This window comes from Sphingomonas sp. PR090111-T3T-6A, assembly GCF_000383095.1.
Taxonomy (GTDB): domain Bacteria; phylum Pseudomonadota; class Alphaproteobacteria; order Sphingomonadales; family Sphingomonadaceae; genus Solisphingomonas.
In genome coordinates this window covers 1-46,691 of sequence record NZ_AORL01000024.1, presented here as the reverse complement: position 1 = coordinate 46,691, position 46,691 = coordinate 1, and the positions used below count along the sequence as shown (strand labels likewise).

The following is a 46,691-nucleotide window of genomic DNA, read 5'->3' as shown; positions in this document are numbered from 1 at the left end:
AGTGGTCGAGAGGTTGGGCAAGCTCGACATCCTCGTGAACAATGCAGGCATCATCCGCCGGGCCGATGCGGTCGACTTCACCGAAGAAGACTGGGATGCGGTGATCGATACCAATTTGAAGTCGGTGTTCTTCCTGTGTCAGGCAGCGGGGCGTCACATGCTGGCGCGGGGCTCGGGCAAGATCATCAACATCGCCTCGATGCTGACCTTCCAGGGCGGCATCCGGGTGCCGAGCTATACCGCGTCCAAGTCGGGCGTGGGCGGCCTCACCAAGCTGCTCGCCAACGAGTGGGCGGCGAAGGGCGTCAACGTCAACGCGATCGCACCGGGTTATATCGCCACCAACAACACCGCCGCGCTGCAAGCCGACGAAGTGCGCGACAAGGCGATCCGCGAGCGTATCCCGGCGGGCGACTGGGGGCGGCCCAATGACCTCGGCGGCGCCGCCGTCTTCCTCGCCTCCGACGCCGCTCGCTACGTCCATGGCCATATCCTCGCCGTCGATGGCGGATGGCTCGCTCGGTGACATGAGATCGGCCGGGCTCCTGCGCCCGGCCCCAAAGCTCCGGGGGGAGCCCATAGCAAAGCGGCCGGCGATCGGCCCCATGAGAGGATCTATGAAGCGCCTATCCCTGCTTGCGACGCTCCTTCTGGCCGGAAGCCCGCTGGCGGCGGCTCCCGCCGCTCCGCAAACGGTCGCCAAGGCCGATATTCCCCGCGAATGGATCGACCCCGACACCGGCCACCGCATCGTCCGCCTGTCGGACGAGCCGGGCAGTTCCAGCCTCTATTTCAACTATAACGGCTACACGCCGCAGGGCGACAAGCTGCTCATCACCGTGCCCGAGGGCATCGCCACGGTGGACCTCAAGACGCGCAAGCTCACCGTTATCGTGCGCATCGCGACGCCGTTCCGGATGCTCTTCACCGGCCATCGCACGCGCAGCGTCTATTATATCACCATGCCCCAGAAGGCGGATGCGGCGAAGACGGTCTATGCCGCGGACGTCGATACGGGGCGCACGCGCAAGATCGCCGACGTGACCCATGGCGAGATCCAGACGATCAACGCCGACGAGACGCTGCTCGGCGGCGTCGAGACCGATCCGGGCGCGGCGTCGGCCAGCCTCGCTTATTTCCAGAAGCGCGACACCCGCTACGATCAGGCCGACTACAAGGCCACCGGCCCGGACGGAAAGCCGCTCACCTACGCCGAGGCGAAGGAGACGCGGATGAACGAGCGTCTGGAGGCCAAGATCCCGATGACGATGTTCACCATCGACACGAAGACCGGCGCGCGCAAGGCGGTCTACAGCTCGACCGACTGGCTCAACCATCTCCAATTCTCGCCGACCGATCCCGGCCTGCTGATGTTCTGCCACGAGGGGCCGTGGCACAAGGTCGATCGCCTCTGGACGATCCGCACCGACCAGCCGGGCGCCAAGCCCGTCTCCATCCACCATCGCACCATGAACATGGAGATCGCCGGCCACGAGTGGTTCTCGCATGACGGCAAGACCATCTGGTATGATCTCCAGACGCCGCGCGGCGAGGACTTCTGGGTTGCCGGCTACGAGATCGCGACGGGCAAGCGGACCTGGTATCACCTCCAGCGCAACGAATGGTCGGTGCACTACCACAGCTCGCCGGACGGCACGCTCTTCTCGGGCGACGGCGGCGACAATGAGATGGTCGCCCACGCGCCGGACGGGAAGTGGATGTATCTCTTCCGCCCGCAGACCATCCCCGATGTCGCCGGCATCAAGGCGCCCAACGCCGAGAGCCTGATCAAACCCGGCTTCTTCAAGGCCGAGAAGCTGGTGAACATGTCCAAGCAGGATTACCGGCTGGAGCCCAACGGCAATTTCACGCCGGACGGGAAGTGGCTGGTGTTCCGCTCCAACATGTTCGGCGGCACGCAGGTCTTCGCGGTCGAGCTGGCGAAGGCGAAGTAACGCCCTCCGCTCCGGCCGGGAGGCGTTTCCCGGCCGGAGCATCAGCGTTTGGGGGTCTGCCCCATGTCATCGATGCCGAAGCGATAGAGGGTGGTCGAGCGGAACACCGCGCCGGGCCGCAGCACGGTCGTCGGGAAATCCGGATGGTGTGGGCTGTCGGGGAAATGCTCCGTCTCCAGCGCGAAGCCCGCGCCCTGGCGCAGCAGCGTGCCGTCCGCGCCCGTCATTCCGCCGTCGAAGCCGTTGGCGGTGTAGAACTGGAGCCCCGGCTCGGTGGTGTAGAGCCGAAGCGTCCGCCCGCTCGTCGGATCGTGCGCGACCGCCGCCAGTGCAGGCGTGTCGCCCTTCGGCCCGTCGAGCACGAAATTATGGTCGAAGCCGTGCGCGGCGCGGAGTTGCGGATCGTCGCGGTTGACTCGCGTGCCGATCGCGACCGGCACGCGCAGATCGAACACCGTGCCGGCCACCGAGCGGAACTCGCCCGTCGGCAGGCGATGCTCGTCGGCGGGGGTGTAGCGCGAGGCGAGAATCTGGATGGTCTGCCCGTCCGCGCTGCCGCTGTCGTTGCCGGCGAGGTTGAAATAGCTGTGGTTGGTGAGGTTCACGACGGTCGGCTTGTCGGTCGTCGCGCGATAGTCGATGCGCAGCGTATCGTCGGCGGAGAGGCTGTAGGTGACGGCCACCTCCAGCGTGCCGGGGAAGCCGCCATCCCCGTCCGGGCTGGTGAGGCGGAGCGTCACCTCGCTGCATCCGGGCGTGCGGCAGGGCTCGGCCTTCCATATCCGCTCCGAGAAGCCGTCCTTGCCGGCATGGAGTATCGTCGCGTTGGGATCGGGCGAGAGCGCGTAGCGATGCCCGTCGATCGTGAAGCCGCCCTGCGAGATGCGATTGGCATAGCGGCCGACGATGCTGCCGAAATTGGTGCGCTCAGCATAGTCGGCCGGGCTGGGGAGGGCGAGCACGACGTTGGCGAGCTTGCCCTGCCGGTCCGGCATGCGGATCGCGTCGATCGCGCCGCCGAGCGTCAGCAGGCTCACCTGATGGCCGCGCGCATTGGTGAGCACATAGCGCTCGACCGCGCGTCCGTCGGGCAGCGTGCCGGCGGGCGTGGCCACCACGCTGGCCAGAGCGAGAGACAGCGCGGCGATCATCGGGTCGGCATCCTCATCCATTCCATACCCCTCTGCTCCTGCCGGAAGAGAGGGACACTGGCGAGCGGATCATGCCTGGCCGGTCATTTTCCTGTTCCAATTGGTGGCACTGGCTTTCATTAATTGCAACAAATCGCCGTCAGAGGATTGACACCGACTCAATTCGCATCATACTCCACAAAATAGAACATAATTCCATATTATGGATTTCCTCGGAGAGGGGTATGATGACCAAGCGGCGGACCGTTCGTCTTTCACAGCGCCTTCGTGGCAGCGTTGGTACTGGTATTGCAGGTGTTCTGCTGCTTGGCGTGCCGGCAGCGGCATGGGCCGCCGATCCGGCGGCGCCGGCTGCGGTGCCCGCCGCAGCCCCGGCTCCCGCCGACGCGCCCGCTCCCGACGCAACCGCTCAGGGCGGCGCGCCGGAGATCGTCGTCACCGGCTTCCGCCAGAGCCTCCAGTCCGCGATCCGCATCAAGCAGAAGTCGGCCGAAGTGGTCGACGCGATCAACGCGCAGGATATCGCGGCCTTCCCCGACGCCAACCTCGCGGACTCGCTCCAGCGCATCCCCGGCATCTCGATCGAGCGCGACGGCGGCGAGGGGCGCAACATCACCGTGCGCGGCCTCGGCGGCGATTTCAGCCGCACCCGCTTCAACGGGCTGGAGGCGATCGCCGCCACGACCGGCTCGACGCTCGGCAGCGGCATCAACAAGGGCCGCAGCTTCGACTACAGCGTGTTCGCGTCGGAGCTGTTCAACTCGATCGTCGTCCACAAGACCCAGTCGGCCGAGGTGGACGAGGGCTCGCTCGGCGCGACCGTCGATCTCCAGACCGGCCGCCCGTTCGACCATCCCGGCTTCCAGGCGGCGATTTCCGGGCAGGGCGCCTATTATCCGATGGGCAAGTCCGCCGCGCCGCGCCTCGCGGGGCTCATCAGCAAGACCTTCTTCGACGATCGCTTCGGCGTGTTGATCTCGGCGGCCTATTCCAAGCGCCGCGTGCAGGAAGACGCCTATTCCGATACGTCGCTCGCGGATTTCAGCGATCTCAACAACGGCTTCTGCCCTGTCGTGCCCGGCAGCATGGTCACCCCGGTCAACCCGCTGATCGGCACCGCGCCGCACGCCTCGCAATGTATCGCCGCACCGGGCGAGTTCCCCGGTTCGACGCCGGATGCTTATAACAAGCTCAACCAGCCCAATATCTTCGTGCCGCGTCTGCCGGGCTATGGTCGCTTCATCGACCGCGAGGAGCGCCTCGGCGTCACCGCATCCTTCCAGGCGCGGCCGACCGACCACACGCTCATCACGGTCGATCTCGCTTATTCGCGCTATCACCAGAACCAGAACGATCTGGCGACCAACCCGATCAGCCTCAATCGCGGCAATGGCACGGCCAACGCCAATTCGACGCTGACCGCCGCCCAGCTCGCCGGCCGCCCGAACATGAAGGTGCGCGACTTCGAGGCGAACGATGCGGGCGAGATGGTCTATGGCGTCTTCGACGACACCGACTTCAGCGTCACCAACTCGAAGAACAAATCGACGACGCAATTCTATCAGTGGAACATCAACGCCACGCAGGATGTCGGCAGCCGGGGCAAGCTGAAGCTGCTCTATGGCCAGTCCGCCTCGCTGTTCAACAATCCCTATTCGCGGCTCGTGACGTTCAGCCGTTTCGACGGCGACAACTTCGTCTATGACGCGCGCAACTCGCCGCACACGCCGTACCTGAACTACGGCTTCGACGCGACGGACCCCAACAACTGGGCGTTCCAGCCGGGCTATGACAGCATCCGCGAATATAAGGCCCGCGTGAACAACCGCTTCCGCGACCTCAAGGCGGATTTCGAGTATCAGCTCAGCGACGCGCTGACCGCCAAGGCGGGCATCACCTACAAGCGCTTCAGCTTCGTCTCGAAGCGCGAGCAGCGCATCGTCGACAACACGACGATCCCGCAGCTTCCCGCCGGCACCAGCATCGCCGACATCAGCAGCCGCGTCTCGATCGACGACATCGGCCTGCCGTCGGGCTCGACCAGTTCCTTCATCGTGCCGAACATCGACAAGATCATGGATATGTTCGGCGTCGATTGCGGCTGCGTGAACCAATATGGCGACTGGCGCCTGGGCTCGCTTGGCACCGGCGCGCAGGGCGACAACCGCTCGGTGATCGAGCGCGATCTCAGCCCCTACGCCCAGCTCGATTTCAAGTTCGACCTGCCCTACGGCATGGTGCTGCGCGGCAATGGCGGCCTGCGCTACGCCCATACCAACCAGCATTCGACCGGCTATGTCGGCAACGGCGTGCTGACCAAGGCGCGTCGCAACTATGACGATTTCCTGCCGGCGGGGAACCTTGCCCTCGATATCACGCCCAAGCTGACGGCACGCTTCGCCGTCGCCAAGGTGATGTCGCGTCCGTCGCTCAGCTATCTGACGCCGGGCGGCTCGATCAGCACGTCGCAGGTGCCTTATTCGGCGACGGTCGGCAATCCGAACCTCGATCCCTATCGCGCCACCAACATCGACGCCGCCGTGGAATGGTATTTCCAGACCGGCGCGATGCTGTCGGCGGCGTACTTCCACAAGAAGGTCAGCAACTTCGTCCAGCAGGTGACGCAGACGACGACCTATTCGGCCGCCGGCCTGCCTGTCTCGCTGCTGCCGGCGAGCGGCGATCCCAACGGCACCACCAACATCACCAGCTACGAGAACACCAAGGGCGGCAACATCGACGGCTTCGAGCTGGCGTGGCAGCAGCCCTTCACCTTCCTGCCGGGCTTCCTGAAGCACTTTGGCGGGATCGTGAACTACACGCACATCCACTCGAAGATCTCGTACATCCTCACCACCAATGCGAGCGGGCCGACGCTGATCGCGCCGCTCATCAACGTGTCGCCCAATTCGGCGAACGCGACGCTCTATTATGAGGATGCGAAGTTCTCGGCCCGCGTCTCGCTGGCCTATCGCGACCAGTATCTGCGCATCGTGCCGGTGCGCGCGGGCCTCGCCGACACGGCGGGTGCCTTCTCCAGCACCAATGTCGACGCGTCGATGAGCTACAAGCTCACCGACAAGCTCACCCTCAGCGTCGACGCGCTCAACCTCACCAACCAGCCGACCAGCTATTGGGACGGTGAGGATCGTCAGGACCAGCAGGTCTACTCCAAGACCGGGCAGCAGTTCTTCTTCGGCGCGCGGTACAAGTTCTGAGGATGGCCTTTCGTTTTCCCTGGACGCTGGGCGTCGCCATGGCCTCGATGGCCATCGGCGGCGCCCATGCCGCTCCAGCGCCGGGAAGGGTGCTGATCGCCAGCGATTCCACGGCGGCGGTCTACAGGTCCGATCAGTTTCCCCAGATGGGCTGGGGCATGTTCCTCGGCTGCAACCTGTCGCCGCGCGTGTCGGTGATGAACCTCGCGCGGGGCGGGCGCAGCACGCGGAGCTTCCTGGATGAGGGGCTGTGGTACGGCCTGCTCGCCACGCTCAGGCCCGGCGACACGGTGCTGATCCAGTTCGGCCATAACGACGAGGATCGCACCAAGATGTACCGGCACACCGAGCCGGAGGGTGAGTACAAGACCAACCTCACCCGCTTCGTCTCTGACGTGCGGGCGAAGGGCGGGCAGCCGGTGCTGGTCACCCCGATCGCGCGCCACGAGTTCGCGGATGGCCACGCCAAGGACACGCACGGCGCCTACTCCGCCACCGTCCGCGCGGTGGCGGCGGAGACGGGCACGCCGCTGATCGATCTCGACGCCGATTTCCGCGCCTTCATCGACGCTAAGGGCGAGGCGGCGTCGACACGTTATTTCCTGATCTACGCGCCCGAAGATCATGTCGCCCGCTTCCCCGACGGGCATCATGACACCACTCACCTGAATGAGCTGGGCGCGCGTGCCGCCGCCGCGATCGTTGCGAAGGACCTGGCGGCGCTCCCGCTGCCTGTCGCGCGTGCGGTGCGGGCGGGGGATGCCGAGGCCGTGACGACGCTCGGCTCCCCCGCATGCGCGGCTAGCGGATCGTGAGGTTGCGGATGCGCAGATGGCTCTTCGTCGTGCGCAGCGCGAAATGACCGGCGCTGTAGGGCTCCCGATCCTCCAGCGTGAACAGCGTCGCGCCGTCGCGCTCGACCGCGATGTGATGGCCGTCCGCGATCAGCACGACATGCGTCCAGCGATTGGGCTGGAGCATCGCGGCGGCGTCGTTGCGGTCATGCTCGGGCAGCAGCGGGCGGTTGCCGGGCTTGCCGATGTAGCGGCGGAAGCGCGTGCTCGTGTTCCGGTTGCCGCCGATGCCGACATAATAGGTGAGCAGGTCGTCATATTGCGCGAAGGCGCCGCTGCGCGGGTGCGGCGGGGTGCGCGGATCGGCCGTGCCGACATCGTGCGCCATCCAGAAGGCGTTGACGTCGCTCACGGCGTCGTCGGGGCCGCCCTCGGAGACGGGGAGCGCGTCGAACTCGATCCGCACTGGGCCGGTGAGCGTCGGGCGATACCAGAGCGAGATGCCCTTTGGGCTGTCGATGTCGAGGATGCCGCCCTTGGCGCTGACCTTCGCGGGCGCCTCCGCCTCGATACGCCATTGGCCGAGGCCGTGGCGGAAGTCGTCGCCCTTGGGCGGAGCCGCCGCGGCGAGCAGCAGGAGAGGCAAGGCGAAGCGCAGCTTGGTCATAGGCCGCTGATCCTAAACGCGAATGATCGCAGGAGGAAAGGCCTGAAGCGCCTCGCCCTGATCGCGCTCGCGGGGGGCCTGATGCACGCTACACCCGCGCTGGCCGAGCCGCTGTGGCGGCTGTCGCTGGATGGATCGGCGGCGAAGCAGGGTTTCACGCCGGTGCCGGCGGGCCAGCCCTACCGTGCGGGCGGTGTCGGCTATGAGCCGGGAAGTCGCGCCGACGCACTGCTGTTGTCGGCGGTGGTGCCCGAGGGGCTGTACCGCGTCACCGTCACGTTCGGAGCCGGCCGCACCACCGTCAAGGCGGAGAGCCGCCGCCTGATGTTGCTCGATGTCGTGGCGAAGCCCGGCGAGAGCGTCACGCGGAGCTTCCTCGTCGCGGTGCGCACGCCTGCGCTCGCCCCGCCGCCGCTGAATGCGCCCGGTGGCGATCATGTCCGGATCGGCGAGGCCGAGGCGAAGGCGCCCGACTGGGACGACCGGCTGACGCTGGAGTTCCTCGGGCAACCCCATGTGAAGACGGTGACGATCGAGCCTGCCACCGCGCCGACGATCTTCCTCGCCGGCGACTCCACCGTCACCGACCAGCCGAGCGAACCCGCCGCGAGCTGGGGCCAGATGCTGCCCGCGCTGCTCGACGACAAGGTGGCGGTGGCGAACCACGCTTGGTCGGGCGAGACGCTGAAGTCGTTTCTGACGGCGCTCAGGCTCGACAAGCTGCTGTCGCAGGCGAAGCAGGGCGACTGGCTGCTGATCCAGTTCGGCCACAACGACCAGAAGACGCAGTGGCCGCAGACCTTTACTGATCCGGTCCACACTTATCCGGCCTATCTGAAGGCCTATATCGCCGAGGCTCGCAGGCGCGGGATCACGCCCGTGCTGGTGACGCCGCCCGAGCGGCGCAACTTCGGCGCGGACGGCAAGCTGGTCGGCACGCTGGACGACTATGTTGCCGCGATGCGCAAGGTGGCGGCCGACGAGCATGTCGCGCTGATCGATCTCAACGCCGCCAGCCGCGCGATCTACGAGGCGCTGGGGCCGGAGCGCGCCCCGCTCGCCTTCAACGACGGCGGCAGGGACAAGACGCACAACGATAATTACGGCGCATGGCTGCTCGCCAACGCGGTCGCGGAGCAGCTTGCGAAGGTCGAGCCGTCGCTGGCCGCGCACATCGCGCCGGGCGCGGTGCGCTTCGATCCGGCGAAGCCGCCTCTGCCCGAACAAATCCACATCCCCGAGAGCATCGCGCGCAGCAACGCGCGCCCGGCGGGGAACTGAGCATGACCCGGCGCGATCTTCTCCTCACGGGCGCGGTGGCGATGCTGCCCTTCGCCGCCCGCGCGGCGGCACCGCTCGATGTCCGGGCGCTCGGCGCGCGCGGCGACGGCGTGACGCTCGACACCGATGCCTTCAACCGCGCCATCGTCGAGGCGGCGCGGGCGGGGGGCGGCACGGTCGTCATCCCGAAGGGTCGCTATCTCTGCTTCTCAGTCCGGTTGCGCAGCAATGTGGCGCTGGTCTTCGAGCCCGGTGCGGTGATCGAGGCCGCCGACCCTGCGCGTCATCAAGGCCGCTACGACCTGCCCGAGGATCGCGGCGATATCCTCTATCAGGATTTCGGCCACAGCCATTGGGCGAACAGCCTGTTCTGGGGCGATGGCGTCGAGCGCGTGTCGATCAGCGGCCCCGGCCTGATCGACGGGCGCGGCCTCACCCGCAACGGCCCCGGCGCGCGCTGGCACAAGACCACCGGCGAACGCCCGCTCTCGATGAAGGGCATGGACGACCACGCCATCACGAGGCTCGAACCCGACGCCGCCGCGATGAACGGGCAGGGCAACAAGGCCATCTCGCTCCGGGGCGGTGGCCGCGTCCGGCTCTCCGGCTTCACGATCCTGCGCGGCGGGCACATGGCGATCCTCGCCACCGGCACCGCGGGGATCGAGATCGATGACCTCCGCATCGACACCCAGCGCGACGGCATCGACCTCGACTGCGTGACGGGTGCGCGCGTGCGCGGCTGTCGCGTCAACTCGCCCAACGACGACGCGATCGTCGTGAAGAGCAGCCTCGCCCTCGGCCATCTCAAGCCGTCTCAGGATGTCGTCATCAGCGACTGCACCGTGTCGGGCTACGACATCGGCACCATGCTCGACGGCACGCGCGGCACCACGCAGGCGCTCGCCCCGGATCGCGACCGCCCGACCGGCCGCATCAAGCTCGGCACCGAGAGCAATGGCGGATACTCCCAGATCCTCATCGAGCGCTGCCGTTTCGAGCATTGCCGCGGCCTCGCGCTGGAGACGGTGGACGGCGGCGCCATGCGCGACGTGACTGTCCGCGACATCGTGATGCGCGACATTACCACCGCGCCGATCTTCGTGCGCATCGGCGACCGCAGGCGTGGGCCGGAGGGCACCGGCATCGGCAGCACGGCGGGCGTCCGCCTCTCCGACATTGACGCGACCGGCATCGACCATCGCTACCCCGCGATCCTCGCCGGGCTCCCCGGCCACCCGGTCGCGGACGTCAGCCTGGAGCGCATCCATCTCGGTTTCGCGGGTGGCGGCACGGCGGCGGACGCGGCGTTGCGCCCGGCGGAGGTGGTCGACGCCTATCCCGAGCCCTCCATGTTCGGCACGCTGCCGGCCTGGGGCCTGTGGATGCGCCACGCGCGCGACATCCGCATCCGGGGGCTGGAGATGACCACCGCCACGCCCGACGCCCGCCCCCCGGTGATGACCGAGGACGCGGAGCGCATCGCCGTCGCCGACACCCCGCTCTGGCATAACCGTATCGACCAAAAGGGCCGCGTATCATGACCCGTCACGCTTTCCGAATGCAGCTCAAGCCCGGCCATGTGGAGGAATATCGCCGCCGCCACGACGCGATCTGGCCCGAGCTGGCGGAGCTGCTCCGCGACGCCGGGATCAGCAACTATTCGATCTTCCTCGACGAGGAGACGCTGGCGCTGTTCGCCGTGCTCGACCTTGCCGACGACAACCGCCGCGACAGCCTGCCCGACCATCCGATCATGAAGCGCTGGTGGGACCATATGGCGCCCCTGATGGAGGTCGAGCCCGGCAACCGTCCGCGCGAATGGCCGCTCACCCCCCTGTTTTATCTCGCTTAAACCCAAGAGGATCGTTCCCCATGGCCGCCCTTACCCACGACGTTCCCCGACAGGACGTGCTGGACGCCATCGCCAAGCTCATCGACAATCTCGTCAACATCAAGGACGAGACGGGCGAGTTCCTCCTCCGGCTCGATGACGGCCGCGTCATCGACACCAAGGGCTGGAACGACTGGGAATGGACCCACGGCGTCGGCCTGTTCGGCCTCTACCGCTTCTACGAGCAGACCGGCGACCAGACCGCCTTCCAGGTGATGATCGACTGGTTCCGCGACCGTTTTGCGGCCGGCACGCCGACCAAGAACATCAACACCATGGCGCCCTTCCTGACGCTCGCTTACCTTTACGAGCGGACCGGAGACATCAGCTACATCCCCTATCTCGACACATGGGCGGAATGGCTGATGGCGCCTGACGGCCTCCCCAAGACCGAGGAGGGCGGCTTCCAGCACATCGTCTTCAACGACGAGAACCCGCAGGAGATGTGGGACGACACGCTGATGATGTCGGTCCTGCCGCTCGCCAAGATCGGGCTGCTGCTCGATCGCCCGCATTATGTCGAGGAGGCCAAGCGCCAGTTCCTCGTCCACATCAAATATCTGGCCGATCGCAAGACGGGCCTCTGGTATCATGGCTGGACGTTCGAGGGCCGGCACAATTTCGCCGGAGCGCTGTGGGCGCGCGGCAATTGCTGGGTGACGATCGCCATCCCCGAGATCATCGAGATGCTCGATCTTCCCGAGGGCGATGCGCTACGTACCTTCCTGATCGACACGCTCGCCGCCCAGGTGAAGACGCTGGCGGAGACGCAGGATGAAAGCGGCCTGTGGCACACGCTGGTGGTGGACCCGACCAGCTATCTGGAGGCGTCCGCCACGGCGGGCTTCGCCTACGGTATCCTGAAGGGGGTGCGGAAGGGCTATCTTCCGGCCGACTATCTCCCGGTCGGCCTCAAGGCGATCCGCGGGGTGCTTGCCAATATCGACGAGACGGGCGAGCTTCAGCAGGTGTCGTTCGGCACGGCGATGGGCGACACGATGCAGTTCTACAAGGACATCCCGCTGACCTCGATGCCCTACGGCCAGAGCCTTGCCATCTGCGCGCTCGGCGAATTCCTGCGCACCTACATCTGATGACCGACACCCGCCCGATCGCCGCAGAGAAAGCCCCGCCCGCGAGGGCGGTGGGGCTGATCAACTTCATCGCCTACGGGTCGAACGATTTCCTCGGCGCCGGCTCGATGGCGATCGTGTCGGGCTGGGTGCTGATCTTCTACACCAAGTTCTGCGGATTATCGGCCGGGCAGGCGGCGACGATCTTCGCGGTGGCGCGCATCCTCGATGCGTTCACCTCGCCGCTCATCGGCCATATCTCGGATCGGTTCGGCGGGCACTGGCTCGGGCGACGGTTCGGGCGGCGGCGCTTCTTCATCCTCGCGGCGATCCCGCTGCTGCCCTCTTTCGCGCTGATGTGGCTGCCGGGGCAGGGCTTCCTCTATTATCTCGTCACCTATGTGCTGTTCGAGATGGTCTACGCGATGGAGATCATCCCGTTCGAGACGCTCGCCGCCGAGATGTCGACCGACTATGCCACCAAGGCGAAGTTCGCGGGCTATCGCATCCTGTTCGGGCAGGTGTCGGCGATCCTTGCCGGGTTCATGCCGCTGTGGCTGATCAACTGGCTGGGCAAGGACAGCCCGCAGACCTTCTTCTACATGGGCGTGATCTTCGCCGTGCTGTTCATGGGCACGGCGGGGTTCCTCTATGCTTTCAGCTGGGAGCGCCATCTCCCGGCGAGCGCGCTGGAGGGCCGGAAAGGCGAGGGTGGTGTCGGCAGCGCCTTCACGGCGCTCTATCGCAACCTGTTCTCGACGATGCGGGTGCGGGCGTTCCGGCTGCATCTCGGCATGTATCTGGGCGGCTATATCAGCCAGGATATTTTCAACGCCGCTTTCACCTTCTTCGTGATCTTCGCGCTGGCGGGGACGACGGCGATCGCCTCGGGGCTGCTCGGCACGCTCTACATCGTGCAGCTTGTCGCGGTGTTCCTTGCGATCAACATGGCGCTCAGGAGTTCGCCTGCCCGCGCGTACCGGCTGGCGGCGCTGAGCTTCGCCGCGGGCGTGGTGGCGCTGATCGGCCTGTGGTGGGGCGGGGAGACCGGCGCGAGCTGGACGCTCTACATCCCCATCGCGCTGGCGGGGCTCGGGCGGGGCGCGCTCAACTACATCCCGTGGGCGACCTACAACTACATGGCCGATGTCGACGAGATCATGACCGGCAAGCGCCGCGAGGGCAGCTTCGCCGGCGTCATGACCTTCATCCGCAAGGCCGCGCAGGCGGCGGCGGTGGCGGGCGTGGGCCTCGTCATGGAGGCGGGCGGGTTCCAGTCCAAGGCCGCGGTGCAGAGTGCGGGCGCGATCCATGTGCTGGCGTGGGTGCTGGCGGCCGGCACGCTGGCGGTTCTCGCGGCGGGGATCGCCGTCTCCTTCCGCTTCCGCCTCGACAGCCGCACGCACGGCGTGCTGATGGCCGAGATCGAGCATCTCAAGACAGGCGCCCGCACCCCCACGTCCCCCGAGGCGCGGGAGATCGTGGAGGACCTGTCCGGCCGCCCCTATGAGCGGCTCTGGGGCCGGGCCTAGGCCTTGGGCGCGTAACCCAGCGCCGCGCTGATGTCCGCCGCCGTCTGGCGGACCTGCGGGGCCATGCGCTCCATCGCCTCGTCGTCGAGATAATGGGCGGCGCTGGCGATGTTGATCGCGAGGCAGATGCGCCCGTCCGCGCCCCGGATCGGCGCCGCGATCGAGCGCACGCCGTCGCCGATCTCGCTGTCGTGGCGTACCACGCCCTTCTCGCGGTTGGTTTTCATCTCGGCCAGCCACGCCTTCATGCGCGCGGGCGCGGCATGGCCGTCCTTCGCCAGATCATAGAGGCGGCGCAGCTCCTCCTCGCTCTCGTCGAGCAGCAGGGCCTTGCCCATGCCCGTCTCCGCGATCGGACGGCGATCGCCCGGCGAGGTGGCGACCAGCAGGCGCTGCCGCCCGGTGACGCGGTCGAGATGGCGCGACCAGTCGCCCTCGCGCTTGCCGATGAAGGCGCAATGGCCGGTCAGCTCGGAGAGGCGCTCGATATGCGGGCGAGCGACGCGCGCCGGGTCCATATGCTCGCGCGCCTTCTGGCCGAGCTGGAGCAGCTTGGGCCCGAGCGTCAGCCCGTCCGGCGTCAGCGCCAGATAGTCGCGCGAGCGCAGCGCCTTCACGAGGCGGTGCGCGGTCGTCTTGGTGAGGCCGAGCTTGGCCGCGAGATCCTGGATCCTGGTCGGCCCGTCCAGCGTCTCGTCGAGGATGTCGAGCGCGCGCATGAGGGTTTGAGCACCACTGGGCGAATCCACGCCGCCGGTCGTCTTCTCGTCTTTCACTCAAACACCTTGAGGTTGATCGTCGCCCGCACGCTAGCGGAATATTTGTGCGAGCGCGAGCAAGCTCCGCCGATGGCCGGAGGCCATCCGTCGAGGGTTGGGAACGAGGCTCAGTCCTCCAGCATCGCGGCGAGAGCGGGCGTGACGAGTTCGCGCGTCTCGCCGTCCGCCACGATGAGGAGGCGGGCGGCGATGCCCTCGCGCGCGGCGAGCGTCATGGCCTCGTCCGGGGCGAAGACGGTCAGCGCGGTGGCCCAGGCGTCGGCCCGGAGCGCGGTGTCGTGGAGCACGCTCACCGAGACGGTGCCGTGCGTGATCGGCCGGCCCGTGCGCGGATCGAGGCTATGGGCGCCGCGCCGATAGTCGCCCGAGGTCGCCACCGCGAGGCCGTGCAGCGCGATGCGGAGCGGCGGCACGTCCAGCCCCGGCGGCACTTCGAGATCGACCCACCAGGGATCGCCATCGGGCCGCACGCCGCGCCCGGCCAGCTCGCCGCCGATCTCGACCAGGGCATGGCGAACACCCGAGGCCTCCAGCAGATCGGCCAGAACGTCGACGGCATGGCCCTTGGCGATGCCGGAGAGATCGAGCATCACGCCGCCCGGCTGGCGCAGCCTCCGCGCCGGGGCGTCATAGGCGAGCCGTTGCCACCCCGCCAAGGCCCGCGCGGCATCGATCTCGTCATCGGAAGGCGGCCGGGGCGCTGCGACCGGTCCGAAGCCCCACAGATTGACGATCCGCCCGATCGCCGGATCGAACGCCCCGCCGCTCCGCCCGGCGATGGCGAGGCCTTCGGCCATCACCTGCGCGAAATCGGGCGGCAGCACGATCCATTGCCCCGCCGCCGCCCGGTTGAACCACGCAAGAAGCGAGCCCGCCTCCCAATGGCTCATCTCCCCGACGAGCCCGCCGAGCCGCGCGACGATGGACGCGCGGAGGGCCTGCGGATCGACATGGGGCGGGCGGGCGAACCGCACGCTCCACGTCGTCCCCATCGTCTCGCCGGCGAGGGCGGCCACCGGCGCGGCCGCGTCCCGCCCGGCGAAGGCCTGCGCCGAAATGGCGGGCGGCAGCGCGATCCTCACGATCGGCCGGTTCAGGGCGCCATCACCTCCAGCGTGGACGTGTAGCTCATCCGCCGCTCGGTCGCGCGCGGGGTGGCGGGGTGGTTGTCGGTCGTCGTGGCGTTCAGCCAGTACATGCCGGGCGCCGGCCACTTCACCTCCAGCACGCCGTCGGCGCCGGTGGCCAGCTCCATCACGCCCTCGCTGTCGCGATAGCGCTTGCCGCCGGGGATCAGCGTCACCTTGAGGCCCGCCGCCGGCTTGCCGTCGATCAGGAAGCGGAAGTGCGCCGGCTCGTTCGAGACGAGCGAGTCCGGGTGGGTGACGGGCTGCATGTCGAGGCCCTTGCCGGTGGGCTGGAGCACGGTGCTGGTCGGCTCGCCGGCCGTCACGAAAATAGCGTTGCGGCTGCTCATCTCGGTGAGCTTCACGTCGGTGGCGCCCGCCGGGATGTCGGCGGCGGTGGCGACGGAATGCGCGGGACGGCCCTCGGGGCCGCGCGGCGGCTGGCCCGGAGCGCCCTGCGGCGGCCCGCGGCGGCGGCCGACCGTCCAGTCCTCGCCGTTCAGCCTGAAGCTGCCCGACACGCTGGTGCTGGCGGTGCCGATCTTCCAGGTGCCCGGCTTGTCGAGCTGGACGTCGAAGGTGGAGCGATACCGCCCCTTTGCCGCATTCTGGATCGCGCCGGTCGAGCCGTCCGGCTGCCACACCTGGATGCTCTCGGTCGGCATCGGGAAATGATCGGGATAGAAGAGATCGTTGGAGACGGCGGCATCCACCGTCACCCAGTTATCGGTGCCCGACACGATGGTGGTCGACGGCAGCAGCCACTGACGATGCGCGGACAAGGCGGCGGGCGCCGACAGCAGCGCGGTGGCGACGAGCAGGCGGGAGACGAGCGCTCTCATGGAATGATCCTTCAGCGGGTGGAGAGGGTGACGGCGCCAAGCTCGGCCTTGCCGGTCGCGCGGGCATTGCCCGCCGGCAGGTTGACCGGAACGGTGACCAGCTCGCGGCCACCCGTCTCGCGCGCGGCCTCGACGTTGAGGACGTAGGCGCCGGGCTTCAGATCGGCGGGGAGGGCGATGTTATGCGGCCCGGGCGCCTGCGTCGCGCCGCTGATGCCGTCGGCGGGCATGGCCATGCTGCGGCCGCCCTTGCGCCACCAGGCGCGCAGCTCGGAAAGCCATTTGGTGCCGGGCTCGTTGCCGGCCTTTTTGATGTCGTACCACACCGCCAGCGTGCGCGGCGTGCCACCGCCGGCGGGCTCCAGCCACACGGCGACATAGGGGCGGTGATATTCGGCGACGCTCAGGCGGGGGACGGTGACGGTCACGGTGCCGGCGGTGGCGGGTGCGGCGAGGGCGCCGCCGAGCAGCAGGACGGAGGTTGGACGCATGACGATATCCCTCAATGGATGAACAGGACGGCCAGGAGAAAGGGGATGGCGACGCCGCCCAGCACCAGCGGCCAGGTGGAGTGCCGCCGCCGGGCGTGGAGATACAGCAGCACCAGCCCGGTCAGCGTGAAGAACACGCATGCCACCGCGAAAACGTCGATGAACCAGAACCAGACGCGGCCGGTGTTGCGGCCCTTGTGGAGATCGTTGAGGTAGGAGATCCAGCCCTGATCGGTCACCTCGGAGGTGATCTTCCAGCTCGCCCGGTCGATGCTGACCCAGCCGTCCCCGCCGGGCCGGGGGAGAGCGACATAGACCGCATCGTCGGACCATTCCGCCGCCCGCCCTCCTGCGTCCAGGCCCACCGCCGACTTGACCGCGCTCGCGACCGGCCCGGGCAGGGGCGCATCCTTCGCCGCCGGGTGCGCGAGCAGCGGACGGAGCGACGCGGGCAGCATCCCCTCCTTGTCCACCGTGACGGGATGCGCGGGGATGGAGGCGGCGTGGTTCAGCGTGATGCCGGTGATGGCGAAGGCGAGCATGGCGGTCAGCGAGATGGCCGCGCTCATCCAGTGCCATGTGTGCAATTGCTTGAGCCACCAGTTCCGCCACTTGTGCACGGGCTTACGGCGGCGGACGGGAGGAGGCTGCATCTGGGTCACGCAGCAGGGCGTAGAACGACAGGCGGGCTTGCTCAATAGCTAATGCGAACGGATCGCATTAATGTGCTCCGCAGTGCGCCGGGGCGTGCTTACCGCAACGGCGTCGGCAGGCTCACGCGATAGACCAGTATCCGGCTGTCATTGTCGAAATCCGAGTTGCAGGGCTGGCCGGACATCCGGCAGCGGCGCGCGATGAAATCATTGTCGTTGCCGACGAGCAGGAAATAGTCGGCCGGATGATCGGGCTCCAGCACGGACACGAGGTCCATCGCTTCCCATTTCTCGGACAGCGCCTCGACGCTGAGCCCGAAGCGCGCGAGCTGCACGGGGTTGAGCATGTTCACCAGCTCGACCCGGCCGGCCGGAACGATGCCCGGCCGCAGCTTCGTGCCGGCCGGGTCCTCCAGCAGCGACGCGGTGCCGGTTTCGTAGTCGGTGCCGGCGAGATTGGTCGCGCCCGCGACGTCGACCAGCAGGATGCTCTTGTAGACGATCGGCGCCTTGCCCTCCGCGCCGCGCCCCGCGCTGTCCCGCGCGAGCATCAGGAAGCGATGGTCGTCAAGCGCGCGGATTTCGCTCTGCGCGGCGGTGCGATCGGGGGTGCCGCCATTGCCGTCGGCGTTATAGGCCGGCAATTGCACCACATAATGCGCGACGGGTCGCGATGGTGCCGGTGTCCGGCTCACGTCGTAGACCAGCACGCGGATGTCGGTGCGGCCGGCGGCATTGCCGGTGGCGCTGTCCTGCATCAGCGCGCTTTGCAGGGCGACGAACAGGGTGCGGCCGTCGGGCGACAGCGACATGCCTTCCACGCCCTGATTGTTGCGCCGGCCGGTTTGCGGCGCGTGCAGCGAACCGAAATCGGGCCGCCCGGCGCTGCGCGGCGCGACGGCCGCGGGCGGTCGTATCACGCCACGCAGACGACCGCGCCGGTCGAAATGATACACATTGGCCGCATATTCATCGCCGACGTAGAAGCCGCCGTCGCGCGTGAATTGCAGCGATTCCGCATCGAGCGACACCTTGCCGGCGCCGACGCCGCCGGCCGGAGCCGGCAACACCATGCCGCGCTCCGTCACCGTACCCGCGCCCGGATCGGCGCCGGTGAACGGGCGGCCCCGGAAGTCGCGCAGCTCGAGCCCGCCATCGGGAACGAGGCTGACCCGCCCATCGCCCGGCGTGAAGCGGATGCGCAGCCGCTCCAGCCGCCCCGCATAATCGAAGAAGAGGTTTGCGGCAGGATCGTTGCGGCCCCGGTCCGGCAGCGTCCAGAGGATGCCCTCATAATGGTTGCCAACGCGCTTCCAGCTACCCGGCGCGATCTGGAGCGAGGAGAAGGAACCCAGCGTGTCGCCGAGGAAATCCACCGTGCCGGCCGGAAGGCTGCCGGTGCCGGCCAGACCCCGGTCGATGAAGGTCTGGCCGTTGAGCGAGACACTGCGCGCACCGGCGCTCTGATCCCAATGCGGCCGGGTGATCGGCTCTTCCCCGCCGGCGAGGGCGGGGAAGGCCGGGACAAGCCACGCCAGCATCAGCGCGGCGCCGAGACGCTTAGAAATCAATGCCGAACGTCCCGAAGACCTGCCGCGGCGCGGACGAGTGGAACACCAGAATGGTGCCGGTCTTGTCGGTCGGCGCGAACACGCTGTTGTCGAAGTTCGACGCATAGCGCTTGTCGGTGAGGTTGGTGACGTTGAGCGACAGCTTCGCGCCCTTCAGCGGGCCGACCTTGCCGAAATCATACCCGACGCCGAGATCGAAGGTGGTGTAGCCGCCGAAGCTCTGGTCGTTGGTGTAGGTGTAATAGCGCCGGCCGGTATATTTGCCCTGCAGCGAGCCCCAGAAACCGTCCTTCCGCACGGTCAGCATGCTGGCCACCATCGTCTTCGGCGTATCGACCTGCTGCTTGCCGGCCGTGGCGTAGATCACGCAGGTGGTCGTGCACCAGTTGAGATCCTGATCGTAGGTGGTCTTGTTGAGCGAGGCCGAATTGTACCAGCTCAGCCACGGCAGCGGCTTCCACAGGACGCCGAGTTCCGCGCCCCGGCTGGTGACGCTGCCGGCGTTGTGGAAGGAGTTGCCGCAGCCCGGATTCTGCTGCTGGTTGGTGGGGCAGGGGTTGTACTGCAACAGGCGGTTGTCGAACTTCACCCAATAGCCGGTCGCGGACACCTGCAACGGGCCGCTCACATAGCGGTAGCCGCCTTCGACGCTCTTCGACGTCTCGGGCTTCAGCGTCTTGCCCTGCGCGTCCCAGACGGCCTGCGAGACCGACTGCGGGCCGAGTTTGAAGCCGCCCTGGAACATCGCCATATTCTCGGCGTAGCTCGCGAAGAGTTCGTGGCGCGGCGCGATCTTCCAGCGCACGCCCACCTCCGGCAGGAAATTGTCCTTGGCCTTGAGCGTGCCGCTCGCGAACTGGCTGGAGGCCGGCGGCGGCGTCTTGGCGATGCCGGGCTCGGCTTGCGCGTCGGACTTCGAATAGGTGCTCTTGAAGCCGAAATCGATGCTCAGCGCATCATCGAAGAAGCTCGCGGTGTCCTGAAGATAGAATTGCCGCGTCTTCCACTTGGTCTGCTGCACCCACTGGGCCTGATCCGGCTGGCCCTTCAGATATTGCGCGAGGCTGAAGGGACCGGTGACGTTGGTCCAGATATAGCGCGCGGCGCTGCTCGTATTGTCTTCGATCCAGAAGCCCGCCTGGATGTGGTTGAAGGCGACATCCCAGCTCAGATTACCGAGCACGCCGGTGCGGTCGATCGTGTAGCGGGTGTCGCGGATCTGGACCGGCAGATCGTCATCGGTGGTCGTCGTGCCCTGCGTGGACCAGCCGGTGATCCAGTTGTTGCCGGCGCCCTTGTCGGTGTGATGATACACCTGAAGGTGCGCGTGGAGGGACTTGGTGAGGTCGTAATCCCCGGCGACGTAGAACAGATTGTCGTCGCGCAGGATCTGGCCGTTGGTGAAGGTGACGTCGGCGTTCTTCTGTGGCGACGGCGCGGCGACGCACTTGCCCGCGGCCGCCGGCCCGGTCACGCCGCAATAGGCGACGCCGAGATAGGATTGCCAGTCCGGCGCATAGCCGCCCCAGTCCCAGCCGAGACGCGACTGCATCTCTTTCGACAGATAGGGATCGTCGGCCTGGTTGGTGCGCGAGACGTCGCCGAAGGCGGTGATCGTGCCGCCGTCGAACTGGTATTTCAGCTTGCCGTTGAATTGCTTGACGGTGGACTTGTTCCACGCGCGCTGATTCACGAACAGGTCCTGCTCGCCATACTGGCCGGAGAGATAGGCCGAGAAACCGGCATGCTCGCCGGTGTCGAAGCGCGCGTAGGTGCGCTTGCCGGCCTCGCTGCCGAAGGTCTGGCTGACCGAGAAGCCCAGCTCCTTATGCGGATCGCTGCTCGCATAGGTCACCGCACCGCCGAGGTTGCTGGTGGACGGGATGCCGAGGCCGGCGATGCCCGTCGCGAGATCGGCGCGGCCGAGATTTTCGGAGATGAGCGCGCGGTTGATGGTGAGGCCGTTATAGTTGTTGTAGGCGCCGTCGCCGAGCGGCATCCCGTCGAGCGTGTAGCCGAGATGCGTGGTGCTGAAGCCGCGCACCTGAAGGGTCATCGACTGCTCGTTGAGGCCCAGCGCGTCGATCGACTGCGCGCTCACGCCCGGCAGGATGTTCAGCGCCTTCTGCACGCTGACGCCGGGCGGCAGGATCTTGAGATTCTGCGGAAGCAGGGTCGAGACCGAGCGGGTCTCGCCGCTGCCGAGGACGACGATCTCGGAGGAGTCGGCCTCCGCGTCGGCGCTGGCGACGGGCGCGTCCTGCAAGGCCGTGCTCTGGTTCGCCACGATCACATAGGTGCCCGCGCCCGTCGTCCGGACGGCGAGGCCGGTGTTGGCGAGCATCCGTTCGAGCGCCTGATCGACCGTCATCGCGCCGGAGATGGCCTGCGTGCGACGGCCTTCCGCGACATGGCCGGACACCACGATCTGCACCTTGGCCTGCCGGGCGAACTGCCGCACGGCGCTCGCCACATCCTGCGAAGGCACGTTGAAGGTGGTGGCTTGCGCCAGCGCGGGCGAAGCGATCGCAAGCGCAGGGATAGCCGAGCCGATGGCCAGCCGGCGGAAGTGAGCGTGCATGAAGGTCCCCTTGGGTCGGTCGGAGTGACGGTTCACCTCCTCGACGCCGTGGGGGACGGTTTCCTTATCGCCGTTGGTTATTTTTTCGAGGGGCCGATGACGATGCCGTCCGGATCGGAGCGGGCCTCGGTGCCGAGGCTCACCGCGGCCGCGCGTGCAAAGCCGGCCGCGTCGTCCATGCGAAACGATCCATAGAGGCTTTCCCGGCCCAGCCCGGCGTTGCCGACGCGCAGTTGCAGCCGGCTATGCCGGTTGATGGCAGCGACCGCACTGTCCAGCGTTTCGCCGTCCAGCTCGAGCCGGCCGTCCCGCCACGCCAGCATCCGCTCGATGTCGGCGGGCGCGATGCGGACGGTTTTCGGCAGGGGGCCGTTCGCTGCCAGCTTCGAGAACCGGGCCCGCTGGCCCGCCGTCAGATCGACCCGGCCCGCCGGAGCATCGACGCGGACAGCGCCCTGCGTGACGAGAACCTCGACATCTCCGGATGGATCGTCATCCGCCACCTGGAAGGTGGTGCCGATGTCGGTGATGACGATATTGTCCACGATCACGCGGAAAGGGCGCTCCGCATTGTGCGCCGCGCGGAACAGCGCTTTCCCGGACTGCATGTGCACGTCGCGGTGCGTCGCGTCGAAGGCGATGTCGATCCGGCTCTTGGCGTCGATCGACACCGACGAGCCATCGCTGAGCGCCACCGACCGGACCTCGCCGATCTGGGTCTCGTAGCGTTCGTTCGGCGGGCCGATGAGCAGGAAGGCCGCGACCGATGCCGCCAATGCGGCCGTTCCGCCACCCGCGATGGCCAGCCGTTTCCAGTTCGAGGCTTTCCCGCTTTCGGCCGGTGAATCCTCGGCATGGGAAGCCGGCTCGAACAGGGCCAGCGTCGCCTGCGCGCGCAGCAGGGCGCCGGCGTGCTTCGGATTCTGGGCGAACCACTCATTCAGTCCCGGAGGAGGCTGATCCGGCGCGGCGTCGATTTTCAAAGCCCAGGCTGTCGCCTCGGCCTCCAGTTCCTCAACCGATTTTCTGCCGCTTGTCGTCAATCTTCCACTCTTCCCGCTCTTCTTCGCCGGTGTCTCTGAGCGCTCGCTGGATCAGGCGAAGCGCCTTCTGGACATCGTTCTCGACTACATTCTCACTAACGCCAAGTCGCCTCGCGATTTCCCGCTGCGGTATCCCTTCCATCCGCTTCCAGGTGAAGATCGTCCGGCATCGCTCGGGCAGCGTCGCCAGCAAGGCCTCGATCAGCCCGAGCTGCTCGCGCGCGAAGATCGTGGCCTCGACACCTGTCGCCTCGTCCACGACGATCGGCGCGGCGTTTTCCGTAAAATCCTCAAGCCGGACGACCCGCGCGCGCCGGAGGCTGTCGCGCCAGGCATTCTTGACGATCTGCATGAAATAGGCGCCCGGCCGATCGATATGGTCGACGGACTTGAGCGTCGTCAGGCGACAATAGGCGTCCTGGATCAGGTCATCGATGTCGCTCTCGGCGACACCCAGCCGACGCAGTGCTCCCCTGACCTTCTGCTCCTGCGGGATCACATGAAGCGACACCCATCGGACGATATGAGGGGGGCAAATGCTCAAATTTCCAACGTCTCCAAGGCGATCTTTGGATCCGTATTGAGAAATTATCGTGACAGTCGGGGCGGCAGATGGCCGGCGCGGATTAGGGCACGCTCCCTCACGTCGCCGCTCGCCTTGGCGCAACATTGAAGGATGTGCGTCGGGGAAGCTCCTGCTACGAGCACGCAATGCTGGACATGACGCGCGCCTATGGCCTCGATTTCCTTTTCCCCATGGCGGATGAGGTCGTCGGGGCGTCCCTCCGGCGCGCGGGCGAATTCGCCCGGCCCGAACTCGATGTCATCGACAAGCTGATGGCGAAAGGCGGCGCCTTTCTGGATGTCGGCGCGAATATCGGCACGATGGCCGTGCCGATCGCCGCCCGCCATCCCGCCGCTCGGGTCGTCGCGATCGAGGCGAACCGGCATCTGGCGATGATCCTCTCGACCAACGCTCTCGCGAACCGGCTCACCAATCTCGACGTTCACCACGCCGCCGCGGGCGCGACAGCCGGCCTCGCCCGGTTTCCGGCCCCGTCTCTTGAAAGCGCCATCAACTTCGGAGCCCTGAGTTTTCGCGGCAATCCCGGCTCGGCACCGACAGAGACGGTTCGGATGTGCACGCTCGACGAGATCGCGCCGCCTCAAACCCGCGTCATCAAAATCGACGTCGAGGGCCATGAAACCGACGTCCTGGCGGGCGCGCCCAACCTCCTGGCCTCGCGCAATCAGAGCTGGGTGATCGAGCACAAGGGCGATGCGAACTCGATAGCGATAACCCAGAAATTCCTGGACGCGGGCTATGGCGTGTTCTGGCTGTTCGCCCCCTTCGTTACGCCGAATGCGACGAAGCGTACCGATGTGCAGACATCCGTCTCGGGCGACACGAACATTCTCGCCATTCCAGGCGGCGAGCCGCCCGTACCCATGACGCGCATCCATAGCGCCAACGACACGCGTCCGGGCAGCATCGACGGTTATCCATACCTGCTCGACTATGGCTTCCGATCGGCCTGAGGTCCGCGCTGCCCTGCACCGCCCGGACTGTTATCAGGGGCCTGCGCGCACGGCCGTCACGGGTATGCGCACGAAGCTGTCGGTCTGCCACTCGACCCGCAGCGGTTCCCGCGCATCGGCGATGGACTCGTCACCGACATCCCCGCCCGTTCCGTAGTTGATCTGGTGGAAGCCGTTTCTGAGGACATCGACGACGATGACAAGGCGACTTCCCGCCGCCAGCTTGCGGCTGACGACACGCGTCCGGTCGAACGGCAGCACGCTCACCGCACCCGGCGTCAGCAGCTCGCGCCGGGTGATGTCGCGCACATAGCTCGCGCGCCCCAGGTAATAGGACAGGGCGAACGTGCTTCCGTCCGGCCGCAACTCGTAGAGCGCGACGAGGAAATCGAAGTCCCGCTTGTTGATGCGCGCGCGCAAGACGCCCGAGAAGGCGCCGCTTATCTCGGTCGCGTGATCGAACGGCTCCGTCTCAAATACGAGACCGGTCGAAAGATCGGGATGCCGATTGACGATCGGATAAGGATAATAGCCGGCGCCGGTCGTGGTGCGGTCCGCGAAATCGACGGTCTCCGGAATCGCGCCACGCTGCCCGGGCCGCACCGGCGAAAGCCGATAGCGCCCGCCTTTCCGCACGTTCGTGAGATAGAGCATCCGGCTGCTCTGGCTCATCGCATCCAGTGAGGGGGCGTGACGCCAGAGATTCGCGCCCATGACTTCATAGTTGATCCGGTCCTTCAGCAGCGCCGGCAGCGCCTTCCCCCGAAAGACATGATCGAACCAGGCGAAGGTAAGCCCGATCGTGTCGAACTGCGCGGCGGGATCGATCGCATAGCCGCGCAATTCCGGGTCCTTGAACGGTTTTTGCGAGCCGAAATGGTCATAGGGGCCGATCACCAGATAATGATCGGCCTTGGGTCGATAGAGGTAATGCTGTTTCAGGTAGCGGAGCGCGGAGATCTGTCCGTCGTCATAATAGCCGCTGATCGTCAGAACGGGGATATCGATCTTCGCGAAGTCTTCGCCGTAGGGCACCATCGCCTGCCAATAGGCATCATAGGAGGGATGTTGCAGCCACCGCTGAAGCCAGGGATTGGGCGTGCCGTCCACCTTGTCGATGTCGCGATAGCGCCGCCCGCTTTGATACCACCGGTCGTTGAGCGCCGACCACCGCTCCGGGTCGTTATAGGTTTTCCGGTCGAGCGTGCGATTGTCGGCGACGTAGAAGGGCCAGCCGTAATTCGCGTTGAGAAAGACATTGTTCTCCATCGGCAGGCCCTGGCCGGGTATCGCGGCGGCATAGGGGACGATCGTCTTGAGCGCCCGAGGCAGATGCTTGGTTGCCGCCCAGGCGGCAAAGCCGCTGTAGCTGCCGCCATACATGCCGACGCGTTCGTCGCTCCAGCGCTGCCGGCTCACCCAGCCGATCGCGGCGACCGTGTCGTCCGTTTCGACTTCATAGGGACGGATCGTGTCGGGGCTTTGCAGCTTGCCCCGCGCGTTGACGACGATGCCGGCATAGCCGTGCGCCGCGGCGGTGGCCGCTATCTCCAGATTGCGTGCCTGGTCGGCATAGATGGTGAACAACATCGCCGTCGGCAGCGGCGACGTCGCATTCCTCGGGCGGACGAGCGTCGCGGCGAGCGAAGCGCCCTGCGGGGTGTGGATGAGAATGGACTCCTCGATCCTGTAGCGCCGCGCCCGTTCCCGCGCGATGAAGGTGTCGGTCGCCTGCTTCGCCGCGCGCGACGCCTCGAAGGTCGTGGTGGCGTACGCCAGCGCGATGGCGTCGTCGACGTTGATGCGATCGGCCCCCGCAAGCCGGCCGAGCAGACTGTCGAGTTCGTTCCCCGCCAGCGCGTCGCGCGTTCGGAGCCAGGCGAAGACCTGCTCCTCGCCTACGCCGTCGAGCGATCCGATCCGCCGGGCCAACTGCTCGCCCAAGGCTGTGTCGAACGAACGGCCCTGCGGAAGCGAGGCCTGACGGGCGAGGGCATAGGCGCCCAGGAAACAGCGACGTGCCTCGGCAGGGTCGGGGGAAGACCTGCACCTCCGACCCTTGAAGTATCCGGCAGCGCGCCCGTAGTCCCCAGCCGCCAGGAACAGAATGCCGCGCTCGCGAAGGGTGAGGGGTCGATGGCCCGCCGGCATGTCGAGAACGCGCCGGGCAATCTCGGCGACCCTGCTGCCATCGAGCGATGCCGCGTCGCGTGCGGCAAGCCCGTAAGGAACCTGCTGGGCATCGGCAGGGCGGGCGCCTGTTGGCGCGGCACAAAATAGCGCCGCAAGAATCAGGATCGTCTTCGTGCTCGCCATTCGCCTCGCCCTTTGCTCCGGACGAGCCAATCCTATGGAACCTCAGCGCAAAGGCAGGAAGAAGTCGGCGAAAGGACGCCTGGAACGGCGAACCGCCGGTGCGTGACGGTCAGAGAACCCGTTCGCGAAGGGCCGCCGCCCCGGCACGGCTCGTCACGATTCTCTCGCCATTGCTCAGGTGGAGGAGCAGGCGCCCGTCGCCCGCCGGCTCCGCCAGCGTGACGCGCTGCAGATTGACGATCCTCGATCGGTGAACGCGAGCGAAGCGGGCGGGATCGAGCGTCTGCTCGAATTTCGCCAGTGTCATGCGCGCCAGATGCCGGCCGGTTGCGGTCGCGACCTCGGCATAATCGTCCGCGCCCGTGATGCTGACGATCGCGTCGACATCAACCGGCAGGATTTCGTCGCCGCTCCGGATGAAATAGCGCGACAGCGGATTGCGCGGGGGCGAGCCTTCCGCGACCGGCGCTGCTTCGCCGCGCTGCCGCGGCCGATAGGCGAAGAGCGCGACAACGCCATAGGTCGTCACATTCTGCAGCAACTGCCACGCCATCGCCCGGCTGGCGAAAGGCCGGACTTCGAACTGCGTCGCCGACACGCCATCGAGCACGCCGAGCATCACCAGCAGCAGCCAGTAGGTGAGCACGGCAAAGGCCGTTCCGACGAGAAGATGAGCGACGGCCTGCACGGTCGTCGACTGACCGGCAACGAAGCGCACGATGATCCAGTAGGCGGCAGCACCGAAGAGCAGGGTGGGAAGCGTATTGGCGAAGCCGGCGGGAATCGCTTCCGGAAGCCACAGGTTATGCGCGACCGAAAGCGTTGCCGAATAGCCGATTAGGATGAGGCCGCCGCCGATCAAGAACGCTCTTCGTTCGGTTCGGTACATCTCGGCAATCTCTCATTCCAATCGGGCAGACCCTCGCCCCCCGGTGCGATCGCCCGTCGCCAGGGTCACCGGGAATCCCGGCGGCCTGTGCGCGTCGCGCGACACGATCCGTCATGTATCATATGGTACCCGGTGTATGGGACCGGGATTTCGGCAATCCCGCATGCTCATGCTTCGAACCTGAGCAAGAGCAATGTCCGCGATCCAGCCCTCGAACGACGGTTTCCGTCAGGCGCCGTCGTTCGGGGGCCAGTGACCGCTGATCCGGGATGGGCTGGTGTTCGACGCCCGCTCAGTGCCCGCCCGCATCCACGATCCCGCCGGCGCCGCTGGCCTTGCCGTCCGCCTTGTAGACCGTGCCGCCCTTCATCACGAACTGCACGCGGGTCAGCTCGCTCACGTCCGTGAGCGGATCGCCGGACACCGCCACGATGTCGGCGAAGCGGCCGGGCTGGATCGAGCCGATATCCTTCGCGTCGCCGATCAGGTCGGCGGCGTTTCGGGTGGCGGCGAGGATCGCGTCCATCGGCGTCATGCCGGCCTGCACCATCAGGGCGAACTCGCGGGCATTCTGGCCGTGGGGGACCAGCCCCTGATCGGTGCCGAAGGCGATCTTCACGCCAGCGCGATAGGCGGCGCCCAGATTCTCGCGCAGATGGGGCGCGACTTCCAGCGCCTTGGCGGCCGAGGAGGGGGAAGCTGCTCGGGATGGGCCTTGGCGATCTCGTAGACCTTCTGGCCGATCAGCAAGGTCGGGACGAGATAGGTGCCGTGGCTCTTGAACAACGGATAGCTTTCGGCACCCGCATAGCTGCCATGCTCGACGCTATCGACGCCGAGCGATACGGCATGGTCGACCGCCTCGCGGCCGTGAATATGCGCGGCGACCTTCATGCCCAGCGCGTGTGCGGTATCCACCACGGCCTTGATCTCGGCATCGCTCAGCAACTGGAGATTGGGATCGTCGTTGACCGAGAGCACGCCGCCGGAGGGCATGATCTTGATGAGATCGGCGCCTTCCTGCCGGTGCTTGCGGACGGCACGGATGGCGCTGTCCACGCCGTCGATGATCGCCTCGTTCCATTCCGGATTCTCGATCGCGGGATCGAGCCCCGAATGGCTGTCGCTGTGCCCGCCGGTCGGCCCGAGCGGCGCACCCGCCACCCACATGCGCGGGCCGGCGATCGTGCCGTTCGCGATGGCGCGCTTCATCGCGACGACCAGCTCGGTGGAAGCGCCGACGTCCCGCACGCTGGTGAAGCCGGCCTCGAGCGTGGCGCGGGCATAAGCCGGCGCCTTGTAGGCGGCGTCATAACCGGTGGTGGTGACCATCTCGCGGATCGGATCGCCGCCGTCGAACTGGCCCGTGATATGGACGTGGCAATCGATCAGGCCGGGCAGCACCGTGGCTTTCGACAGGTCGATCACGCTGGCGCCTGCCGGCTGGGTGAAGCCCGGCGTCACCGAGACGATGCGATCGTCATGGACGAGGATGGTGACCTGGGATTTGGGCGCCGAGCCGGTGCCGTCGATCAGCCGCCCCGCATGGATCGCCACATCCGCCGCCTGCGCGCCGTTCGCCAGGCCAAAGGCAAGCGCGAGGCTGGCCGCTCCCTTGAATATCCGCACATGTCCTCCCCTGTTGTTGCAGGGAGATTAGCCGGTGACGGCGCCGAAACAAGCCCGGCTCCTTCCGGCTCCAGCAGCTCGTCGGTATCGAACTGATCGGCGGCCGGTCACCGATGTTCAACAGTCAAATCACCGATCTCAGAACCGGCCATCGGTTCAGAGCCTGCGATGCGGCAAGACAGGGGGCGGGCAATCACTCATGTGCTGCCCGGATCACCGATCGAAATTCCGCTGGAGGCAAAAAAAGTCGCCGCCCTGACGGAATCCGCGGGAACGCGAGTCTAGGGGCGATGGGAGAGGAGACGAAGAACGGAACGGCAAGCGCTGGCGGAATGGGTGGGACGCGAGATTCTGCCCCATGAACGCGACGTGCGGCGATGGCTGCAGCGCCGTTTCCTGACGGCTGAGGAAGTGGAGGACATCGTGCAGGAATGCTATTGTCGTCTCGCGCAGCTCAGCGCTGTGACGCACATCGCGTCGCCCCGCGCCTACTTCTTCACGACGGCCCGCAACCTTGCACACAGCCAGCGGCAACGTGCCCGCGTGGTGCGGATGGAATCGATTGATGGCCGGGAGGCTGCCGACCTGCCGAGCGACCTGCCACTGCCGGACCGCATCGCGGCGGGGCGGCAGGAGCTGGAACGCGTCCGCGTCGCGCTGGCCACGCTGTCGCAGCGCGCCCAGAGGATCTTCATGATGCGGAAGGTCGAAGGCCTCAGCCAGAAAGACATCGCAGCGGCGCTGGGGGTGAGCGAAGCCGTGGTCGAGAACGAGGCGAGCCGCAGCCTGCGGGCGATCCTGCGGATGATAAGCCAGCCGGAGAGCGATGCCGGTAGCGACCTCGAGACAGGGGGCGAACGTGCCGGATCGCTTTGACGAAGCCGCCGCCTGGGCGCTGAAGCAGCCGCTGGGCCCGGAAGAGCAGGTGGCGCTCGAACAGTGGCTCGCGCTCGATCCGCGTCATTCGGGAGCCTTGTTGCGCGCGATGGCGGGGCTGAGCCTGGTCGATGCCGCCATCATGCCGGAAGCGGACGATCAAAGCCGCATAGCCTGGCCACGTCGGCGGATCATGGCCGGGATGGCCGGGGCGCTGGCGGCCAGCTTCGCGGGCGTGATCGGATGGCGCACATTGACTGCCGAGCGGGTCAGCACCGCCCGGGGGGAAATCCGTCGTCTGCCCCTGTCCGACGGTTCGGTTGCCACCATAGACACCGACAGCGAGCTGCGCGTCGCCTTCGCGGCCGACACCCGCCGTATCTCGCTCGACCATGGTCAGGCGTGGTTCCAGGTGGCGAAGGACCGTACGCGCCCCTTCGTGGTCGATGCCGGCATCGCGCAGGCGCGCGCGGTCGGCACAGCCTTTTCCGTCGAACGGCGGGAGGATGGCGTTGACGTGGCGGTGACGGAAGGCGTCGTCGCCGTCTGGCCGAGCAGCGCCCGCGGGGAGATGACGATCCTCGAGGCAGGTCAGTTCGCCCGGTTCCGGCCCGGAGCGGCCGCCCCGACCACCGGAACCGCCCCGGCGGCGATCGAGCGCACGCTGGCGTGGCGGAGCGGCGAGATCGCGCTGGAGAACGAGACGGTGGCAATCGCCGTCGCGCGCTTCAACCGCTACAACCGTCAGCAGCTCGTTCTGGCCGATCCCAGCGTCGGCGAGGAGCGATTGATTGGACTGTTTCAGATCGACCGGCCTGAGGATTTCGCCGCGACACTCGCGGCAACGCTGGATGTGGCGGTGACGACCACGCCCGACGAGATTCGGCTGGCGAAAAAAACTTCTGCCACGCGCTGACGGAATCGCACGGCACGCAGGTCGTATGATCGAGCGCCTCGAAAACAGGGGCGCCGATCTTCAGCGGGAGGGGGCCATGTCCTTCACGGCTATAGGGCGGCTCGGCGCGGCTGCCGCGATTCTTTACTGTGGTTGTGGCGTCGCTGTCGCACAGACACGTCGCTTCGACGTGCCCGCGCAGGCGGCGCGCACCGGCATTCCCCTGTTCGCCCATCAGGCCGGCATCCAAATCCTGGTTCCCAGCGAGCTTGTGGGGAACGTCACGGTCAATCGCGTGGCGGGATCGTTCGAGGTGACGACGGCGCTCTCCATGCTTCTGGCGGGGACCGATCTCGTTCCCGTCAAGGCGGGCAACGCCATCGCGTTGCGCCGACGCGTTGCGGACGTGACGGCGGGCCTGACGCAGGTCTCTGTGCAGATGGGTTCCGCCGCGATGCCGCCGCAGGCGATGGCTTCGGTCTCGTCGCCGGGCTTGCCCGCGGAAGGCGCCGACAAGGAGATCGTCGTCACCGGGATCCGGGCCTCCATCCAGCAATCGATCGCGGCCAAGCGCAACGCGGGGAACATCGTCGACGTCATCAGCGCGCAGGATATCGGCAAGCTGCCGGACCAGAATGTCGCGGAATCGCTGAGCCGGGTGACCGGCGTCCAGATCAGCCGGCGGGAAGGCGAGGGCTCGCAATTCACGGTGCGCGGCATTTCGCAGAACCGGCTGGAGATCAACGGCCGGACCTATCTTGGCCCCACCGCCAACGGATCGCCGGCGCTAGAGACGCTCAGCCCGGAAATCCTCTCCAGCATCGTGGTCAGCAAGACGCCGAGCGCGGATATGCCCGAGGGCGGCCTCGGCGCGACCGTGAACCTCAAGACCAAGCGCCCCCTCGATCTCAAGGATTTTCTCGTCAGCGGCCGTATCCAGGGGGCCTACACCGATCAGGCGGACAAGGCCGGCCTGCGCACCTCCGGCCTTGTCTCCAAGACGTTCGCCGACAACCGCTTCGGCGTCTTGGCGGGCATCGCCTACACCCGGCTCGATACCACCGGCTATTCCTTCGAATCCGGCGGCTGGACGCAGACCAACGCGATCGACGCCAACGGGGACGGCGTGGCCGATCCCGGCCTGTTCCGGCCCAACCGCATCATGTTCCGCACTTATGACCGCAAGGAAAACCGGATCACCGCCAACGCGACGCTGCAATGGAAGCCGACCGATACGCTGGAGTTCATCGTCGACGGCACCTATTCCAAGCTGCACCGCACCCGTAACGACGAGAATTACCAGGTCCTGCTCAACGACAATGCCAGCAATGTCGTGACAGACGGGCATGGCACGATCACGGGCGGCAGCTTCAGCGGCGTGACGCTGCGCCCGCTCGTCTATGACGAGCCGACCCGGTTGCAGACGACCAATCTCGGTGCGTCGGCCAAATGGGACAGCGGCCGCTGGCATGTGAAACTGGACGGCAGCTACAGCAAGGCCAAGGGCAGCGACGGCGGGCCGGGCGCCTCTTTCACCTATGTGGTCGTGCCCAGGGCGGGCAATGTCGTGAACGCGAGTTATGGCCTCGTGCCCGGTCATGCTGTGCCGGATCTGTCGCTGGCGTCCAATTTCGACATCAACGATCCCGGCCAATATCAGCTCGCCTCGATCTTCGATTCCGATTCCCGCTCGAACAACAAGGGCTATGACGCGCGGATCGACACGAGCTACGATCTCGACATGGGGCCGTTGCGCGCGGTGGAAGCCGGCTTTCGCTTCGAGAATCTGAGGCTCTTCGCGGCCTACCCGCAGAACACGCCGAGCGCGGCTTCCCTGCTCGCCACGGCGGACAGCAACGGCAATGGCGTGATCGACGTGTCGGAGCTTCCCGGGCTTACCTACGACAATCATTTCGGCAGCTTCTTCCCCGGCGAAGCGGGCAATTTCCCGCGCACCTATCTGTCGGGCACGCTTGATGCGGACGCGGCGCGCTCCGGACTCGGGCTGCCGGCGCTCGATCCCTATGGCGCGATCACGGTGGCGCAGACCTCGATCGCCGACATCTCGCAGGATACCTATGCCGGCTATGTGAAGGCCGATGTCGAGGGCGAACTGGGGTCGATCCGCTATTCGGGCAATGCCGGCGTGCGCTTCGTCTCGATCAGCCGCACCTCGGCGGGCTATCTGTCGCCCACCCAGCCGATCTCGGAAGCGCATGACTTCCATTATGTGCTGCCGAGCGCCAATCTGAAGCTGGATTTCACCGAAAAGCTCTCGCTGCGTCTCGCCATCGCCAAGGTGGAGGCGCGGCCGGACATCGCCAATATCAGCGTCAGCTTTGTCCCCAACACGGTGTCGCTGACCGGCTCGCGCGGCAATCCCGCGCTCAAGCCGTTCGAGGCGACCCAATATGACGCGAGCCTGGAATGGTATTTCGCGCCCGCCAGCTCGCTCTCCGCCGCGCTGTTCCGGAAGGATGTGAGCAGCTTCACCATCACCAGCATCACGCAGCAGACGGTGCCCGGCTTCGAGCAATATGGCGTGTTCAACATCAGCCAGCCGACCAATGGCGCGGATGGCCGCATCCAGGGCGTCGAGCTCGGCTATCAGCAGATGCTGAAATTCCTGCCCGGTCCGCTCAAGCATCTCGGCATCCAGGCCAACTATACCTATGTCGACAGCAAGACGCCGATCATCGATCCGCTCACCGGCGGCCGCCTGCCGATGCCGGGCCTGTCCAGGAACAATTTCAACCTCATCGGCTTCTATGAGGACAAGACCTTCTCCGTGCGTGTCGCCTACACCTATCGGGACAAATATCTGATGGCGGTGCAGTCGGCGGTGAGTGGCGGGAGCATCTATCAGGCAGCGCAAGGCCAGCTTGATGCGTCCGCGCAGATCAACCTGACGAACCGGATCCGGCTGGTGATCGAGGGCGTCAATCTCGATAGGACGACCTCGAAGCAATATCTCCAATATCCGGGCCGGCTCTATACGACGCTGCGCGAAGACCGGCGCTTCTTCTTCGGTATCGCGGCGACTTTCTGAGGGGCGGATGGCGGGACCAAGGGCCGTGCTTCTCTCTCTGTTGCTGGCGCTCGCCGCGCCGAGCCTTGCCGCCGCGCCATCGGCGCAACCGGCAGGAGAATGGCGCGCCGACATCGTGGTCTATGGCTGCACCTCGGCCGGGGTGACGGCGGCGATCGCAGGGCGGCAGATGGGCCGGAGCGTCGTGCTGGTCTGCCCGGACGATGATGTCGGCGGCATGACCACGAACGGTCTGGGCCTGTCGGATTCGGGCGATCATCGCGTGATCGGTGGCCTCTCGCTCCAGTTCTACAGGCGGGTGAAGGCCTATTACGACCGGCCATCGGCCTGGCGCGGAGGCCATCGGCCGAACGACGCCACGGAGTTTGCCGCCGACGGAGCCCAGTGGCGCTTCGAGCCGCACGTCGCGGAGGCGGTGTATGAGGACTGGCTCCGCGAAACGGGCGTGACGGTGGTGCGCAACGCCCGGCTCGACAGGGGCGAGGGCGGTGTCGAGCGCAGGGGCGCGAGGATCGAGGGATTCCGCAGCGAGGATGGCCGGCGGTTCGGCGCGCGCGTCGTCATCGATGCGACCTACGAAGGCGATCTGATGGCCGCGGCCGGCGTCTCCTTCACGGTCGGGCGCGAGGCGAACGCGCAATATGGCGAGACGCTCGATGGCGTGGAGCTGGCCAAGACGACGCATCATCAATTCGAGTATGACATCGATCCCTATCAAGTCCCCGGTCATCCCGAGAGCGGGCTTCTGCCCTACATCTCGGCCGACAAGCCCGGGCCGGACGGCAGCGGGGATGCGAAGGTCCAGGCCTATATGTACCGCCTGTGCCTGACCGACGTCGCCGATAACCAGACGCCGCTGCCGCGCCCCGAAGGCTATGATCCGGCCGATTACGAGCTGCTCGCCCGCTATCTCGCCGCCGGGTTCGACGAGGTGTTCGGCCTGTTCGGACGTCTCCCCAACGGCAAGGTCGACGTGAACAACTGGGGGGCCTTCTCCTTCGACGCGATCGGATTGAACTATGCCTATCCGACGGCGAGCTATGTGGAGCGGGCGCGCATCCTCGCCAAGCACCGGCGCTACCAGCAAGGGCTGCTCTGGTTCCTCGGCCATGATCCGCGCGTGCCGCCGAAGATCCGCGCCGAGATGGGGCGTTGGGGCCTGTGCCGGGACGAATTCACCCACAATGGCCACTGGCCGCGCGAAATCTATGTGCGCGAGGGGCGGCGCATGGTCTCCGATTTCGTGATGGCGGAGCCCCATCTGACGGGTACGAAACCGACACCCGATCCGATCGGCATGGGCTCCTATGCCATGGACTCGCACAATGTGCAGCGCATCGTCGATGCGCGCGGATTTGTGCGGAACGAGGGCAATATCGAAGTCCACCCGGACCAGCCCTATCCGATCAGCTATCGCGCGATCGCACCCAAGGCGGCGCAGGCGGACAATCTGCTGGTGCCCGTCGCGCTTTCCGCCTCGCACATTGCCTATGGCTCGATCCGGATGGAGCCGGTGTTCATGATCCTCGGCGAATCCGCCGGCGTCGCAGCGGCGCTGGCGATCGATGAGGGAAAAGCGGTTCAGGCCGTCGACTATCCGGAGCTGCGCAAAGTGCTGCTGCGACGCGGGCAGATCCTGCGCCTGAAGGCGAGGCGTCGCAGCGGCGATGCGGACGACCGCGAATAGGCAAAGGATTTGAGACCAAAATTGGCTCCAATTGATCGCGATCTGTTGGCGGAAAAGCCTCCCATTTCGGCCGTTCCATTGTACGAACGGTAATCTTGGGAGCTGCCGTTTGCGTCTATCGGCTAGCGCCTCGGCACGCGTCGGAAGCCGTCGCGGCTCCAGCCTTCGCTGCCCACGCCATTGTGGACGAAGAACAGGCCGTCCGGATCATATTTCGCCTTGATGGCGGCGAGGCGCGCATGGTTCGGGCCCCAATAGGCATTCTGCCAGTCCGGGTTGAAATAGTTGCTCTCGGAAACGTAGGACCCCGCATCAGGCGCGCAGGCCCGCAGCTTTGCCGAGGCCTTTGCGATGGCATCGGCGTCCTTCTCGGCGGCGGCGAGGTCGGGCGCCCTTTCGCCCGGATAAGCGGATGCCTGCAGATCCGCTATCAGAGCGAGCGCGAACGCGTTCACGACAGCGGGATTGGTCGCGGTGTCGAGCGCCGATCTGCGAGCGGCCTCCGGCGCCCCGGCAAGCCCCTTGTTGCAATGGAGTTCCACGGCCTTGAACCGGCTGGCTTCGAACAATGCGGTCGCGAGCCCGTCGGGCGGCGACAGCAGCGCCGCGGGAAGCCAGAGCGAATCAAAGCCGTTGAGATAAGCGCCGACCTGCCCCTGATCACCGGTCCACCAGCCATGATAAGGCGGCGCCCCCGGGCGATCGTCGGGAACAAACAGCGGATTATCCTTCACATTCCACCAACCGCGCGCAGGCACGACCTTGGCGTGAAGGCCCCCCTCCGCCTTGAGATCGGGATTTTGCCGGACCCAGTCGAAGAACGGCTTCCACACCGCCTGCGCCTCATCGCCGGTGAGCCCCTGGCACACCATGGAGATTTCGAGCTGGTTGTCCGGAGACAGATGGAATTGCTCGCCCCAATGCGGATTGAGCAGATGATCGCGGTAGAAGCCGAGGAAATGCGCGATCAGGGCCTTGAAGGCATCGTCCGATCTCGCCTGGATCACGCCCCAGGCGCCGCCGAAATTTTCGGGAAGATCATGGGTCCGAAGCGTGATCCTGGTGACGACGCCCCAGCTTCCGCCGCCGCCGCCCCTGATCGCCCAGAAGAGATCCGGATTGATCCGCGCGTTGCAGATGCGCGCCACGCCGTCGGCGGTGACGATCTCGGCCTCGAGAAGGCTGGACGCCGCCGTGCCGAAGCCCTTCGAGAAGCTGCCGAACCCGCCGGACTGCACGAGCCCCGCCACGCCCACGTCCGTGCAGCCGCCGCCCTGCACATAGCGCCCGGCCTGCGTCGTCACCGCATGATAGAGATCGATCCACATGCAACCCGCGCCGGCGCTCACGGCGGACACGGGCGCCACGTCGCATCCGTGCGGCACGAAGCGGTCGTGCAGCTCGATGCTGTTCATCGCTCGCGTCCAGATGAGCAGCGAGTCCGGGGCGGACGATGTGCCCTGATAGGAGTGGCCAGTGCCTTTCACCGCCAGGCGCAGATTATGGATGCGTGCGAAATTCACGGCGGCAGCGACATCCGCGGTCGTGCGGGCCTTCACGGCATAGGCGCTCGGCGCGGGCGTCCAGGCGCGGTACCAGCCTGACACCTGCGTGCCGCCCGGCTGGTCGCCGAGGAAAAAGGGATTGCGCAGATTCTTGCGGAGGTCGGCGCAATCCGCGCTCTCCGCCTGCTGCGCGCAGGATGCGAACAGCTGTTCGACCTTGATGAGGCTGCCGCCAACCGATTGGCGGAGCCTCTTCCATGCCGCTTCGCTGGGCCAGCTGGGCTCTCCCGGACGCACCCTGCTGGTGACGGGCCCCGGCGCGGCGCGCGCCAGCCGCCAGTCCAGCGGCAGCGAGACTGCCGTCGCGCCCAGCAGCTTGAGCAGGTTCCGTCGTAGCATGGCTCTCTCCCAATGCGGGGCCGGGCCGCCTATAGAGCGGTTATGTCCAGCGTCCCTTCCGAACCGCGAACTGTGCCGGTGTCCGCCGGGGCGAAAGAGGCTTGGGCTGGAGCGCACCGGATTGGTGATTTCCGGCGCTGGCTTGGGACGGGCGGCGATGCAGCCGGGACCAGCGGAACGCTGCGCCAGACCTTTCTCTATAGCTTCACCGTGTTCGCGGCGCTCGTCGCGGCGATCAACGCGATGAATGTGATCAGCGAATCCCGTGCCGGCGCGAGCCTGTTCGGGCCGATCGTGTGGGAGGCATCGAGCTGGCTCACCGTGATGGCGTTCCTGTGGGTTCCGTGGATGGGCTACCGGCTGGCGCCACCCATCATCCGGCCGCGATGGAAACTGGCGATCCACATCCCCGGCGCCATCCTCTTCGCGCTGGGGCATGTGTCGGGCTTCATCGTCTTGCGCAAACTCGCCTACGCGCTCGCCGGCGAGCATTATGGTGTCGACGGCTTCTGGCTGAATTTCGCTTATGAGCTGCGCAAGGATGTGATCGGCTACGGGCTGTTCGTCCTGGGGTTCGCCTTCATCGCGCACCTGCTGCGCCAGCAGCGGACTGTCGCCGCACCCGGACCAACGCCCACCTTCGATATTCGCGACGGTGCCCGACTGAACCGAGTCCGACTGGAAGAGGTGTTGGCCATCGGATCGGCCGGCAATTATGTGGAGTTCGTCCTGCGCGACGGACGCAGGTTGATGATGCGCTCGCCGCTCTCGGCCCTGGAAGAAGAGCTTGGCCCGCGCGGTTTTGTGCGTACCCATCGGTCGTGGCTGGTCAACGCGACACAGGTGACGGGGCTCAAGCCCGAGGGCTCAGGCGATTACGCCGTGGAGGTCGACGCCCTGACCGTGCCGCTATCGCGCCGCTTTCCGGAAGCGCTGGCTCGGCTCAAGGCGCCCACCCCACGGGGCGAATGACGGGAGAATGTAATGCTGATCCGAATGGCGTTCTTGATGCTGAGCCTGGCAATAACAACGGCCGCTCACGCTTCCTCGTCATCGGCCCTCGCGGATAAATACGCGGACAACAATGGCGTTCGAATCCACTATGTCGCTTCTGGAAAAGGGCCGTTGGTCGTGATGATTCACGGCTTCCCTGACTATTGGGCGACATGGAAGCCGCTTATTCGAGATCTGGGCGCCGACGGATACCGCACGGTCGCGATCGACGATCGCGGTTACAACCTGTCGGACAAGCCGAAAGGCGTTGCAGCATATGCGATGTCGAATCTTGTTGCCGATGTCGCTGCGGTGATTGCAGCGGAAGGACGTTCTACTGCGATCCTCGTTGGACATGATTGGGGTGCTGCAATTGCATGGCAAGTCGCGATCCAACATCCCGAACTGGTCAATCGCCTCGTCATCCTTTCTGTTCCGCATCCGAGCGGGCTTGCCCGTGAACTCGCAAATAACAAGGCGCAGCAGGCCAGCAGCCAGTACGCCCGGAATTTCCAGGAGCCGGGGTCCGAGACGCACCTCACCGCCGAGAAGTTGGCGGCCTGGGTTAAGAATCCCACTGAAAGAAAAGGCTATATCGACGCGTTCGAGCGTTCGGATTTCACGGCGATGATGAACTATTACCGGGCCAATTACCCAAAGTCCTTCGATGAAGAGACACCTGTTGCGCGCATTGACGAGCATGATGTCGTAAAATGCCCGGTCCTCGTGATTCACGGCATGAAGGACCAGGCGCTTCTCGCCGCGGGACATAGTGGCACATGGGAGCATGTCACCGAAGACACGACGATCCTCATGGTCCCCACGGCCGGTCATTGGGTGCAGCATGACGCCGAGGCCCTGGTCGATCGCACGATCAAAGACTGGCTCGATCAACGTCGGAATTGAGCCATGCACGGTTCTTGATCGCTCTCGCCTGTCTGCAATGCGCCTCATTCCAGGCCCTTCATATTGGTCCGGAAGTAGGCATGCAGGCGAGATGCGAAGCCAGCACCATCCTGAGCGATGAGCGGTCATTCATCTCCGCTCGGAAGACGTAATACCATCGCTTAGCGAATGCGTTGCGGTATTCCCGTAGTATGCGCACCGTAAATGCCGCGGGGGGTGGCAAGGTGCGCATATCGGAAGTCAGGGGTATTCTTCGCCGACTTCATTGGCTTCAGCACAGGCCTGAAGGTCGCAGCGTAGTGTCTGGACTGCGTAACTTATTGGCATTTGCTCTCCGTTCGGAGAGAGCGGGGTCATTACCCTCGCTGGTGAAGATCGACATCTCGCCCCAATGCCAACTTGCCTGCCCGCATTGCCTTCATGCCGATCCTGCGGGGAGAGGGCGATCGCTATTGGACGCCCAGGTTTTTGGAAAAAACAGCCGCATGTCGGTCGACCAGTTCGCGGCGATCGTCGAGCAGTTGAAAGGGCGCGTGCTGGCGGTGAGCCTTTTCTATTATGGCGATCCGCTGATCCATCCCGATCTCGATAAGATGATCCGGATCGCGCGCGCCGCCAAGCTCGCGGTCCATATCACGACCCATTTCAGCTACCCGTTTCAGGCCGAGCGGATCAGGCGGCTCGTCGATGCGGGGCTCAGCCACATCACCGTTGCCGTCGATGGCGCCAGCCAGGAAACCTACGGCGTTACGCGGGTCCGCGGACGGCTCGACCTTGTGCTGAACAATCTGAAGATGCTTGTCGACTATAAGCGCGAGCGGGGCCTGTCATTGCCATATGTCGAGGTTCAGCATCTCGAGTTTCCGCACCATCCGCCCGGCGAGAAGGAGGCGGTTCGCCGGATCGTGATGGCAATGGGGGTGGATCATTGGAAATGCTCCACCGGCCTGCGCTACGATTCGTCGGGCGATCTCTACAATGTCGTCGACGATGTTCCTGCGGGGCCCGAGGGAGAGCCGTTGCCCAGCCGGCCATTGCCCCGCTGCCACTGGCCGTACAGCAGCGCGGTGATAAAGTTCGACGGCGAGGTCATCCCTTGCTGCCTGTGGCGCGTCGGCCAGCAATATGCCCCCGGGGAAGCCACGCGCGCGCTCGGCAATGTCTTCGAGACCCCGCTGGCGGAAATCTGGAACGGCTCCGGCTATCGGGCACTACGTCGCCGGGTCTCCCATCCTGCTGACAGGCGCGACGGCGAGACCTTCTGCGACGGTTGCCCGAAACTATGTCATCCTGGCACCGCTCCGAGAGCGCCCGATATCGTCTCCGTTGCGGCTGACGAGATCCCCGTTGCCTGAGAGAGGTGGAGGGCGGCCACGATATCTTTGAGACACTGCTGCTCATAAGGGCAATGCTCTGCTCTCATCGAGGCGATGGGACGAGGCGGCTTCCTTAGCCCGCCCTCTTGTTCGTCGAATCCTTCGGAACAGGCTCAAGACGGGCTCGAATTTGGCGCCGGGCTGCCATTGAAATGGGAGGCCGTGTCTTCGCGGCATGAAACAACCTGATCGCCTGGCTGGCGACGGCCGTTCAAACTGTCGAATTTATGCAACGAATGGCGCACCCGACAGGATTCGAACCTGTGGCCTCTGCCTTCGGAGGGCAGCGCTCTATCCAGCTGAGCTACGGGTGCCTGAGGGGGCACCTAGCAGAGCCTTTCGCCCCCCGCCAGCCCTTCGTTGCGCTTCTTGTCAGCGCGGCGCGCCGGTGATGGGCTGGAAGTCCCCCAGCCCGCACGCGGCGCCCGGAATCGAGGGCGGGGACTGGATCACATGGATGATGTCCACCGAGCAAAGCTGGTTGTTGGTGACCCTGTAGCCGAAGCGCTCCTCGAAGCCGAGCTGCGGGCAGCTCTGCGGCAGCTTGTTGCGATAGACCTTGCCGCCCAGCATGTAGAAATCGATCGTGCTGTCGTCGCGCACGCGGGTTTCGCGGATGTTCGATACCGAGATGCAGTGCTCCGGCTTGCCGGCGGGCTGGATCCTGGCCTCCTGCTCGGGCTTCAGTGGCCGCGCGAGGGATGGACCGGCGAGCGTGGCGATGACGAAGGCGAAGACGACAGGACGGAACATGGCATCCTCCTCCAGTTCAGGCGTCGCCCGTTAGAGCCTGCGGAACGGCGTCCGGTTCAATGCCCTTCGCCGCCGGCGCGGGCGTCTTCGGACGGAACGCGCAGAGGTCGATCACGGGGCATCGCCAGCATTCCGGTTTTCGCGCCTTGCAGATGTACCGGCCATGAAGGATCAGCCAGTGGTGCGCGTGCAACCGGAAGGGTTCGGGCGTCACCTTCTCGAGCTTGTCCTCGACGGCGCGGACATCCTTGCCCTTGGCGAGCCCGGTGCGGTTGGCGACGCGGAAGATGTGCGTGTCGACCGCGATGGTCGCATGGCCGAAGGCGACGTTGAGGACGACGTTCGCCGTCTTGCGCCCGACGCCGGGAAGCTCCTCCAGCGCCGCGCGGTCCTCGGGCACCTCGCCGCCATGCCTGTCGACGAGAATCCGGGCGGCGGCGATCACATTCCTGGCCTTGGTGTTGAACAGGCCGATCGTCTTGATGTGCTCCTTGAGGCCGGCCTCGCCCAGCGCGAGCATCTCGGCGGGCGTGCTCACCTCCTGGAAGAGCAGGCGGGTCGCCTTGTTCACGCCGACGTCGGTCGCCTGCGCGGAGAGCGCGACGGCGACCAGCAGCGTGTAGGGGTTGGTCCACTGAAGCTCGGTCTCCGGCGCGGGATCGGTCTCCGCCAGCCGCCGGTAGAACTCGAAGATGTCGGCCTTCTTCAAGCTTAGAGCCCCAGCACGTCGGCCATGGTGTAGCGGCCGGGCGCGCGGCCCTGCGTGAGCCACAACGCCGCCTTCACCGCGCCCTTGGCGAAGATGGCACGGCTCTCGGCGCGGTGGCCGAGTTCGATGCGCTCGCCGTCGGTGGCGAAGATCACCTGATGATCGCCCGCGACGGAGCCGCCGCGGAGGGACGCGTAGTAGATGCCGCCTTCCTCGCGCTCATGCGGGCCTTCCTGCATCCGGTCGAAGCGGTTGAGCGCGCGGCCGTCCGCGGCGCCCCGGCCTATGTTCGCCGATGCGCCGAGCAGCAGCGCGGTGCCCGAGGGGGTGTCGAGCTTGTGGCGGTGGTGCATCTCGACGATGTCGATGTCCCAGTCGGGACCGAGCCGCCGCGCCGCCTCCTCGACCAGCCCGCGCAGCATGTTGACGCCGAGCGAGGTGTTGTAGGTCTGGACGAGCGCGATCTTCTGCGCGGCCGCGTCGATCAGCGCATGATGCTCGGGCGAGAGGCCGGTGGTGCCGATCACGATCGGCGTGCCCGCCGCCACCGCCGCATCGAGATGCCCGGCGAGAGCCTCGGGGGAGGTGAAGTCGATCAGCACATCGGCCGCATCGGCCAGCCCGGCGGCGGTGGTGTGATCGCCATGGACTTCACCATTGCGATCGATGCCGCCGGCGATCGCGACGTCCTGCGCCGCCGCGATATTGGCGATGGCGCGGCCCATGCGCCCGCTGACGCCGAGAATGCCGATCCCGCTCATCGCGCGGCCTGCACGAAGTTGGCACGAGTGACGGCGAAAACGCGCGCGGCGCTTGCGGGATGGGGGAGGGCGGCGGCGATGCTCATGGGAGCCTCATGCCATCCGGTTTCCTACATGGGAACCGGGTTGGGGGGAGCGGGGCGGATTTCGCCCCAGTTGTTGCCATTCCCTGCGGATGCAGAGCATCCTAACAGCGGACCCAACGGAAGCAGGTGAGGTCGTCGGATGATCATGCTCGCAGTGGCGCTGCTCGCGACCACGTCCCCTCCGTACAAGCCCTTGCGGCTGAACCAGCATCAGCTTGATGCGGTATCGGATGGCTGCTCGACGCCACGGACGTGGCTGCGCGACGTTGGTGGTTTCATTCACATTCAGCCCGAGCCGAAAGCACGATACGATCAGATCGATTGCGTCTTGGCGAAGCTCAAGAAGCGCCACGCGGGATATATGGGCTTTGAGGGGAACGAAGCAGTCAAATAGGCCCGGCGGCTCTCGCCCCATAGCCGGCCATTCCAGCCCATTCGCGTCGATCCCGATTGCCGACACTCATGTACGGGCATACGCTTACCCCATGAGAGACTGGACAAGTGCCCGCAGCCCGTTTGTCCGCATCACGGCCGCAATCGTGATCGCCATCGCGTTCACGCTACTCTTGCTCGTCCAAATCGGCGTTTTGAACTGAACGCAGCCAATGGCGACTACCGCCCCAGTTGCGGTCATCAAGCGGCCGATCAACGGCCCTCATAACCAGACATCCGCGTGTTTGGTCGTTCAGTCGGGGAGTCTGCTGGCCTTTCGCCACCAAAGGTGAAGGCCGATAGCGCTGGCGGCGCAGATCGTTCCGCCAGCAATCCCATAGAGTAAGCCAGCCCCGCCGCCTTCGCGAGCGCCCGCCAGCAGGATGACGCCGAGCATGAACCCGGCCCCGGAGACAACAAGAGCGGCTCGGAAGTGGCGTTCGCGGCGGTTTGGCAAAAGGTCCATAGCGGGACAATAGCGCGGCGGGGTTTGCTGCCGCAACGACAGCTATCCGCGATGGGCTCCCTGAAAGCTGCCCGGGCGCTTTCCACCAGTAGCAGACACTTCGTCACCCCGGACTTGATCCGGGGTCAGCTTCTTCTCTTCTCGTGCTATGAAACGGGCCAATCCCAACGGCGAGTTGAGAAAGCTGGACCCCGGATCAAGTCCGGGGTGACGGTTGGGTTCGGGCGCCGATCGGGGCCGGCGTGACGATCGGGAGCGGCGGACGGGTTCAGCGAGCGTGATCATGCGCCCCACCATCCCCTTCAGGCGTCGATCTCTTCCTCGTCGATCCGCGCCGCATTCTCCTGGATGAAGGCGAAGCGATGGGCCGCTTCCTTGCCCATCAGCCGGTCCACCAGATCGCGGACCGCCGCGCGGTCCTCATATTCCTGCGGCAGCGTCACGCGGATCATGGTCCGCGTCGCCTTGTCCATGGTGGTTTCGCGGAGCTGCTGCGGGTTCATCTCGCCGAGGCCCTTGAAGCGCGCGACCTCCACCTTCTTGCCCTTGAACGGGCCGTTCTCGATGCGGGCGCGATCCTCGTCGTCCTTGGCGTAGAGCGACTTGGCACCTGCCGTCAGGCGATAGAGCGGCGGCTGGGCGAGGTAGAGATGACCCTTGCGCACCACATCCGGCATCTCCTGGAAGAAGAAGGTCATCAGCAGCGTGGCGATGTGTGCGCCGTCGACGTCGGCGTCGGTCATGATGACGATCCGTTCGTAGCGCAGTGCCGAGGCGTCGCACTTGTCGCGCGTGCCGCAACCCATCGCGAGCGTGAGGTCGGCGATTTCCTGATTGGCGAGGATCTTCGCCGTATTGGCCGACGCCACGTTCAGGATTTTGCCCCGGATCGGCAGCACCGCCTGCGTCTTGCGGTCGCGCGCCTGCTTGGCGGAACCACCGGCCGAGTCGCCCTCGACGATGAACAGCTCGGTGCCCTCGGGCGAGTCCGAGGCGCAGTCGGTGAGCTTGCCGGGCAGGCGCAGCTTGCGGCCCGAGGTCGCGGTCTTGCGCTTGACGTCGCGCTCCGCCTTGCGGCGCAGGCGCTCGTCCATGCGGTCGAGCACATAGCCGAGCAGCGCCTTGCCCCGGTCCATGTTGTGGCTGAGGAAATGGTCGAAATGATCCCGTACCGCCGCTTCGACCAGACGGGCCGCGTCGGGAGAGGTGAGGCGGTCCTTGGTCTGCGACTGGAACTGCGGATCGCGGATGAAGACCGACAGCATCAGCTCGGAGCCGACCATCACGTCCTCGGGCGCGATATCCTTGGCGCGCTTGTTGCCGACGAGGTCCGCGAAGCCGCGCACGCCCTTCACCAGCGCGGCGCGCAGGCCCTGCTCGTGAGTGCCGCCGTCGGGCGTCGGGATGGTGTTGCAGTAATAGCTGTAGCTGCCGTCCGAATAGAGCGGCCACGCCACCGCCCACTCCGCCGAGCCCTGATTGTCGGGGAAGTCGTGGCGGCCGGCGAAGAAGTCGCTCGTGGCGCATTCGCGCGTGCCGACCTGCTCCTTGAGATGATCGGAGAGGCCGCCGGGGAACTGGAACACGGCCTCGGCGGGCGTGTCGTCTGTGATGACGGACGGGTCGCACTTCCAGCGGATTTCCACGCCCGCGAACAGATAGGCCTTGGAGCGGGCGAGGCGGTAGAGCCGCTGCGGCTTGAACTTCAGCTCGCCGAAAATCTCATGGTCGGGCGTGAAGGCCACCGAGGTGCCGCGCCGGTTGGGCGCCGCGCCGATCTTCTCCAGCGGGGCGAGCGGATGGCCCTTGCTGAAGCGCTGCTGGAACAGCTCCTTGTTGCGCGCGACCTCGATCACCGTCTCGATCGAGAGCGCGTTCACCACCGAGATGCCGACGCCGTGCAGGCCGCCCGAGGTCTGATAGGCCTTGTCGCTGAACTTGCCGCCCGAGTGCAGCGTGGTGAGGATCACCTCCAGCGCCGACTTGCCCGGATAGCGGGGATGTTCGTCGATCGGGATGCCGCGGCCGTTATCGGTGATGGTGAGCTTGTTGCCCGCCGAGAGCGTCACCTCGATGCGGTTGGCGTGGCCGGCGACCGCCTCGTCCATGGCATTGTCGAGCACCTCGGCGGCGAGATGGTGCAGCGCGCGCTCGTCGGTGCCGCCGATATACATGCCCGGACGGCGGCGGACGGGTTCGAGCCCCTCCAGCACCTCGATCGCGGAGGCGTCATAGCTTTCGGGCGTCGCGGAGCGGGAGGAAGCGAAAAGATCGTCGGCCATCGTCGGGGGAACCTAGCGGGTCGCGGCGGCCAAAGCAAAGCGATGTTCCCGTTTCGTCGCGCGGCGGGCGGCGCTCAAGGAAAAAGGCCGCCCGCATCGCTGCGGACGGCCTTTCCGATGATCTTCGCGAGATCGCGACTCAGCGCACGCGCGGGCCGCCATAGGGCAGCGGCGGCGGCGGGCGACGGTCGCGGCGCGGCATCTGCGCCTGATAGGCGAGGCCGCAATGCGCGACGCAGTACGGGAAGCCGGGGTTCACCGGCTCGCCGCAGAAGTGGAAGTCCGGCTCGCCCGGATGGCCCAGCGGCCACTTGCAGATGCGGTCGTTGAGATCGAGCAGCGAGGTCTTGTCCGCGATCTCGGCAGACGGCTTGGCCGGCACGAGGCGGCGCGGCGGGGCCGGCGGGATCGGGGACTGCTGCTCGCCCGGCTGCTGGCGCTGGAAGCCGCCGGGGCCGATCGAGCGGAACACCGGCTGCGGGTCCGGCGAG

37 protein-coding genes, 1 tRNA gene and 1 pseudogene are annotated in these 46,691 nt (G+C 66.3%); 18 read left to right on the top strand and 21 right to left on the bottom strand.

Annotated features, from left to right (window positions below; genetic code table 11):
- Positions 1 to 526 (top strand): SDR family oxidoreductase (locus ST3T6A_RS0118370; RefSeq protein WP_019834425.1); only part of this gene is annotated, 526 nt, incomplete at its 5' end.
- 91 nt (positions 527 to 617) lie between these two features.
- Positions 618 to 1,955: an oligogalacturonate lyase family protein gene (locus tag ST3T6A_RS0118365; RefSeq protein WP_019834424.1), complete on the top strand. Its 1,338-nt coding sequence runs from the start codon at positions 618 to 620 to the stop codon at positions 1,953 to 1,955.
- Between the two features lie 41 nt (positions 1,956 to 1,996).
- Here the strand turns inward: ST3T6A_RS0118365 and ST3T6A_RS0118360 are convergent, their stop codons facing one another.
- Positions 1,997 to 3,127, bottom strand: coding sequence for an aldose epimerase family protein (locus tag ST3T6A_RS0118360; RefSeq protein ID WP_019834423.1), 1,131 nt, complete (start codon positions 3,125 to 3,127; stop codon positions 1,997 to 1,999).
- A 290-nt stretch (positions 3,128 to 3,417) separates the two neighbouring features.
- Here ST3T6A_RS0118360 and ST3T6A_RS20615 point away from each other — a divergent pair, with 290 nt between their 5' ends.
- Complete coding sequence (locus tag ST3T6A_RS20615) at positions 3,418 to 6,324, top strand: TonB-dependent receptor (protein ID WP_019834422.1); 2,907 nt, start codon at positions 3,418 to 3,420, stop codon at positions 6,322 to 6,324.
- A gap of 2 nt (positions 6,325 to 6,326) precedes the next feature.
- Positions 6,327 to 7,139, top strand: a complete 813-nt coding sequence (locus tag ST3T6A_RS0118350; protein ID WP_051103501.1) for a rhamnogalacturonan acetylesterase — start codon at positions 6,327 to 6,329, stop codon at positions 7,137 to 7,139.
- On the opposite strand, the gene ST3T6A_RS0118345 is transcribed toward ST3T6A_RS0118350, so the two are convergent.
- Positions 7,126 to 7,785: a DUF6250 domain-containing protein gene (locus ST3T6A_RS0118345; RefSeq protein ID WP_019834420.1), complete on the bottom strand. Its 660-nt coding sequence runs from the start codon at positions 7,783 to 7,785 to the stop codon at positions 7,126 to 7,128. The two genes, ST3T6A_RS0118350 and ST3T6A_RS0118345, sit on opposite strands and share 14 nt — an antisense overlap.
- Before the next feature lie 81 nt (positions 7,786 to 7,866).
- Between ST3T6A_RS0118345 and ST3T6A_RS0118340 the strand changes: the two genes are divergently transcribed.
- From ST3T6A_RS0118340 to ST3T6A_RS0118320, 5 genes are read left to right on the top strand one after another with little or no spacing between them, the layout of a single operon-like run.
- The gene (locus ST3T6A_RS0118340) at positions 7,867 to 9,066 is read left to right on the top strand and encodes a rhamnogalacturonan acetylesterase (RefSeq protein WP_019834419.1); all 1,200 of its coding nucleotides are present in this window, start codon (positions 7,867 to 7,869) and stop codon (positions 9,064 to 9,066) included.
- A 2-nt stretch (positions 9,067 to 9,068) separates the two neighbouring features.
- Entirely contained in the window at positions 9,069 to 10,610 is a 1,542-nt protein-coding gene (locus tag ST3T6A_RS0118335) for a rhamnogalacturonidase (protein WP_019834418.1), read from the top strand.
- Positions 10,607 to 10,921: an L-rhamnose mutarotase gene (gene rhaM, locus ST3T6A_RS0118330; RefSeq protein WP_026359859.1), complete on the top strand. Its 315-nt coding sequence runs from the start codon at positions 10,607 to 10,609 to the stop codon at positions 10,919 to 10,921. Before ST3T6A_RS0118335 ends, rhaM begins: the two co-directional genes overlap by 4 nt.
- Positions 10,922 to 10,941: 20 nt before the next feature.
- On the top strand, positions 10,942 to 12,054 hold the full coding sequence (gene bglB, locus ST3T6A_RS0118325) for a beta-galactosidase BglB (protein WP_019834416.1): 1,113 nt from the start codon (positions 10,942 to 10,944) through the stop codon (positions 12,052 to 12,054).
- Entirely contained in the window at positions 12,054 to 13,565 is a 1,512-nt protein-coding gene (locus ST3T6A_RS0118320; protein WP_019834415.1) for an MFS transporter, read from the top strand. The genes bglB and ST3T6A_RS0118320 overlap by 1 nt, the downstream gene beginning before the upstream one ends.
- Here ST3T6A_RS0118320 and ST3T6A_RS0118315 read toward each other — a convergent pair.
- From ST3T6A_RS0118315 to ST3T6A_RS20610, 9 genes are all read right to left on the bottom strand, one after another.
- A complete protein-coding gene (locus ST3T6A_RS0118315; RefSeq protein ID WP_026359857.1) occupies positions 13,562 to 14,341 on the bottom strand; it encodes an IclR family transcriptional regulator in 780 nt (259 codons plus the stop codon). The two genes, ST3T6A_RS0118320 and ST3T6A_RS0118315, sit on opposite strands and share 4 nt — an antisense overlap.
- 110 nt (positions 14,342 to 14,451) lie before the next feature.
- Positions 14,452 to 15,426 (bottom strand): FAD:protein FMN transferase, encoded by a 975-nt coding sequence (locus ST3T6A_RS0118310; RefSeq protein ID WP_019834413.1) that lies wholly within the window; start codon positions 15,424 to 15,426, stop codon positions 14,452 to 14,454.
- Between the two features lie 11 nt (positions 15,427 to 15,437).
- A complete protein-coding gene (locus ST3T6A_RS0118305) occupies positions 15,438 to 16,313 on the bottom strand; it encodes a DUF4198 domain-containing protein (protein ID WP_019834412.1) in 876 nt (291 codons plus the stop codon).
- Positions 16,314 to 16,324: 11 nt separating this feature from the next.
- A complete protein-coding gene (locus tag ST3T6A_RS0118300) occupies positions 16,325 to 16,804 on the bottom strand; it encodes a DUF2271 domain-containing protein (protein ID WP_019834411.1) in 480 nt (159 codons plus the stop codon).
- Positions 16,805 to 16,815: 11 nt separating this feature from the next.
- Positions 16,816 to 17,457: a PepSY-associated TM helix domain-containing protein gene (locus ST3T6A_RS0118295; RefSeq protein ID WP_037539077.1), complete on the bottom strand. Its 642-nt coding sequence runs from the start codon at positions 17,455 to 17,457 to the stop codon at positions 16,816 to 16,818.
- A gap of 98 nt (positions 17,458 to 17,555) precedes the next feature.
- Positions 17,556 to 19,028 (bottom strand): esterase-like activity of phytase family protein, encoded by a 1,473-nt coding sequence (locus tag ST3T6A_RS0118290; RefSeq protein WP_026359855.1) that lies wholly within the window; start codon positions 19,026 to 19,028, stop codon positions 17,556 to 17,558.
- Positions 19,018 to 21,609, bottom strand: coding sequence for a TonB-dependent receptor domain-containing protein (locus ST3T6A_RS0118285; RefSeq protein WP_235785857.1), 2,592 nt, complete (start codon positions 21,607 to 21,609; stop codon positions 19,018 to 19,020). The genes ST3T6A_RS0118290 and ST3T6A_RS0118285 overlap by 11 nt, the downstream gene beginning before the upstream one ends.
- A 77-nt stretch (positions 21,610 to 21,686) precedes the next feature.
- Positions 21,687 to 22,592 carry a FecR family protein gene (locus ST3T6A_RS0118280; RefSeq protein ID WP_019834407.1) on the bottom strand — a complete coding sequence of 302 codons (906 nt, stop codon included), beginning with the start codon at positions 22,590 to 22,592 and terminating at the stop codon, positions 21,687 to 21,689.
- A gap of 31 nt (positions 22,593 to 22,623) precedes the next feature.
- On the bottom strand, positions 22,624 to 23,151 hold the full coding sequence (locus ST3T6A_RS20610; RefSeq protein WP_235785856.1) for an RNA polymerase sigma factor: 528 nt from the start codon (positions 23,149 to 23,151) through the stop codon (positions 22,624 to 22,626).
- A gap of 221 nt (positions 23,152 to 23,372) precedes the next feature.
- Here ST3T6A_RS20610 and ST3T6A_RS0118270 point away from each other — a divergent pair, with 221 nt between their 5' ends.
- On the top strand, positions 23,373 to 24,191 hold the full coding sequence (locus ST3T6A_RS0118270) for an FkbM family methyltransferase (RefSeq protein WP_162140549.1): 819 nt from the start codon (positions 23,373 to 23,375) through the stop codon (positions 24,189 to 24,191).
- Positions 24,192 to 24,224: 33 nt separating this feature from the next.
- Here the strand turns inward: ST3T6A_RS0118270 and ST3T6A_RS20605 are convergent, their stop codons facing one another.
- The 3 genes and pseudogenes from ST3T6A_RS20605 to ST3T6A_RS20600 form a co-directional block, all read right to left on the bottom strand.
- Positions 24,225 to 26,135 (bottom strand): CocE/NonD family hydrolase, encoded by a 1,911-nt coding sequence (locus tag ST3T6A_RS20605; RefSeq protein WP_202804613.1) that lies wholly within the window; start codon positions 26,133 to 26,135, stop codon positions 24,225 to 24,227.
- 481 nt (positions 26,136 to 26,616) lie between these two features.
- Positions 26,617 to 27,369 carry a LytR/AlgR family response regulator transcription factor gene (locus ST3T6A_RS0118260; RefSeq protein ID WP_019834403.1) on the bottom strand — a complete coding sequence of 251 codons (753 nt, stop codon included), beginning with the start codon at positions 27,367 to 27,369 and terminating at the stop codon, positions 26,617 to 26,619.
- A gap of 319 nt (positions 27,370 to 27,688) precedes the next feature.
- Positions 27,689 to 29,025, bottom strand: a pseudogene (locus ST3T6A_RS20600) (amidohydrolase family protein).
- 336 nt (positions 29,026 to 29,361) lie between these two features.
- Between ST3T6A_RS20600 and ST3T6A_RS0118250 the strand changes: the two are divergent.
- The 4 genes from ST3T6A_RS0118250 to ST3T6A_RS0118235 all read left to right on the top strand — a co-directional run bounded on the left by ST3T6A_RS0118250 (position 29,362) and on the right by ST3T6A_RS0118235 (position 35,532).
- Positions 29,362 to 29,901, top strand: a complete 540-nt coding sequence (locus ST3T6A_RS0118250) for an RNA polymerase sigma factor (RefSeq protein WP_019834402.1) — start codon at positions 29,362 to 29,364, stop codon at positions 29,899 to 29,901.
- Positions 29,885 to 30,817, top strand: coding sequence for a FecR family protein (locus ST3T6A_RS0118245; protein WP_019834401.1), 933 nt, complete (start codon positions 29,885 to 29,887; stop codon positions 30,815 to 30,817). Before ST3T6A_RS0118250 ends, ST3T6A_RS0118245 begins: the two co-directional genes overlap by 17 nt.
- A gap of 76 nt (positions 30,818 to 30,893) precedes the next feature.
- Positions 30,894 to 33,845, top strand: coding sequence for a TonB-dependent receptor (locus tag ST3T6A_RS0118240; RefSeq protein WP_037539082.1), 2,952 nt, complete (start codon positions 30,894 to 30,896; stop codon positions 33,843 to 33,845).
- 25 nt (positions 33,846 to 33,870) lie between these two features.
- Positions 33,871 to 35,532 (top strand): FAD-dependent oxidoreductase, encoded by a 1,662-nt coding sequence (locus ST3T6A_RS0118235; protein WP_235785855.1) that lies wholly within the window; start codon positions 33,871 to 33,873, stop codon positions 35,530 to 35,532.
- A gap of 122 nt (positions 35,533 to 35,654) precedes the next feature.
- Here the strand turns inward: ST3T6A_RS0118235 and ST3T6A_RS0118230 are convergent, their stop codons facing one another.
- Complete coding sequence (locus ST3T6A_RS0118230) at positions 35,655 to 37,436, bottom strand: FAD-dependent oxidoreductase (RefSeq protein ID WP_019834398.1); 1,782 nt, start codon at positions 37,434 to 37,436, stop codon at positions 35,655 to 35,657.
- Positions 37,437 to 37,478: 42 nt separating this feature from the next.
- On the opposite strand from ST3T6A_RS0118230, the gene ST3T6A_RS0118225 reads away from it, so the two are divergent.
- From ST3T6A_RS0118225 to ST3T6A_RS0118215, 3 genes are all read left to right on the top strand, one after another.
- Positions 37,479 to 38,408 (top strand): LytTR family DNA-binding domain-containing protein, encoded by a 930-nt coding sequence (locus tag ST3T6A_RS0118225; protein ID WP_157602977.1) that lies wholly within the window; start codon positions 37,479 to 37,481, stop codon positions 38,406 to 38,408.
- A gap of 12 nt (positions 38,409 to 38,420) precedes the next feature.
- A complete protein-coding gene (locus ST3T6A_RS0118220) occupies positions 38,421 to 39,335 on the top strand; it encodes an alpha/beta fold hydrolase (RefSeq protein WP_019834396.1) in 915 nt (304 codons plus the stop codon).
- A 368-nt stretch (positions 39,336 to 39,703) separates the two neighbouring features.
- The gene (locus ST3T6A_RS0118215) at positions 39,704 to 40,690 is read left to right on the top strand and encodes a radical SAM protein (RefSeq protein WP_162140548.1); all 987 of its coding nucleotides are present in this window, start codon (positions 39,704 to 39,706) and stop codon (positions 40,688 to 40,690) included.
- 258 nt (positions 40,691 to 40,948) lie between these two features.
- Here ST3T6A_RS0118215 and ST3T6A_RS0118210 read toward each other — a convergent pair.
- From ST3T6A_RS0118210 to dapB, 4 genes are all read right to left on the bottom strand, one after another.
- Positions 40,949 to 41,025: transfer RNA gene (locus tag ST3T6A_RS0118210), tRNA-Arg, on the bottom strand.
- 58 nt (positions 41,026 to 41,083) lie between these two features.
- Positions 41,084 to 41,464, bottom strand: a complete 381-nt coding sequence (locus ST3T6A_RS0118205) for a hypothetical protein (RefSeq protein ID WP_019834394.1) — start codon at positions 41,462 to 41,464, stop codon at positions 41,084 to 41,086.
- A gap of 16 nt (positions 41,465 to 41,480) precedes the next feature.
- Positions 41,481 to 42,173: an endonuclease III gene (gene nth / locus ST3T6A_RS0118200; RefSeq protein ID WP_019834393.1), complete on the bottom strand. Its 693-nt coding sequence runs from the start codon at positions 42,171 to 42,173 to the stop codon at positions 41,481 to 41,483.
- A gap of 2 nt (positions 42,174 to 42,175) precedes the next feature.
- Positions 42,176 to 42,934, bottom strand: coding sequence for a 4-hydroxy-tetrahydrodipicolinate reductase (gene dapB / locus ST3T6A_RS0118195; protein WP_019834392.1), 759 nt, complete (start codon positions 42,932 to 42,934; stop codon positions 42,176 to 42,178).
- Between the two features lie 225 nt (positions 42,935 to 43,159).
- Here dapB and ST3T6A_RS0118190 point away from each other — a divergent pair, with 225 nt between their 5' ends.
- On the top strand, positions 43,160 to 43,414 hold the full coding sequence (locus tag ST3T6A_RS0118190; protein ID WP_019834391.1) for a hypothetical protein: 255 nt from the start codon (positions 43,160 to 43,162) through the stop codon (positions 43,412 to 43,414).
- Positions 43,415 to 44,220: 806 nt separating this feature from the next.
- Here the strand turns inward: ST3T6A_RS0118190 and parE are convergent.
- Both parE and ST3T6A_RS0118175 read right to left on the bottom strand, forming a co-directional pair.
- On the bottom strand, positions 44,221 to 46,200 hold the full coding sequence (gene parE, locus ST3T6A_RS0118180) for a DNA topoisomerase IV subunit B (protein ID WP_019834389.1): 1,980 nt from the start codon (positions 46,198 to 46,200) through the stop codon (positions 44,221 to 44,223).
- Positions 46,201 to 46,339: 139 nt separating this feature from the next.
- A partial coding sequence (locus ST3T6A_RS0118175; protein WP_019834388.1) for a GcrA family cell cycle regulator occupies positions 46,340 to 46,691 on the bottom strand: 352 nt, incomplete at its 5' end.

What these genes read in the sequence shown, in the direction of transcription:
- ST3T6A_RS0118365 (WP_019834424.1), top strand. Translation starts at nt 618, where the DNA reads ATGAAGCGCCTATCCCTGCTTGCGACGCTCCTTCTGGCCGGAAGCCCG.
- ST3T6A_RS0118360 (WP_019834423.1), bottom strand. Translation starts at nt 3,127, where the DNA reads ATGGATGAGGATGCCGACCCGATGATCGCCGCGCTGTCTCTCGCTCTG.
- ST3T6A_RS0118350 (WP_051103501.1), top strand. Translation starts at nt 6,327, where the DNA reads ATGGCCTTTCGTTTTCCCTGGACGCTGGGCGTCGCCATGGCCTCGATG.
- ST3T6A_RS0118345 (WP_019834420.1), bottom strand. Translation starts at nt 7,785, where the DNA reads ATGACCAAGCTGCGCTTCGCCTTGCCTCTCCTGCTGCTCGCCGCGGCG.
- ST3T6A_RS0118340 (WP_019834419.1), top strand. Translation starts at nt 7,867, where the DNA reads ATGCACGCTACACCCGCGCTGGCCGAGCCGCTGTGGCGGCTGTCGCTG.
- ST3T6A_RS0118335 (WP_019834418.1), top strand. Translation starts at nt 9,069, where the DNA reads ATGACCCGGCGCGATCTTCTCCTCACGGGCGCGGTGGCGATGCTGCCC.
- rhaM (WP_026359859.1), top strand. Translation starts at nt 10,607, where the DNA reads ATGACCCGTCACGCTTTCCGAATGCAGCTCAAGCCCGGCCATGTGGAG.
- bglB (WP_019834416.1), top strand. Translation starts at nt 10,942, where the DNA reads ATGGCCGCCCTTACCCACGACGTTCCCCGACAGGACGTGCTGGACGCC.
- ST3T6A_RS0118320 (WP_019834415.1), top strand. Translation starts at nt 12,054, where the DNA reads ATGACCGACACCCGCCCGATCGCCGCAGAGAAAGCCCCGCCCGCGAGG.
- ST3T6A_RS0118305 (WP_019834412.1), bottom strand. Translation starts at nt 16,313, where the DNA reads ATGAGAGCGCTCGTCTCCCGCCTGCTCGTCGCCACCGCGCTGCTGTCG.
- ST3T6A_RS0118300 (WP_019834411.1), bottom strand. Translation starts at nt 16,804, where the DNA reads ATGCGTCCAACCTCCGTCCTGCTGCTCGGCGGCGCCCTCGCCGCACCC.
- ST3T6A_RS0118295 (WP_037539077.1), bottom strand. Translation starts at nt 17,457, where the DNA reads ATGCAGCCTCCTCCCGTCCGCCGCCGTAAGCCCGTGCACAAGTGGCGG.
- ST3T6A_RS0118285 (WP_235785857.1), bottom strand. Translation starts at nt 21,609, where the DNA reads ATGCACGCTCACTTCCGCCGGCTGGCCATCGGCTCGGCTATCCCTGCG.
- ST3T6A_RS0118270 (WP_162140549.1), top strand. Translation starts at nt 23,373, where the DNA reads ATGACGCGCGCCTATGGCCTCGATTTCCTTTTCCCCATGGCGGATGAG.
- ST3T6A_RS0118240 (WP_037539082.1), top strand. Translation starts at nt 30,894, where the DNA reads ATGTCCTTCACGGCTATAGGGCGGCTCGGCGCGGCTGCCGCGATTCTT.
- ST3T6A_RS0118230 (WP_019834398.1), bottom strand. Translation starts at nt 37,436, where the DNA reads ATGCTACGACGGAACCTGCTCAAGCTGCTGGGCGCGACGGCAGTCTCG.
- ST3T6A_RS0118225 (WP_157602977.1), top strand. Translation starts at nt 37,479, where the DNA reads ATGTCCAGCGTCCCTTCCGAACCGCGAACTGTGCCGGTGTCCGCCGGG.
- ST3T6A_RS0118220 (WP_019834396.1), top strand. Translation starts at nt 38,421, where the DNA reads ATGCTGATCCGAATGGCGTTCTTGATGCTGAGCCTGGCAATAACAACG.
- ST3T6A_RS0118205 (WP_019834394.1), bottom strand. Translation starts at nt 41,464, where the DNA reads ATGTTCCGTCCTGTCGTCTTCGCCTTCGTCATCGCCACGCTCGCCGGT.
- dapB (WP_019834392.1), bottom strand. Translation starts at nt 42,934, where the DNA reads ATGAGCGGGATCGGCATTCTCGGCGTCAGCGGGCGCATGGGCCGCGCC.
- ST3T6A_RS0118190 (WP_019834391.1), top strand. Translation starts at nt 43,160, where the DNA reads ATGATCATGCTCGCAGTGGCGCTGCTCGCGACCACGTCCCCTCCGTAC.
- parE (WP_019834389.1), bottom strand. Translation starts at nt 46,200, where the DNA reads ATGGCCGACGATCTTTTCGCTTCCTCCCGCTCCGCGACGCCCGAAAGC.